The 56,199-nt window shown below is 71.8% G+C and carries 54 protein-coding genes, 2 pseudogenes and 1 riboswitch; of the genes and pseudogenes, 41 read left to right on the top strand and 15 right to left on the bottom strand.

Going from position 1 to position 56,199, the window contains the following annotated elements:
- The first annotated feature begins 66 nt into the window (after window positions 1–66).
- A complete protein-coding gene (locus FF096_RS20240) occupies window positions 67–765 on the top strand; it encodes a lysophospholipid acyltransferase family protein (protein WP_309223644.1) in 699 nt (232 codons plus the stop codon).
- A gap of 29 nt (window positions 766–794) precedes the next feature.
- On the opposite strand, the gene FF096_RS26790 is transcribed toward FF096_RS20240, so the two are convergent.
- Window positions 795–2,117 (bottom strand): hypothetical protein, encoded by a 1,323-nt coding sequence (locus FF096_RS26790; protein WP_230462790.1) that lies wholly within the window; start codon window positions 2,115–2,117, stop codon window positions 795–797.
- Window positions 2,118–2,335: 218 nt separating this feature from the next.
- Between FF096_RS26790 and FF096_RS20230 the strand changes: the two genes are divergently transcribed.
- The 7 genes from FF096_RS20230 to obgE all read left to right on the top strand — a co-directional run bounded on the left by FF096_RS20230 (window position 2,336) and on the right by obgE (window position 11,269).
- Window positions 2,336–4,321 (top strand): TIGR03960 family B12-binding radical SAM protein, encoded by a 1,986-nt coding sequence (locus FF096_RS20230; protein ID WP_155220813.1) that lies wholly within the window; start codon window positions 2,336–2,338, stop codon window positions 4,319–4,321.
- 99 nt (window positions 4,322–4,420) lie between these two features.
- Complete coding sequence (locus FF096_RS20225) at window positions 4,421–5,140, top strand: TIGR03936 family radical SAM-associated protein (RefSeq protein WP_309223652.1); 720 nt, start codon at window positions 4,421–4,423, stop codon at window positions 5,138–5,140.
- A 129-nt stretch (window positions 5,141–5,269) separates the two neighbouring features.
- Window positions 5,270–8,308, top strand: a complete 3,039-nt coding sequence (locus FF096_RS20220; RefSeq protein WP_155220810.1) for an Rne/Rng family ribonuclease — start codon at window positions 5,270–5,272, stop codon at window positions 8,306–8,308.
- Window positions 8,309–8,477: 169 nt separating this feature from the next.
- On the top strand, window positions 8,478–8,984 hold the full coding sequence (locus tag FF096_RS20215; protein ID WP_155220808.1) for a hypothetical protein: 507 nt from the start codon (window positions 8,478–8,480) through the stop codon (window positions 8,982–8,984).
- Window positions 8,985–9,146: 162 nt separating this feature from the next.
- Entirely contained in the window at window positions 9,147–9,461 is a 315-nt protein-coding gene (rplU, locus tag FF096_RS20210) for a 50S ribosomal protein L21 (protein ID WP_131304423.1), read from the top strand.
- Between the two features lie 11 nt (window positions 9,462–9,472).
- On the top strand, window positions 9,473–9,727 hold the full coding sequence (gene rpmA, locus FF096_RS20205; protein WP_155220806.1) for a 50S ribosomal protein L27: 255 nt from the start codon (window positions 9,473–9,475) through the stop codon (window positions 9,725–9,727).
- 90 nt (window positions 9,728–9,817) lie between these two features.
- The gene (gene obgE / locus FF096_RS20200) at window positions 9,818–11,269 is read left to right on the top strand and encodes a GTPase ObgE (protein ID WP_309223643.1); all 1,452 of its coding nucleotides are present in this window, start codon (window positions 9,818–9,820) and stop codon (window positions 11,267–11,269) included.
- Window positions 11,270–11,302: 33 nt separating this feature from the next.
- Here the strand turns inward: obgE and FF096_RS20195 are convergent, their stop codons facing one another.
- The gene (locus FF096_RS20195; protein WP_155220803.1) at window positions 11,303–11,782 is read right to left on the bottom strand and encodes a DUF4383 domain-containing protein; all 480 of its coding nucleotides are present in this window, start codon (window positions 11,780–11,782) and stop codon (window positions 11,303–11,305) included.
- Between the two features lie 143 nt (window positions 11,783–11,925).
- Window positions 11,926–13,173, bottom strand: a complete 1,248-nt coding sequence (locus tag FF096_RS20190; protein ID WP_155220802.1) for a cytochrome P450 — start codon at window positions 13,171–13,173, stop codon at window positions 11,926–11,928.
- 282 nt (window positions 13,174–13,455) lie between these two features.
- Between FF096_RS20190 and FF096_RS20185 the strand changes: the two genes are divergently transcribed.
- Window positions 13,456–13,839, top strand: coding sequence for a hypothetical protein (locus FF096_RS20185; RefSeq protein WP_155220799.1), 384 nt, complete (start codon window positions 13,456–13,458; stop codon window positions 13,837–13,839).
- A 54-nt stretch (window positions 13,840–13,893) separates the two neighbouring features.
- Here the strand turns inward: FF096_RS20185 and FF096_RS20180 are convergent, their stop codons facing one another.
- A complete protein-coding gene (locus tag FF096_RS20180; RefSeq protein WP_093407559.1) occupies window positions 13,894–14,112 on the bottom strand; it encodes a DUF397 domain-containing protein in 219 nt (72 codons plus the stop codon).
- 69 nt (window positions 14,113–14,181) lie between these two features.
- On the opposite strand from FF096_RS20180, the gene pepN reads away from it, so the two are divergent.
- The 10 genes from pepN to FF096_RS26785 all read left to right on the top strand — a co-directional run bounded on the left by pepN (window position 14,182) and on the right by FF096_RS26785 (window position 25,495).
- Window positions 14,182–16,695 carry an aminopeptidase N gene (gene pepN / locus FF096_RS20175; protein ID WP_155220797.1) on the top strand — a complete coding sequence of 838 codons (2,514 nt, stop codon included), beginning with the start codon at window positions 14,182–14,184 and terminating at the stop codon, window positions 16,693–16,695.
- Window positions 16,696–16,782: 87 nt separating this feature from the next.
- Window positions 16,783–17,379, top strand: a complete 597-nt coding sequence (gene nadD / locus FF096_RS20170; RefSeq protein WP_309223642.1) for a nicotinate-nucleotide adenylyltransferase — start codon at window positions 16,783–16,785, stop codon at window positions 17,377–17,379.
- A gap of 99 nt (window positions 17,380–17,478) precedes the next feature.
- Window positions 17,479–17,883, top strand: a complete 405-nt coding sequence (gene rsfS, locus FF096_RS20165) for a ribosome silencing factor (RefSeq protein ID WP_309223641.1) — start codon at window positions 17,479–17,481, stop codon at window positions 17,881–17,883.
- Window positions 17,880–18,530 (top strand): histidine phosphatase family protein, encoded by a 651-nt coding sequence (locus tag FF096_RS20160; protein ID WP_309223640.1) that lies wholly within the window; start codon window positions 17,880–17,882, stop codon window positions 18,528–18,530. Before rsfS ends, FF096_RS20160 begins: the two co-directional genes overlap by 4 nt.
- A 47-nt stretch (window positions 18,531–18,577) precedes the next feature.
- A complete protein-coding gene (locus FF096_RS20155; protein ID WP_155220794.1) occupies window positions 18,578–19,441 on the top strand; it encodes a DegV family protein in 864 nt (287 codons plus the stop codon).
- A gap of 52 nt (window positions 19,442–19,493) precedes the next feature.
- Window positions 19,494–20,267 carry an SDR family NAD(P)-dependent oxidoreductase gene (locus FF096_RS20150; protein ID WP_155220792.1) on the top strand — a complete coding sequence of 258 codons (774 nt, stop codon included), beginning with the start codon at window positions 19,494–19,496 and terminating at the stop codon, window positions 20,265–20,267.
- Window positions 20,268–20,426: 159 nt separating this feature from the next.
- Window positions 20,427–21,440, top strand: a complete 1,014-nt coding sequence (locus FF096_RS20145; protein ID WP_309223639.1) for a helix-hairpin-helix domain-containing protein — start codon at window positions 20,427–20,429, stop codon at window positions 21,438–21,440.
- Window positions 21,437–23,866, top strand: a complete 2,430-nt coding sequence (locus FF096_RS20140; RefSeq protein ID WP_309223638.1) for a ComEC/Rec2 family competence protein — start codon at window positions 21,437–21,439, stop codon at window positions 23,864–23,866. Before FF096_RS20145 ends, FF096_RS20140 begins: the two co-directional genes overlap by 4 nt.
- Before the next feature lie 121 nt (window positions 23,867–23,987).
- Entirely contained in the window at window positions 23,988–24,968 is a 981-nt protein-coding gene (gene holA / locus FF096_RS20135) for a DNA polymerase III subunit delta (protein WP_155220786.1), read from the top strand.
- The gene (locus tag FF096_RS26785) at window positions 24,965–25,495 is read left to right on the top strand and encodes a hypothetical protein (protein WP_309223637.1); all 531 of its coding nucleotides are present in this window, start codon (window positions 24,965–24,967) and stop codon (window positions 25,493–25,495) included. The genes holA and FF096_RS26785 overlap by 4 nt, the downstream gene beginning before the upstream one ends.
- 166 nt (window positions 25,496–25,661) lie before the next feature.
- On the opposite strand, the gene rpsT is transcribed toward FF096_RS26785, so the two are convergent.
- Both rpsT and FF096_RS20120 read right to left on the bottom strand, forming a co-directional pair.
- Window positions 25,662–25,928, bottom strand: a complete 267-nt coding sequence (gene rpsT / locus FF096_RS20125) for a 30S ribosomal protein S20 (RefSeq protein WP_309223636.1) — start codon at window positions 25,926–25,928, stop codon at window positions 25,662–25,664.
- Between the two features lie 128 nt (window positions 25,929–26,056).
- Window positions 26,057–27,040 carry an aminoglycoside phosphotransferase family protein gene (locus tag FF096_RS20120; RefSeq protein WP_309223635.1) on the bottom strand — a complete coding sequence of 328 codons (984 nt, stop codon included), beginning with the start codon at window positions 27,038–27,040 and terminating at the stop codon, window positions 26,057–26,059.
- Between the two features lie 75 nt (window positions 27,041–27,115).
- On the opposite strand from FF096_RS20120, the gene FF096_RS20115 reads away from it, so the two are divergent.
- From FF096_RS20115 to FF096_RS20095, 5 genes are all read left to right on the top strand, one after another.
- Window positions 27,116–27,649: a DUF4240 domain-containing protein gene (locus tag FF096_RS20115; protein WP_155220783.1), complete on the top strand. Its 534-nt coding sequence runs from the start codon at window positions 27,116–27,118 to the stop codon at window positions 27,647–27,649.
- A gap of 94 nt (window positions 27,650–27,743) precedes the next feature.
- Complete coding sequence (gene lepA, locus FF096_RS20110; RefSeq protein ID WP_309223634.1) at window positions 27,744–29,618, top strand: translation elongation factor 4; 1,875 nt, start codon at window positions 27,744–27,746, stop codon at window positions 29,616–29,618.
- A gap of 116 nt (window positions 29,619–29,734) precedes the next feature.
- Window positions 29,735–30,025 (top strand): GlsB/YeaQ/YmgE family stress response membrane protein, encoded by a 291-nt coding sequence (locus FF096_RS20105; protein WP_155220781.1) that lies wholly within the window; start codon window positions 29,735–29,737, stop codon window positions 30,023–30,025.
- 183 nt (window positions 30,026–30,208) lie between these two features.
- Window positions 30,209–30,496, top strand: a complete 288-nt coding sequence (locus FF096_RS20100; RefSeq protein WP_155220778.1) for a GlsB/YeaQ/YmgE family stress response membrane protein — start codon at window positions 30,209–30,211, stop codon at window positions 30,494–30,496.
- Window positions 30,497–30,619: 123 nt separating this feature from the next.
- A complete protein-coding gene (locus FF096_RS20095; RefSeq protein ID WP_155220776.1) occupies window positions 30,620–31,264 on the top strand; it encodes an MOSC domain-containing protein in 645 nt (214 codons plus the stop codon).
- A 118-nt stretch (window positions 31,265–31,382) separates the two neighbouring features.
- On the opposite strand, the gene FF096_RS20090 is transcribed toward FF096_RS20095, so the two are convergent.
- From FF096_RS20090 to FF096_RS20080, 3 genes are all read right to left on the bottom strand, one after another.
- The gene (locus tag FF096_RS20090) at window positions 31,383–32,288 is read right to left on the bottom strand and encodes a phytanoyl-CoA dioxygenase family protein (RefSeq protein ID WP_309223633.1); all 906 of its coding nucleotides are present in this window, start codon (window positions 32,286–32,288) and stop codon (window positions 31,383–31,385) included.
- 219 nt (window positions 32,289–32,507) lie between these two features.
- A complete protein-coding gene (locus tag FF096_RS20085; RefSeq protein WP_309223651.1) occupies window positions 32,508–33,467 on the bottom strand; it encodes a hypothetical protein in 960 nt (319 codons plus the stop codon).
- Window positions 33,468–33,572: 105 nt separating this feature from the next.
- The gene (locus FF096_RS20080) at window positions 33,573–34,361 is read right to left on the bottom strand and encodes an enoyl-CoA hydratase-related protein (RefSeq protein ID WP_155220772.1); all 789 of its coding nucleotides are present in this window, start codon (window positions 34,359–34,361) and stop codon (window positions 33,573–33,575) included.
- A gap of 20 nt (window positions 34,362–34,381) precedes the next feature.
- On the opposite strand from FF096_RS20080, the gene hemW reads away from it, so the two are divergent.
- Entirely contained in the window at window positions 34,382–35,605 is a 1,224-nt protein-coding gene (hemW, locus tag FF096_RS20075) for a radical SAM family heme chaperone HemW (protein WP_155220770.1), read from the top strand.
- Between the two features lie 22 nt (window positions 35,606–35,627).
- Here hemW and FF096_RS20070 read toward each other — a convergent pair whose 3' ends face one another.
- Window positions 35,628–36,206, bottom strand: a complete 579-nt coding sequence (locus tag FF096_RS20070) for a DUF4870 domain-containing protein (RefSeq protein WP_155220768.1) — start codon at window positions 36,204–36,206, stop codon at window positions 35,628–35,630.
- A gap of 208 nt (window positions 36,207–36,414) precedes the next feature.
- Here FF096_RS20070 and hrcA point away from each other — a divergent pair, with 208 nt between their 5' ends.
- The 12 genes and pseudogenes from hrcA to FF096_RS20015 all read left to right on the top strand — a co-directional run bounded on the left by hrcA (window position 36,415) and on the right by FF096_RS20015 (window position 47,944).
- The gene (gene hrcA / locus FF096_RS20065) at window positions 36,415–37,437 is read left to right on the top strand and encodes a heat-inducible transcriptional repressor HrcA (RefSeq protein WP_309223632.1); all 1,023 of its coding nucleotides are present in this window, start codon (window positions 36,415–36,417) and stop codon (window positions 37,435–37,437) included.
- A 73-nt stretch (window positions 37,438–37,510) separates the two neighbouring features.
- Window positions 37,511–38,650 carry a molecular chaperone DnaJ gene (gene dnaJ, locus FF096_RS20060; RefSeq protein ID WP_309223631.1) on the top strand — a complete coding sequence of 380 codons (1,140 nt, stop codon included), beginning with the start codon at window positions 37,511–37,513 and terminating at the stop codon, window positions 38,648–38,650.
- A 1-nt stretch (window position 38,651) separates the two neighbouring features.
- Entirely contained in the window at window positions 38,652–39,386 is a 735-nt protein-coding gene (locus tag FF096_RS20055) for a 16S rRNA (uracil(1498)-N(3))-methyltransferase (RefSeq protein WP_309223630.1), read from the top strand.
- Between the two features lie 46 nt (window positions 39,387–39,432).
- Window positions 39,433–39,792 (top strand): histidine triad nucleotide-binding protein, encoded by a 360-nt coding sequence (locus FF096_RS20050; protein ID WP_155220764.1) that lies wholly within the window; start codon window positions 39,433–39,435, stop codon window positions 39,790–39,792.
- Entirely contained in the window at window positions 39,789–41,177 is a 1,389-nt protein-coding gene (locus tag FF096_RS20045; RefSeq protein ID WP_155220762.1) for a serine hydrolase, read from the top strand. The genes FF096_RS20050 and FF096_RS20045 overlap by 4 nt, the downstream gene beginning before the upstream one ends.
- Window positions 41,178–41,358: 181 nt before the next feature.
- Window positions 41,359–42,105, top strand: a pseudogene (locus FF096_RS26780) (PhoH family protein); the annotation flags it as partial.
- 933 nt (window positions 42,106–43,038) lie between these two features.
- A pseudogene (locus FF096_RS26775) lies at window positions 43,039–43,395 on the top strand (PhoH family protein); the annotation flags it as partial.
- A gap of 13 nt (window positions 43,396–43,408) precedes the next feature.
- A complete protein-coding gene (gene ybeY, locus FF096_RS20035) occupies window positions 43,409–43,879 on the top strand; it encodes an rRNA maturation RNase YbeY (protein WP_155220758.1) in 471 nt (156 codons plus the stop codon).
- Window positions 43,879–45,261 (top strand): hemolysin family protein, encoded by a 1,383-nt coding sequence (locus FF096_RS20030; protein ID WP_155220756.1) that lies wholly within the window; start codon window positions 43,879–43,881, stop codon window positions 45,259–45,261. The genes ybeY and FF096_RS20030 overlap by 1 nt, the downstream gene beginning before the upstream one ends.
- Complete coding sequence (locus FF096_RS20025; protein ID WP_155220754.1) at window positions 45,254–45,631, top strand: cytidine deaminase; 378 nt, start codon at window positions 45,254–45,256, stop codon at window positions 45,629–45,631. The genes FF096_RS20030 and FF096_RS20025 overlap by 8 nt, the downstream gene beginning before the upstream one ends.
- Window positions 45,632–45,683: 52 nt before the next feature.
- Window positions 45,684–46,571: a GTPase Era gene (gene era, locus FF096_RS20020; RefSeq protein WP_155220752.1), complete on the top strand. Its 888-nt coding sequence runs from the start codon at window positions 45,684–45,686 to the stop codon at window positions 46,569–46,571.
- A 170-nt stretch (window positions 46,572–46,741) separates the two neighbouring features.
- Entirely contained in the window at window positions 46,742–47,944 is a 1,203-nt protein-coding gene (locus FF096_RS20015; protein ID WP_155220750.1) for an acyltransferase, read from the top strand.
- Here FF096_RS20015 and FF096_RS20010 read toward each other — a convergent pair.
- Window positions 47,931–48,779, bottom strand: coding sequence for a DUF4097 family beta strand repeat-containing protein (locus FF096_RS20010; RefSeq protein ID WP_155220748.1), 849 nt, complete (start codon window positions 48,777–48,779; stop codon window positions 47,931–47,933). The two genes, FF096_RS20015 and FF096_RS20010, sit on opposite strands and share 14 nt — an antisense overlap.
- A 126-nt stretch (window positions 48,780–48,905) precedes the next feature.
- On the opposite strand from FF096_RS20010, the gene recO reads away from it, so the two are divergent.
- From recO to FF096_RS19995, 3 genes are all read left to right on the top strand, one after another.
- Entirely contained in the window at window positions 48,906–49,790 is an 885-nt protein-coding gene (recO, locus tag FF096_RS20005; protein ID WP_155220746.1) for a DNA repair protein RecO, read from the top strand.
- Between the two features lie 32 nt (window positions 49,791–49,822).
- Complete coding sequence (locus FF096_RS20000; RefSeq protein WP_309223650.1) at window positions 49,823–50,599, top strand: isoprenyl transferase; 777 nt, start codon at window positions 49,823–49,825, stop codon at window positions 50,597–50,599.
- A 65-nt stretch (window positions 50,600–50,664) separates the two neighbouring features.
- On the top strand, window positions 50,665–50,850 hold the full coding sequence (locus tag FF096_RS19995; protein ID WP_155220744.1) for a hypothetical protein: 186 nt from the start codon (window positions 50,665–50,667) through the stop codon (window positions 50,848–50,850).
- Window positions 50,851–50,923: 73 nt separating this feature from the next.
- On the opposite strand, the gene gndA is transcribed toward FF096_RS19995, so the two are convergent.
- The gene (gene gndA / locus FF096_RS19990) at window positions 50,924–52,369 is read right to left on the bottom strand and encodes an NADP-dependent phosphogluconate dehydrogenase (RefSeq protein ID WP_155220742.1); all 1,446 of its coding nucleotides are present in this window, start codon (window positions 52,367–52,369) and stop codon (window positions 50,924–50,926) included.
- A gap of 399 nt (window positions 52,370–52,768) precedes the next feature.
- On the opposite strand from gndA, the gene FF096_RS19985 reads away from it, so the two are divergent.
- Complete coding sequence (locus tag FF096_RS19985; protein WP_155220740.1) at window positions 52,769–52,996, top strand: hypothetical protein; 228 nt, start codon at window positions 52,769–52,771, stop codon at window positions 52,994–52,996.
- Window positions 52,997–53,085: 89 nt separating this feature from the next.
- Here FF096_RS19985 and FF096_RS19980 read toward each other — a convergent pair whose 3' ends face one another.
- From FF096_RS19980 to FF096_RS19970, 3 genes are all read right to left on the bottom strand, one after another.
- On the bottom strand, window positions 53,086–53,886 hold the full coding sequence (locus FF096_RS19980) for an energy-coupling factor transporter transmembrane protein EcfT (RefSeq protein ID WP_155220738.1): 801 nt from the start codon (window positions 53,884–53,886) through the stop codon (window positions 53,086–53,088).
- A complete protein-coding gene (locus tag FF096_RS19975; protein ID WP_155220736.1) occupies window positions 53,883–55,316 on the bottom strand; it encodes an ABC transporter ATP-binding protein in 1,434 nt (477 codons plus the stop codon). Before FF096_RS19975 ends, FF096_RS19980 begins: the two co-directional genes overlap by 4 nt.
- A gap of 79 nt (window positions 55,317–55,395) precedes the next feature.
- The gene (locus tag FF096_RS19970) at window positions 55,396–55,986 is read right to left on the bottom strand and encodes an ECF transporter S component (RefSeq protein ID WP_155220734.1); all 591 of its coding nucleotides are present in this window, start codon (window positions 55,984–55,986) and stop codon (window positions 55,396–55,398) included.
- A gap of 72 nt (window positions 55,987–56,058) precedes the next feature.
- Window positions 56,059–56,164, bottom strand: a riboswitch (TPP riboswitch).
- Between the last annotated feature and the right edge of the window lie 35 nt (window positions 56,165–56,199).

Here is a 56,199-nt window from a genome sequence, read left to right as displayed (position 1 = left end):
GCTGTCGTGGGGCGGTCCGCTACGGTGACACCGCCTCGTACCTCACTCGATCCGCCCGGAGGACCAGTGCCGCTGCTCTACACCATCGGCAAGCTCACCGTCGGGCCCGCGATGCGGCTGGCGTTCCGTCCGACGGTGGAAGGGCTGGAGCACATCCCGGAACGGGGTGGCGCGATCTTCGCCGGCAACCACCTGTCGGTGGCCGACGAGCTGTTCCTCGGCACGGTGGTGCCCCGGCATCTGGCTTTCTGGGCCAAGTCCGAGTACTTCAAGGGCACCGGCGTCAAGGGCCGCTTCTCCAAGTTCATCCTCACCGGTCTCGGCGCGATCCCGGTGGAGCGGGCCGGTGGCCGAGCGGCGCTGGCCGCGTTCGACGCCGCCATCCCGGCGCTCAAGGGCGGTGACCTGGTCGTCGTCTATCCGGAGGGCACCCGCTCGCCGGACGGGCGGCTGTACCGAGGGCGTACCGGGGCGGTCCGGCTCGCCATCGCAGCCGGTGTGCCGATCATCCCGGTGGGTATGATCGGCACCGAGAAGGTGCAGCCGATCGGTGCCCGGGTGCCCCGCCCCTTCACCGGAAAGATCACCGTCCGGTTCGGTAAGCCGCTCGACTTCACCGGTCGGCCGGACGACCGGCAGTCGCTGCGGCAGATGACCGACGAGATGATGGGTGAGATCCAGAAGCTCACCGGCCAGGAGTACGTGCCCCGCTACGCCCCGCCCCGAGGCCACCCGCCGGTCACCGGTGAGGCCGACGCCGGCTGAGTCGGCTCACCGCGCGGCGCCATCGTCGATCAGCCGTCGGTGGTGACGATCCGCTCCCGCAGGGTGCCCAGGAGCCGGGAACTGTCGGCCACGGATAGCCCGGTGAAGACACCGGTGGTGATGCTGCCGTGGTCGACCGAGGTGCACACCACCGCGCCGACACCGTCGGTGCGGCCCACGGCGCAGCGCTCGTGGCGACCCCGGACACCGGTCTTCATGACCTGCGTGTCGCGCAGCGCGTACTGCTCGGTGAGACGCTTGATCTCCGCGTCGGCGTCCGCCGACGGAGTGAGCCGGAAGCCGGTGCCACCGAAGACGGTCACCCGCTTGCCGTTGCTCGTGTGGTAGATCCCGGCGAAGGTCCCGTCGGCCAGCAGGTGCGCCTCCCGCATCTGGTTCTCCAGCTGCTTTGCGTCGCGGGTGCTCCGGGGGTCCTCACGCAGGCGCAGGTCGGCCACCTGCTGCGGCAACGAGGCGCTCGCCGGGTACTGATTGGCCATCGGCAGGCCGTAGTAGGTCGGGCAGCCGCAGCAGCAGGCCAGGGTCAGCAGCAGGAACCAGGGCCAGCGGCGACGTTTGCGGCGCGGCGGAGCGTAACCCGGGGGTGGCTGCCAACCGGCCGGCGGCGCGACGGGTGCGGCCGGCTGCGGGCCCGGCCGACCGATCGGGGCGGCGGGCACCGGAAGGCCGGCCGGCACCGGCGGGTAGGGCCCGGGCGACTGCGGGTGCGGCGTGACCGGCAGCGGCGGAACCGGCGAGACCGGTGCCGGGGATACCGGCGGCTCCGGGGGAGCCGAGTGCGGCCGGGTCGGCGGTGGGCCCGGGTAGGACAGCGTCGGCGGCAGAGTGGGGTAGTCGCTGGAGGGGAGGTTCCAGCCGCTGGTGTCGGCACCTGCCCACGGGTCGACCGGAGTCTGGTGCTCCGGCTGCGGAGCCGCCGGCGTCGGCGGCGGCGGCGTGGGTTCGGCGGACTCGCCCCAGCTGCGGCGACGTGGTGCCGCCGGGGGCACCGGTGCCGAGCCGCTCCACCGAGGGGTGGTCTCCTCCGGGGCGGACTCGGGCAGCAGGCGGGTGCCCTGCGGACCGACCTGCGGCGGGGACTGCCCGTCGTCGGGGCCGGTGTCGAGGGGTGGTCCGACCTTGGTGGGTACCGGGTCGGCGGCCGGGGCGACGAGGGTGGGTGCCACATCGGTGGGCCCCGCCTCGACCTGCTCGGTGTCGTCCGGGCCGGCCGACTCGGCTGGTGCGGGGTCGGTGGGCAGTTCGTGGGTGACCGCCGGCTCCTCGTCCCGGTGTTGATCCGGACGGCTCCCGTCGACCGGCCGGTCTGCTTCCGGCTGCGGCTCCGGCATCGCGGCAATCTCCTCTCGCGCCGGTCCGAGGTTAGTACCGGGGTGCCACCTGTATCGAATCGGCTGCCCGCCCGAACGGTCGACGGGGCAGCTCGTGGTCGCTGGCGGTGCCGGGTCCACCGCACGGCGTCGCGTGCGGCGCCCCGGTACGACGGCGGGTGCGCGCGACGGCGGGTGTGAGCGGGGCGGTGACGGGCGGGCGCGTACCCTTGGGCATCATGAGCGTCCCGTCCACCACTTCGCGTCCCGCCGCGGCGAACTCCGTCTGGCCCCGCCTGGAGCCGCTGCTGCCCCAGGTGACCAAGCCGATCCAGTACGTCGGTGGTGAGCTGGGCGCGGTGGTCAAGGAGTGGGACGCGGCGACCGTACGGTGGGCGCTGATGTACCCGGACGCGTACGAGGTGGGGCTGCCCAACCAGGGTGTGCAGATCCTCTACGAGGTGCTCAACGAGCTGCCGGACGTCCTCGCCGAGCGGACGTACGCGGTCTGGCCGGACCTGGAGAAGCTGATGCGCGCCCACGGCGTGCCGCAGTTCACCGTCGACGCGCACCGCCCGGTCCGGGACTTCGACCTGTTCGGCGTGTCGTTCGCCACCGAGCTGGGTTACACCAACCTGCTCACCGCGATCGACCTGGCCGGCATCCCGCTGCTCGCCGCCGACCGGACCGACGCCGATCCGGTGCTGGTGGCCGGTGGGCACGCCGCGTTCAACCCCGAGCCCATCGCCGACTTCATCGACGCCGCCGTGCTCGGTGACGGCGAGGAGGCGGTCCTGGAGATCACCGGGATCGTCCGGCAGTGGAAGGCCGAGGGCTGCCCGGGTGGACGCGACGAGCTGCTGCTGCGGCTGGCGCGTACCGAGAGCGTCTACGTGCCGCGCTTCTACGACGTGGACTACCTGCCGGACGGCCGGATCCAGCGGGTCGTGCCGAACCGGGCGGACGTGCCGTTCCGGGTGCACAAGCGCACGACGATGGACCTGGACGCCTGGCCGTACCCGAAGAAGCCGCTCGTGCCGCTGGCCGAGACGGTGCACGAGCGGTACGCGGTGGAGATCTTCCGGGGCTGTACGCGGGGCTGCCGGTTCTGCCAGGCCGGCATGATCACCCGACCGGTGCGGGAACGTTCCATCACCACGGTCGGACAGATGGTGCAGCAGGGGCTGGAGTTCTCCGGCTTCCACGAGGTGGGCCTGTTGTCGTTGTCGTCGGCCGACCATTCCGAGATCGGTGACATGTGCTCCGGCCTGGCCGAGCAGTACCAGGGCACCAACGTCTCACTCTCGCTGCCGTCGACCCGGGTCGACGCGTTCAACATCGAACTCGCGCAGGAGCTGTCCCGCAACGGTCGCCGGACCGGTCTGACCTTCGCCCCGGAGGGCGGGTCGGAACGAATCCGCAAGGTGATCAACAAAATGGTCTCCAAGGACGACCTGATCCGCACCGTGGTCACCGCGTACACCAACGGATGGCGGCAGGTGAAGCTCTACTTCATGTGCGGCCTGCCGACCGAGACGGACGACGACGTCCTGGAGATCGCCGACATGGCGCACGAGGTCATCCGGGCCGGGCGTGCCGCCACCGGGTCGAAGGACATCCGGTGCACCGTCTCGATCGGCGGATTCGTGCCGAAGCCGCACACTCCGTTCCAGTGGGCGGCGATGCAGCGGCCGGAGGTCATCGACCACCGGCTCCGGCTGCTCAAGCAGGCCATCAACGCCGACCGCTCGCTGGGTCGCGCGATCGGTTACCGCTACCACGACGGCGAGCCGTCGCTGATCGAGGGCCTGCTGTCCCGTGGCGACCGCCGGGTCGGCGCGGTGATCCGCCGGGTCTGGGAGAAGGGCGGGCGGTTCGACGGCTGGAGCGAGCACTTCTCGTACCAGCGCTGGGTGGACGCCGCCGCCGAGGTGCTGCCCGACTTCGGGGTCGACCTCGACTGGTACACCACCCGGGAGCGCGACGAGCTGGAGGTCCTGCCCTGGGACCACCTGGACTCGGGCCTGGACAAGGACTGGCTCTGGCAGGACTGGCAGGACGCGCTCAGCGAGTACGAGCAGGACGACTGCCGGTGGACGCCCTGCTTCGACTGCGGCGTCTGCCCGGCGATGGACACCGAGATCCAGATCGGCCCGACCGGCCGGAAGCTGCTCCCGTTGACCCCGGTCAACGGTTTGAAGCTGCCCACCGGCGCGCAACAGTGACCCCGGCGGCCCGGGTGGGTTCCGACACCGAGGAGTAGGACGATCAGTAGGAAACCACAGCCCGAGGGCGGCCAGGCACCGGTCGTCCAGCGCATCCGGATCCGGTATGCCAAGCGCGGCCCGCTGCGGTTCACCTCGCACCGGGACTTCGCCCGGGCCTTCGAACGGGCACTGCGCCGTGCCGGCGTACCGGTGGCCTTCTCCCAGGGCTTCACCCCGCACCCGAAGATCTCGTACGCCAGCGCGGCGCCGACCGGGGTCGCCAGCGAGGCGGAGTACCTGGAGATCGGCCTGCGGGAGGCGGTCGATCCGGAGCAGTTGCGGGTGGCGCTGGACGCGGCGCTCTCGTCCGGTCTCGACGTGCTCGACGCCGTGGTCGCCAGCGGAACCAGCCTGCCGGACCGGATCGAGGCGTCCCACTGGCGGATCGAGCTGCCACAGGTGGAACCGGAGGTCCTGGCCAAGGCGGTGGACGCCTTCACCGCCGCCGACGAGGTGTTGGTCGAACGGATGACGAAGCAGGGGCGGCGGACCTTCGATGCGCGTGCCGCAGTCGTCAGTCTCGATGTGTCGGCCTCGTCGGCGACGCCTTCCGGGGCCCCAGCCGTACCGTGTGCGATACTCGAACTGGTCGTGCGGCAGGTCACCCCGTCCGTACGGCCCGATGACGTCCTTTCCGGCTTCCGCGTGGTGGCCGGCCTGGAGCCGCCGGTGGCCCCGAAGGTGATCCGGCTGGCTCAGGGCACGCTGACCGCGCAGGGTGCGATCGTGGATCCGCTGGACGCGGAGCGCGACGGGGCAACCATCGGCGGGCGCTGACCGACGGTCGGCGCCTAGGCAGGCAGACTTCGCCGGCGCGCACCACGTGCGCCCGGGGAAACACCTTTGCGGCAACCCTGCGTGGCAGCGCTCACCCGCGCCCGGGGAAGCCAGAACTGGAGAACGTCCATGCTCGAGAACGAGCCCGAGGGCAGCGAACGAACCGGTACCGACCCGGCCGACGAGAACAGCACCGGTGAGGTGACCGACTCCCACCCGGCACCGGAGGTGACCGAGCCCGAGCCGGTCGCCGATCCGCCGCAGGAGATCAGCGGCGCGGTGAGCGGCACCGCCGACCTGGAACCGGGCGACACCTCCACCGCTGAGCCGGCCCCCCGGCGTCGGACGACCCGCCGTCGGGCGGCCAGTCGACCCGAGCAGACCGGCGCACCCGTGGAGGCGTCCGGTGCCGCGCCGCTGGGCAGCGGGGAGTCGCCCCAGGTCGAGGTCTTCGCCCCGGTTTCGGGCGATTCCGACACCGCGGCGAAGACGCCGCGTCGCCGTCGCAAGACCACCAAGGCTGTCGAGGAGCCGGTGGCCGAGGCGGCGGCTGCCGAGAGTGACGTCGCGCCGCCGGTGAAGGCGACCCGTACCCGCCGTCGGAAGGCGGCGTCCCCGGTCGAACCGCCCGCCGACGCCGCGACCGAGCCGTCGCAGCCGGCCGCCGCCGAGGCGGATGCTGGTGTCGCACCGGCTGCCGGGACCGACTTCGGTTCCGCGGCGCTGCCCGCCGAGGGCGCCGCCGACCCGGAGCAGCCGGTCGAGCCGACCGAGGTCGTCGAGCCGGTGGCACCCGTCGTGCCGGAGGGCGCGGGTGAGGCGACGGGCGCGGCCGAGCTGCCGGCCGAGCCGGAAAGTCGGTCCCGTCGACGCAAGGCCGCCCTCATCGCGCCGACGGTGCTGTTCATGGCTCCGGAAGAGACCGCTGCCGCCCGCGCCGCCGCCGCCACGCAGCCGAGCGAGGAGGAACCGGTCGAGGAACCGGCCGAGCCGTCGCGGCGTCGCCGCCGGAGCCGGCGGGAGACCGAGCCGGTGGTGGCGGCCGATACCGAGGAGGAACCGATCTCGGAGGCCGAGGAGGCCACCGAGGACGAGGACGACGACGAGGAGACCGCCGGTGGTCGGCGTCGCCGCCGTCGTGGTCGCCGGGGTCGGGGCCGGGGCAAGGGCGGTGCCGACGACGGCGACGAGGCCGAGGGCGGCGAGGTCGAGCGGCCCGTCCAGGCCGAGACGGCCGAGGCTGAGGCCGAGTCCGAGGAGAGCGACGAGACCGAGGGTGACGGGATGACCCGGCGGCGTCGGCGGCGTCGACGCCGAGGTGCCGGTGACACCGACAGCGCCGCCGACGACGGTGTGCCCACCGTCGTCAAGATCAGGGAGCCGCGCCGGTCCGTCGACGAGGTGCAGGGCGTCTCCGGATCGACCCGGCTGGAGGCCAAGCGGCAGCGCCGTCGGGACGGTCGCGAGCAGCGCCGGACCCGCCCGCCGATCCTCAGCGAGTCGGAGTTCCTGGCCCGCCGCGAGGCGGTCGATCGGGTGATGGCGGTGCGCCAACGCGGCGACCGGACCCAGATCGCGGTCCTGGAGGACGGCGTCCTGGTCGAGCACTACGTCACCCGCAATTCCTCCGGGACCATGGCCGGCAACGTCTACCTCGGCAAGGTGCAGAACGTGCTGCCGAGCATGGAGGCGGCGTTCGTCGACATCGGTCGAGGCCGTAACGCCGTCCTGTACGCCGGAGAGGTCAACTGGGACACCACCGGCCTGGAGGGCAGGGCCCGCTCGATCGAGCAGGCCCTCAAGTCCGGTGACTCGGTGCTGGTGCAGGTCACCAAGGACCCGATCGGTCACAAGGGCGCCCGGTTGACCAGCCACATCGCGCTCTCCGGCCGGCACCTGGTCTACGTACCCGGTGGCAACGCCTCCGGGATCAGCCGCAAACTGCCGGACACCGAGCGCAAGCGCCTGCGTGACGTGTTGAAGAAGCTCGTGCCCGACGGCGCGGGAGTGATCGTCCGGACCGCGGCCGAGGGGGCCAGCGAGGACGAACTGGCCCGGGACGTCAAGCGGCTCCAGGCGCAGTGGGAGGACATCCAGGCCAAGGCCGCCGAGGGTGGTGCGCCGGTGCTCCTCTACCAGGAGCCGGATCTGGTGATCCGGGTCGTCCGCGACCTGTTCAACGAGGACTTCCGCGAGCTGGTCATGCAGGGCGACGAGGCGTACGACATGGTCGAGTCGTACCTGTCGCACGTGTCACCGGACCTGGTCGCGCGGCTGCGCAAGCACGTCGGCACCACCGACGTCTTCGCCGAGTACCGCATCGACGAACAGATCCTCAAGGGGCTGGACCGCAAGGTCTTCCTGCCCTCCGGCGGGCACCTGGTGATCGACCGGACCGAGGCGATGACGGTCGTCGACGTGAACACCGGCAAGTACACCGGTGCCGGGGGCAACCTGGAGGAGACGGTCACCCGCAACAACCTGGAGGCGGCCGAGGAGATCGTCCGGCAGTTGCGGTTGCGGGACATCGGCGGAATCGTCGTGATCGACTTCATCGACATGGTGTTGGAGTCGAACCGCGAACTGGTGCTGCGTCGGCTGACCGAGTGCCTCGGCCGGGACCGTACCAAGCACCAGGTCACCGAGATCACGTCGCTGGGTCTGGTGCAGATGACCCGGAAGCGGATCGGCGCCGGGCTGCTGGAGGCGTTCAGCGAGACCTGCGAGTGCTGCAAGGGCCGGGGTCTGATCATCCACACCGAGCCGGTGCCGGAGAAGCCGCGCTCCGGCGGCGGGGACAAGGTCAAGGCGGTCGCCTCGGCGACTGCCCCGGCGGCCGAGCAGACCACCGGGTCGGCCCGCCGCCGCGCCCGCAAGAGCGCCGCAGCGGCGGAACGGACCGTGGTGGAGGTCGTGGAGACCGAACCGCCCGCGAGTACCTCCGCCGCCGACTACGGCGACACCATGGGTTACGACCTGTCGCGTTACGAGACGGACCTGCCGGCCGAGCCGGACATCGCCGACAGTCAGCAGGGCGAGTCGGCGCGACTCGCCGCTCCGGACGACCCGGACGCGCTCGGCGAGCCCGACGAGGAGGAGGGCGGCGAGAGCGGCACCGGTCGGCGTCGTTCCCGCCGTGGGGGCGCGCGTCGGCGTACCCGACCCTGACGCGGCTCGGCCACGAGCCGGCTTCATCCGGGCCCGCCCGGTGGTGATGTCCACCGGGCGGGCCGTCCCGTATGGTCGATGGACGGTCGCCGTGGCCCGGGCCGGGCACGGCCCGCCCCCGTGCGGTCAGGCACGCGGCGGGTGTACGCGGCCGTCGGAGGAGGAGACGATGCGCCGACCGTTCGCCGTCACCGTGGCCGTCGCCGTGCTGCTCGTCGGCGCTGCCTGCTCGGCCGAGCGCCGCGACGCCGACGAGCCGGTCGCGCCGACTCCGACGAGCGTGGACGCCACCACCGACCCGGTGACCCCCGCCCCGCCGACGACGTCCGCTCCCGGGGCGGCGGGTGGCAACGCCCCCGAGGTCTGTGCCGCCGCGCAACAGGCCAGCGGAGAGGCGGGCAAGAAGTACGTCGAGCAGTTGGCCGCGATGGTCACCGCGACCGGCGCGGGTGACACCGCCGGTGCGGAGGCGGCCGGCAAGCGGGCCGAGGCGGCCCTGTCCGACTGGGGGAAGGCGCTCAGCGCACAGGCGGCGCGCGCCGACGACCAGCAGTTGAAGAAGCTGCTGACGCAGTTGTCGACGGAGGTCGGCCGGCTGGGCACCGACGTCAAGGCGCTGGAGGATGCCTCGTTCGACCGGTTGCAGCAGCGCCTCGACCGGCTCTGTGCCCGCTGACCCGGCCCGGTTTGGGTCCCGGCCCGACCATGGCGTACGCTAGCCTGCGGCGCACTTTGGTGTGCCGAGTTCCCGCGTGCCCGCGCCGCCGTGCTTCTGCTGCCCGGCGAGCCGCCGTGGGGACGACCGCCAGCAGCCTCAACGACAGGGAGTCCGCCTCCGATGTACGCGATCGTCAAGACCGGCGGCAAGCAGTACAAGGTCGCCGAGGGCGACGTGATCGAGGTCGAGAAGCTCGCCGGTGCCCCCGGTGACGCGGTGAAGCTCGCCGCGGTGCTCCTCGTCGACGGTGACGACCTGGTGACCGACGCGGCAAAGCTCGCTCAGGTCGAGGTGTCCGGCGAGATCGCCGCACACACCAAGGGCCCGAAGATCCGGATCCACAAGTTCAAGAACAAGACCGGCTACCACAAGCGCCAGGGTCACCGCCAGCCGTTGACCCAGGTCAAGGTGACCGGCATCTCCAGCGGGAAGTAGGTCGTCCTCCAATGGCTCACAAAAAGGGTGCGTCCAGCTCGCGTAACGGTCGTGACTCCGCGGCCCAGCGGCTCGGCGTGAAGCGCTTCGGTGGTCAGGTCGTCAGCGCGGGCGAGATCATCGTCCGTCAGCGTGGCACCAAGTTCCACCCCGGTGACCTGGTCGGCCGCGGTGGAGACGACACGCTCTTCGCGCTGGCCGCCGGTTCGGTCCAGTTCGGCACCAGGCGCGGTCGCAAGACCGTCAGCATCGTGCCGCAGCAGTAGCTATCCGGCGTAAGCGGGCCGTGGACCTGATGTCCCGGCCCGCTTCGTCTTTTCTCGCGCAGGGCCGCGCCCTGCTGGAAGGATTACGGCGTGACGACGTTCGTTGACCGGGTCGTCCTGCACCTGCAGGCCGGCGACGGCGGGCACGGCTGTGTCTCGATCCACCGGGAGAAGTTCAAGCCGTTCGGCGGCCCGGACGGGGGCAACGGCGGGCACGGTGGCAGCGTCTCCCTGGTGGTCGACCCGCAGGTGCACACGCTGCTCGACTTCCACTTCCGGCCGCACGTGAAGGCGGAGAACGGGAAGGGCGGCGCGGGCTCGAACCGGGACGGCGGCAACGGTGCCAACCTGGTGCTCAAGGTGCCCGACGGGACGGTCGTGCAGACCACCGACGGTACGGTGCTGGCCGACATGGTCGGGGCCGGCACCACCTTCGAGGTCGCCCGGGGTGGCCGGGGTGGCCGGGGCAACGCCTCGCTGGCCAACGCCCGCCGCAAGGCGCCCGGGTTCGCCGAGCTGGGTGAGCCGGGCGAGCAGCTGGACGTGGTGCTGGAGTTGAAGAGCGTCGCCGACGTCGGCCTGGTGGGTTTCCCGTCGGCCGGGAAGTCGTCGCTCATCTCGGTGATCTCCGCCGCGAAACCGAAGATCGCCGACTACCCGTTCACCACGCTGGTGCCGAACCTCGGCGTCGTCCGGCTCGACAACCACACCTTCACCGTCGCCGACGTGCCCGGGCTGATCCCGGGCGCGGCCACCGGCAAGGGACTGGGGCTGGAGTTCCTCCGGCACATCGAGCGCTGCGCCGTGCTGGTGCACGTCATCGACACCGCCACCCTGGAGCCGGGGCGGGACCCGGTGGCCGACATCGACGCCATCGAGGCGGAGCTGGCCGAGTACGGCGGGTTGGCCGACCGGCCCCGGCTGGTCGCGCTGAACAAGGTCGACGTGCCGGACGGCCGCGACCTCGCCGAGATCGTCCGACCTGACCTGCACGCGCGTGGGCTACGGGTCTTCGAGGTCTCCGCGGCCACCCGGGAAGGGCTCAAGGAACTCACGTACGCGATGGCGGAGCTGGTGGAACAGTCGCGTGCCGCGACGCCGACGGCCGAACCGACGCGGACCGTGATCCGGCCGAAGGCGGTCGACGACGCCGGCTTCACCATCGAGGCCGAGGCGGACGGCTCGTTCACCGTGCGCGGTGTCCGACCGGAGCGCTGGGTACGACAGACGAACTTCGACAACGACGAGGCGGTCGGTTACCTCGCCGACCGGCTGGCCCGGCTCGGCGTCGAGGAACAGCTGGCCAAGTCGGGTGCCCAACCCGGCGACCTGGTCCGCATCGGCGAGCGGGAGTTCGACTGGCAACCGACCCTCTACGCCGGTGTCGAGTTCGTCCCCGGCGCCCGGGGCCGGGACGTCCGGTTGGAGGAGCAGTCGAACCGCCCCAGCGCGGCCGAGCGTCTGGCGGCCCGCAAGGCACGGCGGCAGCGACCGGCCGACGAGGTCGTGCCGACGCCCGACGACGGGGACGACGCCGAGTAACTGCGCACCTCAGAGCGGGCACGGCGGTGACGGTCAGGGGCGGTCGAACGGCTGGTCGAGGGGACCGCCGCCGCCACCGGCCCGCTCCGACAGCAGTAGCCCGAGCAGGACCATCCCGAGGCCGAGTCCCAGGTGCAGCCAGTTGTCCGCGTCGTTGAGCGGGATGACGTTCGCGGCGCTCTCCTCCCCGACGGCCAGGCCGTAGATCCACAACCCGAGGTAGAGCACCCCACCTCCCACCAGGTAGACGCGGGCACCGGCCACGGTGCGGGCCAGTACCAAGCCGACCACGCCGAAGCCGAGATGCAGCAGGTTGTGCAGGACGGAGACCTGGAAGAGGCCGAGGAGCCGGGCGTCGGAGTGATGCCCGGCGAAGGCCATGTCGCCATAGTCGGTGGTGATGCCGGGCACGAAGCCGAGCACCCCGAGGAGCAGGAACAATCCCGCCACGACCAGAGCGGCGAGTTGGACCCGGGCGCGCGAGGCCCGACCGTCGGCTGACCGACGCGCCATCGATGTCACCTCCGTGGAGCCGCGGGACCACCCCGCGACGGGCTGACCGGCGGGCGGCCACGCCGTGAGGTGAGGGCGTGCCGCCGATCCTTCATCCTGTCGCCCGTCGCGGCTGTCCCGCAGGGAAACCCACGATCGTGGGCTCAGCCGGTACGCCGTACGGTGGTGACCACGAAGCCGCTGGCCGGTAACGCCGGCATCCGGCGCAGGTCCACCGCGAGGTCCTGTGGCGGTACGTCATAGCGGATGACCTCGGTCAGCACGCTGACCGCCCGCTTCATCAGTTCGATGGTGATCCACTCTCCGGCGCAGCGGTGCCCGGTGAGATGGCCGCCGCCGCCCTGCGGCACCAGCGCGAACGGGTCGCCCCGCCAACCGGCGAAACGTTCCGGTCGGAACCGCTCCGGTTCCGGCCACAGCGCGGGGTCGTGATCGGTGCCGTAGAGATCCAGCAGCACCCGGCGGCCCTGCGGGAAGTGGTAGCCCCGCCAGTCGAAGTCCCGTCGTACCCGGGCCGCGCTCACCGGGAAGAACGGATAGTAGCGGCGTACCTCCTGCACGAACTGCTCGGTGGCGTCGTCGTCGCCGCGTACCCGCTGCTGCCAGGCGGGATGGTCGTGCAGGGCCAGCGCGGCGAAGACCACGAACCGGGCCACGGCGACGGTCGGGCGGATCACGTTGAGCAACTCCACCGCGGCGATCGGGCGAGGCAGCGGACGGCCCGTGCCGTCGCGGTGTTCGGCGATCACCCGCAGGGCGGTGTCCTCGGGCGCGGCCAGCGATCCGTCGCGTACCCGCTCGACGAGGTCACCGGCCCAGCTCTCGCTGCGCTTGCGGCCCAACCGGCCACGCCAGTGGCGCGGCCCGACCGCCCCGGCGCTGTCGATCATGGCTTGGAGATCGGCGGTACGCCGGTCGGCCTCGCCGTCGGAGAGCGGTACCCCTGCCCAGGCACAGACCGCGCGGGTCAGCATCGACGCGATCTCGGGGTGCAGGGTCACCGTCCCGGCCAGCTCCCAGGCGGGCAACCGGGCCTGCCACTCGTCGGTGAAGAGCTGTCCGAGCCGCTGGACGGCGGCCGGAGTCATCAACGACATGAACATGGCCTTGCGGTCGTGGTGGGCGTCGCCGTCGAGCCCCTGGACCCCGCCCCGGCCGGTCAGGGTGCGTTGGCCACGGGTCGGCATGGCGTTCTCTCGCACGAACCGCTCGGTGTCGTAGAAGAGTTCGGCGGCGGCCCGCCCGCGCAGGCAGATCGTCGGCTCCAGCAGGAGACGGGTCTGGAAGATGTCCGAGCCGTACCGCTCGCAGCGCTGTCCGATGAACGGGTATCCGGTCCGCAGGAAGGTCAACGTGCTGTCCGGGCTGCGGTCCGTCGGGATGGTCGCCATCGGGCCCCCTGCTGCCGGGCGCGGCCGTCGCCCGGCCGGGCCGTTCGTCCTCGCAGCCTGCTTCTACCCAGGTCAGGGCCGCTGAACCCAGGTTGCCGGAGGCGGGCTGTCGCAGATCGGGCCGGATTGTCGCCGGCTGGCCCCTCCCAGCGACGGTCGACCCTGGTTGGCTTGGCCTCGGCGGCGTCACCGCTCGCTGTCCGAGGCGGTCGTCCGGCCCCGGTGTGGGCTGTCGTGGGTGCGCCGCCGGTGAGGAGTTCGACGTGCCACGGGGGAGGACCGATGCGGGACAACCGAGCGACGTACTGGCGGCGATGGATGACCGGGACACCCGGCGCGCCACGACCACCGCTGGTGGCCCCGCCCCGCCGACCGTCCCGGCCCGACCGTCATTTCACCGTGCATCTCGGTTTCGTCGCCGCCGACCTCGTCGCCGCCCGTGAGGTGGCGGTCGGGTACGCCGAGGCGCTGAGCGTGCTCCGGCCCGAGCTGATGATCGGTGCCTCCGCGCTGTCCCCGGCCGACGCCTGGCAGCGTGCCGAGCGGCTGTTCTGCGGGGCGGTCGGGCCGGACAGCGAGCGTTGCGTCGACGTCGCCGGCCACCCGGGCTTCCACCACGGGCCCGGCCCCGGTGCCCTCGGCTGGGGTGACGGTGACCGTGGCTAGTGCGGTGGCCAGGGCCGGCGGCCCGGAGGGCCTTCCTGGACACCGCACACCCGCTCAGTCCAGGTCGAACTCACCGTCCTGGGCGCCCGCGACGAAGGCGTCCCACTCGGCCTGGGTGAACACCAGCACCGGGCCGTCCGGCTCGGCGGAGTTGCGCATGCCGATGAGATCGTCGACGAAGGCGACCTCAACCGCGGCCTCCGAGGTGTCGCCCTCGGCCCGCTGCCAGACCGCCCGGGAGAGGTCGAAGTCACCCTTGGGGTGCGCTGTCATGGTCCGTCCTCCAGTACCAGGGGGAAATTGGGGAAGCCGGTTCGTTCCCTCATCGGGCAGGATAAGCGGATGCCGAGCCTGAGCCGTGCAGAGGCGACCGCGCGTGGCGCGTCGATTACCGTCGAGTCCTACCAGGTGGACCTCGACCTCACCGGGGGCGGTGAGTGGTTCCGTTCCCGTGTCACGATCCGGTTCCGGGCTACCGACACCGACACCTTCGCCGAGGTCAAGCCGGCGCGCCTGCTGGCGGTACGCCTCAACGACACCGATCTCGACCCCGCCGCGCTGGCCGACAACCGGCTGCCGCTGACCGGGCTGGCGGCGGACAACACGCTCACCGTCGAGGCCGAGATGGCGTACACGAACACCGGCGAAGGGGTGCACCGCTTCGTCGACCCCGCTGACGGCGAGACCTATCTCTACGCGATGTCGTTCCTGGACGACGTACAGCGGATCTTCGCCGCCTTCGACCAGCCGGATCTGAAGGCACCGGTCACGTTGTCGGTGACCGCGCCGGAGCACTGGACGGTGGCGGCCAACGCGCCTCTGGCCGCCAACCCGGCGCCGGGCCGGTGGGAGTTCGCCCCCACCCTGCCGATCGCGACGTACTTCTTCACCCTGATCGCCGGTCCCTGGCACGTCCGGCGGGACGTCCACGACGGGATCCCACTGGGTGTGTACTGCCGACGTTCACTCGCCGAGCACCTCGACGCCGACGCGGAGGAGATCTTCACCGTCACGAAGCAGTGCCTCGACCGCTTTCATCAGTTGTTCGACGAGCGCTACCCGTTCGGCAAGTACGACCAGGCGTTCGTGCCCGAGTTCAACGCGGGGGCGATGGAGAATCCGGGGCTGGTCACCTTCCGCGACGACTACGTGTTCCGTTCGGCGGTCACCGACAGCCAGCGCGAGCTTCGCGCCACCACCATCGCCCACGAGATGGCGCACATGTGGTTCGGTGACCTGGTCACCATGCGTTGGTGGGACGACCTGTGGTTGAACGAGTCGTTCGCGGAGTACCTGGGCACCCGGGTCACCGCCGAGGCTACCCGGTTCGACCGGGCGTGGACGACGTTCGCGTTGCGCCGTAAGGCGTGGGGGTACGCCGCCGACCAGCGCCCCTCGACCCACCCGGTGGCACCCGAGCGGGTCGCCGACGCCGCCGAGGGGCTGCTGAACTTCGACGGCATCTCGTACGCCAAAGGAGCCAGCGTGCTGCGGCAGCTGGTGGCGTGGCTCGGCGACGAGGCGTTCCTGGCCGGTCTCAACGATCACTTCGCCCGGCACCGCTTCGGCAACGCCACCCTCGCCGACCTACTGGAGAGCCTGTCCGCCAGCAGCGGACGGGAGCTGACCGACTGGGCGAAGTGCTGGCTGCGTACCGCGCAGGTCAACACGCTGCGCGCCGAGGTGGCGGTGGATGCCGACGGTCGGTACGACGAGGTCGTGATCGCCCAGACCGCGCCGTCGACGCACCCGGTGCTGCGCCCGCACCGCATCGGTGTGGGCCGGTACGCCGTGGACGGCACCGCCGAGCGGATCGAGGTCGACCTCGATCCGAAGACCGACGACGGCCGTACCCGGCTCGTCGCGTTGACCGGGGAACCGGCGGCGGCGGTGCTGCTGCCCAACGACGGCGATCTGACCTTCGCCAAGATCCGCCTCGACGCCGCCTCGGCGGACGCGGTGCCGCTGCTGCTGCCCCGCCTCGCCGACCCGCTGGCCCGCGCCCTGCTCTGGGGCGAGGCGCTGGACGCGGCCACCGACGGGGAACGACCCGTCACCGGTCTGGTCGACCTCATCGTCGCGGCGCTGCCCGCCGAGACGGAAGTGATCATCGTCGAGGACGTGTTGGCGATGAGCCGTTCGCTGGTCGACCGCTACCTCGACCCGCTGGCCCGCCGGTCCGCCCTGGCCCGGATCGCCACGGCCTGCCGACGGTTGCTCGACGGCGCCGCACCGGGGGAGTCGCTGCAACTGGCCGCCGCGCGAGGACTGATCGCGACGAGCACCGACGTCGAGTTGCTCACCGGCTGGCTCGCCGGCCGCGACGTACCCGACGGGTTGGCCGTGGACGCCGAACTGCGGTGGGCGCTGCTCGGTCGGCTGGTGGTGCTCGGTGCCGCCGGTGTGCCCGAGATCGCCGCCGAGGTGGCGGCCGACCCGAGTGCCACCGGCGCCGAGCGGGCCGCCCGGTGCCGGGCCGCCGTTGCCGATCCCGCTGCCAAGCAGGCCGCGTGGGAGATCATCGTGTCGAACACGGAGTTGTCGAATCGGCTGGTCGAGGCGACGGCCGAAGGCTTCTGGCAGCCTGAGCAGTCGGAGCTGACGGCCGGCTACGTCGAACGCTACTTCACCGACATGCCGGCCGCCGCGCGGCTGCGTACGCCCTGGGTGGCCGACGAGGTCGCGAAGCTGGCCTTCCCCCGGCACGCGGTGTCGCAGTCGACCCGGGAGGCGGCCGCGGCGCTGCTGGCCCGCGACGACCTCACGCCGGGGCTGCGTCGGGTGGTCACCGATGCCGACGACGACCTGCGCCGGGCGCTGGTGGCGCGCACGGCGGTGGCGGCCACGAGCGCCTGACGGACGGCGACGGCGGGCCGACTCGATCGCGTCGCAGCGAGGTCGGGTGTGCCCTCCTGGTTGGCGAGGAGGATCTACGATCATCCGGTGGAGGAAGACATCCGGCGGATCGGGATCATGGGCGGGACGTTCGATCCGATCCATCATGGGCACCTCGTGGCCGCCAGCGAGGTTGCCGACCGGTTCGGCCTCGACGAGGTGATCTTCGTGCCGACCGGGCAGCCGTGGCAGAAGGCCGACACGCCGGTCAGCTCGGCCGAGGACCGTTACCTGATGACCGTGATCGCCACGGCCTCCAATCCCCGCTTCCAGGTCAGCCGGGTCGACATCGATCGCGGCGGGCCCACCTACACCGTCGACACCCTGCGCGATCTTCGCTCCCGGTACGGCCCGAAGGCGCAGCTGTTCTTCATCACCGGCGCGGACGCTCTGGAAAGGATCCTGAGCTGGAAGGATCTCGACGAGATCTTCGAGCTTGCGCACTTCATCGGGGTCACCCGGCCGGGCTTCGAGCTGACCGACGCGCACCTGCCCGCCGACACGGTGAGCCTGGTGCAGGTGCCGGCGATGGCGATCTCGTCGACCGACTGCCGGGCGCGGGTCGCCCGGGGCGAGCCGGTCTGGTATCTGGTGCCCGACGGTGTGGTGCAGTACATCGCGAAGAGGCGTCTCTACCGAGCGTGACTCGACCGTTTCATCCCTCTTTCCGGGCGAAACTGACGAGTCGCGAATTCAGGCTTTGTGAGAGGCTTGACGCATCGCACGGTTGATCGAAGGAGAACGGTGACAGTTTCCGAACGCGCTCACGAGCTGGCGATGGTCGCCGCTCAGGCCGCGGCCGACAAGAAGGCTCAGGACATCGTCATCATCGACGTGGGTGACCAGCTCGCCATCACCGACGCGTTCCTGCTCGCCTCGGCCCCGAACGAGCGCCAGGTGTTGGCCATCGTCGACGCCGTCGAGGAAGCCCTGCTCGACCTGCCGGAGAAGGCGAAACCGGTGCGGCGCGAGGGCGAGCGCGGTGGCCGCTGGGTGCTGCTGGACTACGTCGACCTCGTGGTGCATGTGCAGCACACCGAGGAACGCGAGTTCTACGCTCTCGACCGGCTCTGGAAGGACTGCCCGACGATTCCGTTCGTCGACCGGGACCTCGCCGGTGCCGAGGCGGCTGCCGGGTCGGGCGAGTGACCAGACTGATCATCTGGCGGCACGGCAACACCGACTGGAACGCGGCCAGCCGGGTTCAGGGGCAGTCCGACGTACCGCTTAACGATCTCGGTCGGGAGCAGGCGCGTACCGCCGCGCCACTGCTGGCCGCGTTGCGTCCGGACGCCCTGCTCGCCAGCGACCTGAGCCGCGCCACGGAGACCGCCGCCGCGTTGGCCGCGCTGACCGGCCTGCCGGTCCGCTGCGACGCCCGGCTCCGGGAGCGCCACTTCGGCAGATGGCAGGGGCTGCTGATCACCGAGGTGGCCGAACAGTTCCCCGAGGAGTACGCCCGCTGGCGGGCCGGGGACGCCGACCCGGGCGCGGAGGTCGAACCGCTGGACGAGCTGGGCAAGCGCGTCGGCACCGCGTTGCAGGAGATCGTCGAGGGGACACCCGGCGGCACTGTCGTGGTGGCCACCCACGGTGGCGCGGCCCGGCAGGGCTGCGGTCACCTGCTCGGCTGGGAGCCCGAGGTGCTGCGTAGCGTCGGCGCGTTGGGCAACTGCCACTGGACGGAGCTGCGCCACGACGTGGACCGCGGCTGGCACCTGCGCGCGCACAACGTCGGCGCGATGGATGTCCCCGCCGTCCCGACCGTCCCCCCGGTCTCCGCCGAGTCGGTCTGAGGGGCGCGATCGGGCGGACACCGCACGGGATCCGCTACGGTGCCCGCATGCCAGTCGCGGTCGTCACCGACTCCACCGCCTACCTTCCACCCGAGCTGCTGCGGGAGTATCCGCTCACCGTGGTGCCGCTGACCGTGGTGCTGGCCGGCGTCGAAGGGTTGGAGGGCGTCGAGACCTTCCCGGCGGACGCCACCCGGGCGCTGCGGGCGCGACGCGTGTCGGTGAGCACGTCCCGCCCGTCGCCGGAACAGTTCGGCCGCACCTATCGGGAACTGCTCGCGGCCGGGGCGGAGGGCATCGTCTCGGTGCACTTGTCGGCCGGTCTCTCCGGCACCGTGGAGGCCGCCGAGCTGGCCGCCGCCGAGCTGGGAGATCAGGTCAGCGTGGTGGACAGCCGCTCCTGCGGGATGGGCCTCGGGTTCCCGGCGATCGCGGCGGTCCGGGCCGCCGCGCGGGGGGCCGACCTGGCCGGGGTACGCGCTGCGGCCCTGGCCGCCGTGCGCCGCACCAGCATCCACTTCTACGTCGACACGCTGGAGTTCCTCCGTAGAGGTGGGCGGATCAACGCGGCGGAGGCGTTGCTCGGTACCGCCCTGTCGGTCAAGCCGATCCTGCACATGCCCGAGGGGCGCATCGTGCTGCGGGACAAGGTCCGGACCGCCAGTCGGGGCATGGCGCGCCTGGTCGACCTCGCCGTCGAGACGGCCGGCGACGCGTCGGTGGACCTGGCCGTGCACCATCTCGACGCGCCACAGCGGGCCGAGGAACTGCTCACCACGTTGGCCGGCCGACTCGGCGATCGGCTGTGCGACGCGTACGTCTCGGAGGCCGGTGCCGCCGTCGCCGTGCACGTCGGGCCGGGTCTCGTCAGCGTGGTGCTGCACCGTCGGACGGACCGCCCTGGCTCGTGAACCCGCTCGCCGTGGCGGCGATGCGCGAGGATCGGTCGCAGGGGGTGGGGCGATGTCCTGTGTGGTGACCGGTGGTGGTCGTGGGGTCGGTCGGGGGATCGTGGAGCGGCTGCTCGCCGACGGCCTGGCCGTCGTGGTGGTCGAACGCGACCCGAGCGCGGTGTCCTGGGTGGAGACCCACGCCCGGGGCGACCAGCTCGCGGTGGTGGTCGGTGACGCGGGTGACGAGCGGGTGACCAATCGGGCCGCCGACCTGGCCGAGCGTGCCCAGCCGCTCACCGGGTGGGTGAACAACGCCGCCGTGTTCCGCGACGCCTCGGTACATGACGCGCCAGTCGGCGAGGTCGTCGACCTGATCAGCCGTAACCTGCGCCCCGCGGTGGTCGGTGCCGCCACTGCGGTACGCCGGTTCCTCGCCGCCGGTACCGCCGGTGCCGTCGTGAACGTCTCGTCCCACCAGGCGGCCCGACCGGTGCCGGGCTGCCTGCCGTACGCCACGGCCAAGGCGGCGGTGGAGGGACTGACCCGTGCGCTGGCCGTCGAGTACGGCCGACACGGCATCCGGGCCAACGCGGTCGCCCTCGGCTCGGTGGCCACCGAACGCCACGAGGCCCTGCTCGCCGAGGCCCAGCCGGAGCAGGCGCGGCGGATCGAGGCGGAGTTGGCCCGGCTGCACCCGGTGGGACGGATCGGTCAGCCGCAGGAGGTGGCGGAGGCGGTCGCGTACCTGCTGTCGTCGGCGGCGGGCTTCGTCAACGGGGTGACCCTGCCGGTCGACGGCGGGCGGCACGCTCTCGGACTCGACCCGCAGTCGCGCCCGGACTGACGTCGGTGACCAGCCGCTCCGCCGCCGCGACCGCGACGGTGCCCCCGCTGCCATAGCAGACCGGACGCATGATCAGGGCGTTGTCCACAGTGGGTTCTCTGTCCACAGGCCGGTCGGCTCGTCGCCCCTGCCGAGGGCTCACCGCCCTAGCCTCGCCCCGTGTCGAAGGACGAGGACGAGCAGGCGGTCCGGCGGCGTCTGCGGCGACTGATGCCCGGCGCGGCGGACCTCCCAGCGGACGCCGCCGCAACACCGGTCGAGGACCGGAGGTCGGCTCCCGCCGGGTTGCCGCCGTCTGGGGCGTCACCGCCGGACGGAGCGTCCGGTACGGCGTCGCCGCCGGTGACCGACTGGCCGACGGTGCTGCTGCCACTCCCGGCTGGCGCCGAGGTCGGTGACGCCGGGCAGGGACGGGCCGCCCGGTCGGCCAGCACCGGTGGTCCGGTCCGTGCCGGCGACGAGGAGCCACTCGACGCCGAGCGGGAGCGGACGGCCGACGAGGCGTCGCCGAGGCTCCCGCTGCCGGGTCCGGGGGCCTTCGACCCGGGGCGGCGGGGAGTCCGCGCGCTCGCCGCCGTCGCCGTCTCGGTGGTGCTGGCCGCCGGCATCTGGGCCTGGCGGTCCCGCCCCCAGGTGGAGCCGGTCGTGGCCGAGACCGGCACCGCCGTGTCACCGGCTCCCTCGGTTGTGGCCGGTGACGAGCCGTCGGTGCCGGAGACGGAGGTGACCGGTGAGTTGGTGGTCGCCGTCGCCGGCAAGGTCCGGCGACCCGGGCTGGTGCGGCTGGCAGCCGGTGCGCGGGTGGCCGATGCCCTCGACGCCGCCGGAGGCGCGTTGCCGGGGGTGGACGTGGCGATGCTCAACCCGGCCCGCCGGATCAGCGACGGGGAGCTGATCGTGGTCGGCGTCGCGGCACCGACGCTGAGCGCGGGCACCGCGTCCGGCCCCGGCACGGCTCCGGGTGGTGCGCCGGTCCCGGGCGGACGGGTCAACCTGAACACCGCCACCTCGGCGCAGCTCGAAACACTGCCCGGGGTGGGGCCGGTGCTCGCCCAGCGGATCATCGAGCATCGCGACCAGCACGGCGGCTTCCGGTCCGTCGGCGACCTGCGTCGGGTGAGCGGGATCGGCGACGCGCGGTACGAACAGCTCAAGGACCTGGTGACGGTGTGAGGGCCGAGACGTCGGCCGCCCGGACCGACTCGTCCACCGGCGACGTCGGTGGCACGGCACACGCGGCTCCCCTCGACCTTCGCCTGGCGGGACTGGCCGTGGCGGCCTGGCTCACCGCGTTGGCGGGGCTGCACCTCGATGCCCGGCGGACGCTGCTGGTGGCAGCCGTCGCGGCGAGCCTGGCCGGGACGGTGACCCTGCACCTGCTCGGGCTCGTCGGCCGACCCGGCCCGGCCGCGCGCCGACTCGGCTGGATCGCGGTGGCGATCCTGATCGGCGTGGTCTGCGGCGGGGCGGCGACCTCGGCGCGGTTGACCGTACGGGATGCGGCACCCCTGCGCGTCCTGGTCGACGAACGGGCCCGGGTCAGCATCGAACTGCTCGTCCGGGACGATCCCAGGCCGGTGCGTGGTGGCATCGTGGGCCGCCCACCGACCCTGCTGGTGCCGACCAGGCTGGTCACCCTGACCGGACCGCAGGGGCAGCGGATCACCGCACCGGCACGGGTGCTGGTGCTCGCCGACGACCCGGCGTGGCGAGGGCTGCTGCCCGGGCAACGTCTCAGCGCCGAGGGGCGCCTGGCGGCCCCACGCGGTGGTGATCTCACCGGTGCGGTTCTGATGGCACGTGGCGCGCCGGTCCGACTCGGGGCTCCCTCGGCGCTGCAACGCGCGGCCGGTCGGCTCCGGGCCGGCCTCCAGCGGGCGTGCGCGCCCCTGCCCGACGACCCGGGTGGTCTGCTGCCCGGCCTGGTGGTCGGGGACACCAGCCGGCTACCCGACACCGTGGAGGAGGACTTCCGAGCCACCGGAATGACACATTTGAATGCTGTTTCGGGCTCAAATGTCGCAATTATCACGGGTGCGGTGTTGCTGCTGGCCCGTTGGGCCCGAGCCGGGCCCGCGTTGGCCGTGGGCCTCAGCGGGCTGGCCCTGGTGGGGTTCGTCATCCTGGTCCGGCCGTCGCCGAGCGTGGTACGCGCGGCCACCATGGGCGCGATCGGGCTCGCCGCGCTGGCCGCCGGGCGGCCCCGGGCGGCGGTGCCCGCGCTGTCCGCCGCCGTGGCGGTGCTGGTGCTGGTCGACCCGGCGCTTGCCGGCGACGCCGGTTTCGCGCTGTCCGTGCTGGCCACCGGTGGGCTGCTGGCGCTCGCGCCGGGTTGGCGGGACGGTCTGCGTCGACGGGGCGTACCACCGGGAGCGGCGGAGGCGCTGGCGGTGCCGGCTGCCGCACAGCTCGCGTGTGCACCGGTGATCGCCGGCCTGACGGGCACGATCAGCTTGGTCGCGGTGCCGGCGAACCTGCTCGCGGTACCGGCGATCGCGCCGGCGACGGTGCTCGGTGTGGCGGCGGCGATCATCTCGCCGATCTGGCCTGCGGGGGCCGAGAGCGTCGCCTGGCTGGCGCACTGGCCGGCGTGGTGGCTGGTGCTCGTCGCCCGGTACGGTGCCCGGCTGCCGGTGGGCAACCTGCCGTGGCCCGGTGGGGTCTCCGGTGCGCTGCTGCTGGCCGGGCTGACCGTGGCGCTGCTGGTCGCCGCCCGCCGACCGTTGGTACGCCGTCTGGTGGCGGTGTGCGCCGTCGCGGCAATGCTGGGCAGCCTGCCGGTGCGGCTGATCGCGTCGGGATGGCCGCCCAAGGGTTGGGTCGTCACGGCGTGTGCGGTGGGGCAGGGGGACACGCTGCTGCTGCCCGTGGCGTCCGGCCGGGCCGTCGTGGTCGACGCCGGTCCGGATCCGGCGGCGGCGGACGCCTGCCTGCGCCGGCTCGGCGTACGTCGGGTGCCGCTGCTGGTGATCAGTCACTTTCACGTGGACCACGCCGGCGGGGTGGCCGGGATCTTCCGGGGCAGGCGGGTGGACACGGTGCTGATTCCGCAGTGGTCGGAACCGGCGGTCGGGCGGGACCTGGTGCGGGACGCCGCTGCGGCGCACGACGTGTCGGTGGTGCCCGCCCCGGCGGGTTGGCGTTATCGGGCCGGTGCGGTCGAGCTGACCGTGCTCGGCCCGCCGCATCCGATGCGCGGAACCCGATCGGACCCCAACAACAACTCCCTGGTGCTGCGCGCCACCGTCGACCGGGTGCGGATCCTGCTGACCGGCGACGCGGAGATCGAGGAACAGCGGGAGTTGCGGGAGCGGCTGTCACCGGACCTGTTGCGGGCCGACGTGCTCAAGGTCGCCCACCACGGCAGCGCGTACCAGGATCCGGCATTCCTGGACGCGGTGCGCCCTGCGGTGGCGCTGGTGCCGGTCGGCGCGGGGAACACCTACGGGCATCCCGACGAGGCGGTGCTGGCCCGGCTGGCTCGGGGCGGGGCGCGGGTGTTGCGTACCGACATCGGTGGTGACGTGGCGGTCGTGCGGTCACCACGGGGGCTCGGGGTGGTGAGCACCGGGGTCGACCGGGCCGGTCCATCGCGATGAATCGACAGTGATTTACCGCGAAAAGCGGAAAATGGGCACTATGTCTGGATTTGCGTTGAGTGCGGGGTCTGCCAGCAGAGTAGCCACGAGCAGGCTGGACCAATCGGCTCAGCGTGCGAATATGGGCGGCGTGACCGTCGCCAGTGCCGCTCCTATTGTGCTCGTCCTCGGCGACGAGGAGCTGCTCGCCACGCGCGCGGTGACCGAAACCGTTGCCGCTGCCCGAGCCACCGACCCCGGCGTTGACGTGCGCGAATACCAGGCCGGCCAGCTGACCGTCGGCGAGGTCGACGAGATGCTCAGCCCGTCGCTGTTCGGTGGGCGGCGGGTGCTGGTGCTCCGGTCCGGTCAGGACGCGCGCAAGGACCTGGTCGCCGCCCTGCTGGCGTACGCGAAGCACCCCGACCCGGAGGTGCAGCTCGTGGTGACGCATCTCGGAGCGGCGAAGGGCAAGGCGTTCGCCGACGGACTGAAGGCGGCCGGTGCCCAGGTCGTGTCGGCCGCCAAGCTCAAGGTGCATCGTGAGCGGGTGTCGTTCGTCCGGGACGAGTTCCGCCGGGCCGGTGGGCGGTGCACGGACGACGCCGCCGAGGCGCTGATCGCCGCGGTCGGCAATGACCTACGCGAACTCGCCGCCGCCTGCTCCCAGCTGATCGCCGACACCGACGGGCGGATCGACGCCGACACGGTGGCCCGTTACTACCGGGGTCGGGTGGAGGTGAGCGGGTTCACGGTCGCCGACGCCACGATGGTCGGTGACGTGCCGGGTGCGTTGGAGGCCCTGCGCTGGGCGCTGCACGTGGGTGTGGACCCGGTGCCGATCGCCGACGCCATCGCCGACGGCATCCGTACCGTCGCCCGGGTCGCCTCGGCCGGGCGGGGTAGTCCGTACCAACTCGCCAGCAAGCTGGGCATGCCGCCGTGGAAGATCGAGCGGGCCCAACGGCAGGCCAGGGGGTGGAGCCCCGACGCTCTGGTGTTGGCCATGCGGGCGGCGGCAGAGTGCAACGCGGCGGTCAAGGGTGGCTCCGACGACCGGGCGTACGCGCTGGAGAAGGCGGTGTTCTCGGTGGCGGCAGCACGGCAGGGTGGCGCTAGGTGAGCGGAGCCCTCCGTGGCTCGTGGGCCACGATCCCCGCCGACGAGGAGCAGTACCGTCCGTTCTACGCACGGGCGCTCGGTCTGCGGTTCATCAACCCGGGCGGGGTGCTCTGCTTCGTCTTCTTCGAGGGGACGATCGCGCTGGCGGCCCTGCTCGCCCTCGCCGAGCTGGTGAAGTGGTGGGCGGTGCTGGTGCTACCCGCAGTGGTGGCCGTGATGGTCAAGCTCAACGATCTGGTGGTCGCCGCAGTGGTGCGCTCCGCCGCAGCCGTGCCGGAGCAGGAACGGGACCGCTTCCGCCGGCAGATGGAGCCGGTGGTCGGGCGGGCCCGGGTCGACTGGCTACGGCACAGTGTGCCGGGCGTCGTGGTGCGCGAGTCGACCGACCAGTGGCACGGGACACCACCGGACGGGCGGCACGGGACGCCGACGGACGGGCGGCACGGGTCGGCCTCGCGTGGTGTCGCGGGCGCGACCGATCGCAGGCGGCCCGATCCTCGACCCGGCACCACCGAGCCCGGGTGCTGATCGTGGTCCACGCGCGCCGGGGGTGACCGGAAGCCCGGGTGGGCCGCTCCCAGCCGATCGTCCGGCCCAGCACCGCCGTATGGCCGCAGCCAGCGGGGGCGGGTGACCCGACGTGCGGAAGCCCCGAGGCGATGCCCCGGGGCTTCCGTCAGGTCTGGGCGCTAGCTCAGGAGGCGAGCGACGCGACGCGCTTGGCGATCGCGGACTTGCGGTTCGCGGCCTGGTTGCTGTGGATGACGCCCTTGCTGGCCGCCTTGTCCAGCTTGCGCGAGGCGTCCTGCATGAGGGCGGTGGCCTTCTCGACGTCACCGGCCTCAGCGGCCTCGTGGAACTTGCGGATGGCGGTCTTCAGCGACGACTTGACCGACTTGTTACGCAGCCGGCGCTTCTCGTTCTGCCGGTTGCGCTTGATCTGGGACTTGATGTTCGCCACGCGACAGCCTCGTCTTGATAGCTCGGGTTGGTCAGCTTATGCGCGCGACGAGCATGCGTCATCGCTGCGCGAAGAGCCAGGTTACCAGGTCCGGTTCGGGCGGGCCAAAGCGGCACCGGAGGTGGCGGTCAGACCCAGCCCCGACGCTGACAGAGCCAGGCGAGCGCCTGCCCGCCGGTCCACCGCTGGTGTGCCGGCAGATGGACCGACGCGGTCGGCGGTGCCGACGTCGCGGCGGTGAGGTGATAGCCGGCCAGGGCTGCCAGCGCGACGTCCAGCGCGTCGTCGGGTGCGCCGGAGGCGGCCGGATGGGCGGCGAAGAGCGAGTCGGCGTCCAGCCCGGTGGCGTACCCGGTGATGAGCAGGGTGACCAGGTCGAACCAGGCGGGCCCGTGGCACAGCCAGGACCAGTCGCAGAACCACACCGAGCCGGCGGTGTCGACCAGGACGTTGTCGACGCGCAGGTCGCCGTGGGTCAGGCCGGTGGCGGTGCCGGCGTAGTCGGGCAGGCGCGACTCCAGCGCGACCAGGTCGGCCAGGTGCCCCTGGGCGGGGGCGGGCAGCGGCGGTACCGGTTCCCGACCGGCGGCGACCTCACCCCACCAGAGGATGTCGTCGCGGGCCAGATCGGCGAGGTGGGGCAGGCCGAGAGCGGTCAGCTCGGTCGGTGGGTCGGCGAGCGCCTCGGCGACCCCGGTGAAGGCGGCCAGGGTGGCGGTCAGTTCGGCCTGGTCCCAGGGGAGTCGGGGGGTGTGACCGTCGACGGGGTCGAGGCAGAGGACGTACCAACCCGCCTCCCAAAGGGTCCAGCGCGGGCGGGGCACCGGCAGCCCGCCCGGCAGCCGGGCGAGGATCGCGGCCTCCCGGGCGTACCAGTCGACCAGGTGTGGTTGCTCGGCGCGCGGCGCGGCCTTGACGAACGCGCGATCTCCGTCGGCGGTGCGCAGCAGCGCCGCGAAGCCCCGGGTGAAGCCGGCGCCAGCGGTCCGGGCCTCGACCACCGGGGCGCCCAACCGCGTCGTCACCTCGGCCCGCAGCCGCGTCGGCAGCGACGACCATCCGGGCCGTTGCGCGGTGGCGTGGTATGGCACGGCGGGCTGGGGGACGCTCACCCCACCATGCTGCCGGGCCGCGACATCCGGCGCGGATCCGGGCACCCGGTGCGGCGTCTGCCAGACTCCCAGGCCATGAGGACCGACGACTTCTGGCAGCTGATCGACCGCGCCCGTACCGGCGGGGGAGCGCCGGACGCCATCGCCGCCCGGACCGTCGCGCTGCTCGCCGCCGCCGACCCGGAGGAGATCGTCGGGTACGCCCACCATCAGCAGCGGGTTCTGGCCGCGTCCTACCGGGTCGATCTGTGGGGCGCGGCGTACCTGATCAACGGTGGTGCCTCCGACGACGGATTCGAGTCCTTCCGGGGCTGGCTGATGACCCAGGGGCGGCAGGTCTTCGCCCGGGCGGTGGCTGATCCGGACTCGCTGGCCGACCTGCCGCAGATCCGGTCCGCCTCGCTCAGCGGCGAGGAGTTCGAGTGCGCGGACATGCTCGCGGTGCCGTGGGACGCGTACCGGAAGGCCACCGCGACCGACCTGCCGGGGGAGCGCGCGGCGACGCCGCAGCCGGACCTCAACGAGTTCTGGGACTTCGACGACGAGGAGGAGGCCCGCCGCCGACTGCCACGGCTCGCCGCCCTCTTCGTCGAGCCGCCGCAGGAGTGACGGAGGCCCGACCGATGCCCGTGAGGGACATGGGAGCATAGAGGGGGCCGGCGGGTGCCGGCCCGCTCACGTCAGCCGACCAGAACGGACCGCTGTGCCACCGACGCTCGATCCCGGCGCGAACGCTCCTGGTGCCACCGACCCGGGGCGGATCAGGAACTTCTGCATCATCGCTCACATCGACCACGGAAAGTCGACCCTGGCTGACCGGATGTTGCAGCTCACCGGTGTGGTCGATCCACGGCAGATGCGCGCGCAGTACCTCGACCGGATGGACATCGAGCGCGAGCGCGGCATCACCATCAAGAGCCAGGCGGTCCGGATGCCGTGGACGATCCGGGAGGGCGAGCGGGCCGGTGAGCAGGCCGTGCTCAACATGATCGACACGCCTGGCCACGTCGACTTCACCTACGAGGTGTCCCGGTCGCTGGCTGCCTGCGAGGGTGCGATCCTGCTGGTCGACGCGGCCCAGGGCATCGAGGCGCAGACGCTGGCGAACCTCTATCTCGCGCTCGAGAACGACCTGCGCATCATCCCGGTGCTCAACAAGATCGACCTGCCGGCCGCCCAGCCGGAGAAGTACGCCGAGGAACTGGCTCACCTGATCGGTGGTGACCCGGCGGACTGCATCAGGGTCTCCGGCAAGACCGGCGAGGGCGTGCCGTACCTGCTCGACGAGATCGTCCGCCAGTTCGTCCCGCCGGTCGGCGAGGCCGAGGCTCCGGCCCGCGCGATGATCTTCGACTCGGTGTACGACGTCTACCGGGGTGTGGTGACCTACGTCCGGGTGGTCGACGGGCGGATCAGCGCCCGCGACCGGATCAAGATGATGTCCACCGGCGCGGTGCACGAACTGCTGGAGATCGGTGTCATCTCGCCGGAGATGGTCAAGGCCGACGCGCTCGGCGTCGGCGAGGTCGGCTATCTGATCACCGGGGTGAAGGACGTCCGGCAGTCCCGGGTCGGTGACACGGTCACCATCAACGGCCGCCCGGCGGCCGAGCCGCTCGGTGGCTACAAGGACCCGAAGCCGATGGTCTACTCGGGTCTCTACCCGATCGACGGGTCGGACTACCCGGCGCTGCGCGACGCGCTGGACAAGCTCAAGCTCAACGACGCCGCGCTCACCTACGAGCCGGAGACCTCCGGTGCGCTGGGCTTCGGCTTCCGCTGTGGCTTCCTCGGCCTCCTGCACCTGGAGATCATCAGGGAACGGTTGGAGCGGGAGTTCAACCTGGACCTGATCTCCACCGCGCCGAACGTGGTCTACCGGGCGATCCAGGAGGACGGCCAGGAGGTCGTGGTCACCAACCCGAGCGAGTACCCCACCGGCAAGATCGCTGAGGTGTTCGAGCCGACGGTACGCGCCACGGTGCTGACCCCCAACGACTACGTCGGCGCGGTGATGGAGTTGTGCCAGGGCCGCCGGGGCAGCCTGCTCGGCATGGACTACCTATCCGCCGACCGGGTGGAACTGCGCTACACGCTGCCCCTGGCGGAGATCATCTTCGACTTCTTCGACCAGCTCAAGAGCCGCACCAAGGGCTACGCCTCACTGGACTACGAGCCCTCCGGCGAGCAGGCGTCCGACCTGGTGAAGGTCGACATCCTGCTGCACGGTGAGCCGGTGGACGCGTTCAGCGCCATCGTCCACAAGGACAAGGCGTACACCTACGGCACCACGATCGCCGCGAAGCTGCGCAACCTCATCCCGCGCCAGCAGTTCGAGGTGCCCATCCAGGCGGCCATCGGTAGTCGGGTGATCGCCCGGGAGACGATCCGCGCCATCCGCAAGGACGTGCTCGCCAAGTGCTACGGCGGTGACATCAGCCGTAAGCGCAAGCTGCTGGAGAAGCAGAAGGAAGGCAAGAAGCGGATGAAGATGGTGGGCCGGGTGGAGGTCCCGCAGGAGGCGTTCATCGCCGCGCTCTCCTCCGACTCCGACGGGAAGTCGTCCGGAAAGAAGTGACATCGACCGGTGGCGTTCGGTGACGACGCTCCGGCGGTTTGGGGATTCGACGCCGAGGGAATTCGATCGGCACGACAGAAATCCCCGATGACATCTTCTGGGTAAGGAGAGCCGCCATGGAGCTCACCGTCTGGGGCATCATCACCGCGCTGTTCGTGGGTCTGATCATCGGCGCGTTGGGCCGCCTCGTAGTGCCGGGCCGGCAGGACATGCCGATCTGGCTGCACATGATCATCGGTGTCGGCGCGGCGCTGCTCGGCACCGTGCTCGCCCGCGCGATGGGTATCGCCACGGTGACCGCCGGCATCGACTGGGCCGAGCTGGCCATCCAGGTCGCACTGGCCGCGATCGCGGTCGCCCTGGTGGCCGGCGTGGGCAGTCGCCGTCGCGGTGTCACCCATCGGTAATCCGCGATTCGTCTTGACGGGCGCCCGGCCAGCTGGCCGGGCGCCCGTTCGCGTGCGCGACGTTTCGGCGTCGCTGCGACGATCGCTCTGAAAGGCGGTTTGAGATCTTCACGCGCCGGGCATTAGGCGGTCCACGACAGGAACGCCACTAATGTGGAACGTCTTTTGTGAAGGAGAGCGACCATGGAGCTCACCGTTTGGGGCATCATCACCGCGCTGTTCGTGGGTCTGATCGTGGGCGCGTTGGGTCGCCTGGTGGTACCGGGCCGGCAGAACATGCCGATCTGGCTGCACATGCTCATCGGTGTCGGTGCCGCGCTGCTCGGCACCGTGATCGCCCGTGCGTCCGGCTTCGCCGAGACCGCCGGTATCGACTGGCGGGAGCTGATGCTCCAGGTGCTGCTGGCCGCCATCGCGGTCGCCCTGGTCGCCGGTGTGGGCCGCAACCGCCGGGGTGTCACCCACCGGTAAACAGCTGAACGTCGAACGGCGCCCGACCACCGAGGTCGGGCGCCGTTCGCGTACGCGGAGCCCCGCTCACGGTGCCGCCCGGGGGAGGAGGTGCGAAAGGGCAGCTCCCGTAGGATGCGGATCATGACGGGCAAGGTGACATCGGTCAACGTCGGCATCGTGACCGAGGCGGCGTGGGCGGGTGACGCGAGCGGGCGCAGCGGCATCGACAAGCGACCGGCCGACGGCCCGGTGCTGTTCCACACCGGCGGGGTGGCCGGTGACTTCATCGGTGAGCCTGCCCACCACGGCGGGCCGGACAAGGCCGTGTACGCGTACGCGGTGGAGGACGCGGCCTGGTGGGAGACGGACCTCGGGCGCGGCATCCGCCCCGGTGGCTTCGGCGAGAACCTCACCACGTACGCGGTGGACGTGACCGGAGCCGTGATCGGCGAGCACTGGGCCGTCGGTGAGGCGCTGCTTCAGGTGACCATGCCGCGTACCCCGTGCACCACCTTCGCGGGCTTCTGGGGCGTACCGGATCTGGTCAAGCGGTTCACCGCGCGCGCGACGCCCGGGGCGTACCTGCGGGTGGTCCGTGCGGGGGCGGTGGCCGCCGGTGATCCGATCGAGATCGTGCGCCGACCGGGGCACGGGGTGACCGTCGGTGAGGTGTTCCGGGCCACCAGCCTGGAGCCGGAGTTGCTGCCCCGGTTGCTGGAGGCCGACGACCTGCCCGAGAAGATCCGGGAGAAGGTGCGTCGCCGCCTCGGCGAGGTGACCGACTGACGGGCGGACGCTCCAGCGCGGGGTGCACCGGTCGCGGCAACGGGAAAGGTCCCGTGACGGGAAAGGTCCCGTGCGCCACGACCTGTCGCGGCGCACGGGACCTTGTCGTCGGGTCCGGTCAGCGGAGCCAGGGGATGTTGCGGTTGAGCAGACCGCGCTGCTTGAGCTCCTTGCGCAGCGGGATCTCGTCGTCGATGTAGCCGTCCCAGTTGATGCCCCAGTAGTTGGCGGTGTGGGTGCCCTCACCCAGCAACTGGCGCTGCACCGGCGTGCGGTTGCGGTACCACTCGCCGTCCTTGTCGATGTGCAGCTCGTCCAGCGGCCGGATCCACCGGTAGGTGTAACCGACGAACAGCATCTTGCGGGTGATGTTCGACAGGTTCGTCGACCGGGAGTGCCACTGGCGGCGGTCGAAGATGAAGGCGTCACCCGGGTTGGCGGTGATCTCGACGGTGCCCTCCGGGTCCGGGTTGTGCACGCTCAGGTCCGCCGGGCGGGGCAGCGAGTTCCACAGGTGGCTGCCCGGGATCACCTTCGTCGCACCCCGACCCTTCTCCGACAGGTCGGAGAGCACGTAGGCGACCTTCAGCGAGAACATCGGCCGAGGCACGTTCGGGTCCATCGTCTCCGGGTCGGAGTTCTGCCGGTACCCGTCCTGGTGCCAACCCCAGTACGGCTTCTCGGGCTCCAACGCCGGCGGCGTGACGTCGAGGTGGTTGTGGTGGGTGTAGATGTTCCAGCCGGCCAGGCCCCACATGTACGGGAACGCGATCGGGTGGGTGAGCAACTCGCCGAAGAGCTCGTCACGCTCAAGGAAGCCCAGCAGGTGCAGGGTGCCGTCCTTGGTGGTGTTGCCCTTGGCCTTCTCCTCCTCGTAGACGCGGTCGACCGCGGCCTCCAGAGCGGCCCGGTGATCCTCGGTCAGGACGTTGCGCAGCAGGAGAAAGCCCTGCTCGTGAAACTCCTTGCGGTCGACGTCGCTGATCGGTTCGTAGCCGGTCCGGTCGCCGTAGTCGAATGCCACGTCGTACCCCTCCCCAAGAGGTGAAACCATTTCTGGCACAGGCCGCCGATCGTAACGCGCGTGGGGACCGGCCGGGGGGCGGCTCCGGACCATTCCACGGGAGCCGCCACTGTTGGGGGTTGAGTGACTACCCTTCGTCACGCAAAGTCGCAACGGTCGGGGGATATGCGACGAAAAGCCTGATTTTGCGGTGACTGCGGGTAAGGAGATCAGGGTCGCTCAGACATCTTCGTGGACCTCGGCGAGGACCTCGGTGTCGCCCTGGTCGCGGTCGGGCAAGCGCTTCCAGCCGCCGCGCTTGGCGGTCCACTCCCGGCCGTCGAAGGCCACCCGCTTCACCCCGTGCTGCTTGGCGTGGGAGACCAGCCAGTGCGCGTACCGCCAGCCGGCCCGCAGGCCCTCGTCGGACGTCGCCCGGCTGCCGGCGGAGCGGCGCTGGACATCGTCGATCCCCACCTTCAGCAGGGTCGGGTTGCCGTAGCTGTCGACGGCGGAGCTGACGTAGCCCCGGCCCGCCGGTCGATCATCGCCGGAGGTGAACTCCACCAGGCCCCAGTCGAGCGTCAGTCCCTCGGTCAGCGCGGCGATCGCCGCCGCGCCGCGCAGCACCGGATCACCACCCACCGTGCAGGTGACTGCGGTGGTGGCGTGGCCGAGCAGGGCGCGGGTGAGCACCTCCGACTCGTCGGCCCACTTCTCGTACGCCTCCGGGAAGGCCGAGCGCTGCACCTTCTGGGCGGCGTCGGTGACCCGCATGTCCTCCCAGCCGCGCACCTTCTTCAACGCCGCGTAGAACTTCCCCGCCGCGTACCGGGGGTCGCGGATCTGCTTCGGCGTGCCCCAACCCTGGCTCGGGCGCTGTTGGAACAGCCCCACCGAATCGCGGTCACCACCGGCCAGGTTGCGCAGGCCGGACTCCTGGTACGCGGTGGCCAGCGCCACCACCACCGCCCGCTCGGGCATCTCGCGCTGCACGCCGATCGCCGCGATCGTCGCCGCGTTCGCCATCTGCTGCGAGTCGAGCGTCACCTCACCGTCGGCCTGGACGGTGCAGGCCCGGCCGGCCAGTGGCAGCCGTAGCCCCTCACCGGCCTGCCTCAGCACCACGATGATCCCGATCGCGGCGACCAGGACGAGGACCACGAAGCCCGTCGCGACAGCCCGAGTTCGCACCCGCACCTCCTGTTTCACGATCCGCCAAGGGTACGTCCCGCGACGACCGGAACGGGCCGTCCGACCGGTTTCACCCCCGCGTCCCGGAAGGTTCCCCGTCCCGGCCGCCGCTCACCTGTCGAGTTCCGCCACCCACCGTGGCGGTCGCTTCTCCCGGAACGCGGTGACGCCCTCGATCCCGTCGGCCGACAGGAAGTACCCGGTCGACAGCTCCGCCAACTCGGCCAACTCGGCGCGCAGGTCGACGGCCGCAGGACGGCGCAGCAGGCGCTTCGCCCCGGCCAGCGCCGCCGGAGCGCCACGCACCAGCGAGTCGCAGTACCGCCGCACCGCGGCGTCCAACTCCTCGGTCGGCACCGCGGTGGTGACCAGGCCGATCTCGGCCGCCCGCCGGCCGTCGAAGGTGTCACCGGTCAGGTAGAGCTCGGCCGCGGTCCGGGAGGAGAGCCGGGGCAGCACCGTCGCGGAGATCACCGCGGGGATCACGCCGATCCGCACCTCGGTGAAGGCGAACGTGGCCTCGGCCGCGCAGACCGCCAGGTCGGCCGCCGCGATCAGGCCCAGGCCACCGGCCCGCGCCGGTCCGGCCACCTTCGCCAGCACCGGCTTCGGGCACTCCCAGACCGCCGCGAGCACGTCACCCAGCATCCCGGCGGGCACCGTGCCGCTGGCGTACGCCGCAGCGGTCTCCTTGAGGTCGGCGCCAGAGCAGAAGACCGGCCCGGTGTGGTCGAGCACGATCACCCGGACGGCGTCGTCGGCGACCGCGGCGGCCAGCCCGGCCAGCAGCTCGGTCATCAGCGGGGTGGAGAGCGCGTTGCGGTTGTGCGGGCTGTCCAGGGTGAGCGTGGTCACGCCGTGGACCGTGGAGACCCGTACCAGCGCGTCGGTAGACGTCATGGGACGGCACACTAGTGGCCATGCCCGGCGTCCTTCCAGCAGGCGAGCCCGTACCCGTCGACGGGTCACTGCCCGCGTCCGCCCGTGCGTCCGTGGGCGCCCGGGGGTTCGGCGTGTACGTGCACGTGCCCTTCTGCGCGAGCCGCTGCGGCTACTGCGACTTCAACACCTACACCGCCGACGAGTTGGGCGGTGGCGCGAGCCGGGAGGGGTACGCCGACGCGGTGCTGGCGGAGCTGACGCTCGCCGCCCGGGTGCTGGGCGAGGCCCCGCCGGGCCGGGTGGACACGGTCTTCGTCGGCGGCGGTACCCCCACCCTGTTGCCCGCCCACGACCTGGCCCGGATCCTCGAGGCCGTCGACCGCACCTGGGGACTGGCCGCCGACGCGGAGGTGACCACCGAGGCCAACCCGGAGTCGGTGACGCCCGCCTCGTTGAAGGAGTTGCGCGCGGCCGGCTACACCCGGATCTCGCTGGGCATGCAGTCGGCCGCGGCCGGGGTGCTTGCCGTGCTCGACCGCCGGCACCACCCGGGCCGGGCCACCGCCGCCGCGCTGGAGGCCCGTGACGCCGGCTTCGACCACGTCAACCTCGACCTGATCTACGGGACGCCGGGGGAGCGGGCCGAGGACTTCGCCGCCTCGCTGGACCAGGTGGTGGCCGCGGGCGTGGACCACGTCAGCGCGTACGCCCTGATCATCGAGGACGGCACCCGGCTGGCCGCCCGGATGCGTCGTGGCGAGCTGCCGTACCCGGACGAGGACGTGGCCGCGGACCGCTACCTGGCCGCCGAGTCGGCCCTCGACGCGGCCGGTTTCTCCTGGTACGAGGTCTCCAACTGGGCCCGCACACCGCAGGCGCGTTGCCGGCACAACCTGCTCTACTGGACCGGCGGGGACTGGTGGGGCCTCGGGCCGGGGGCGCACAGCCACGTCGGCGGCGTGCGCTGGTGGAACGTCAAGCATCCCGGGGCGTACGCGAAGCGCCTGGCCGCCGGGGAGTCACCGGGCCAGGCGCGCGAGGTGCTCACCGGCGACGAGGCGCACATGGAGGAGGTCATGCTCGGGCTGCGGCTGGCCTCCGGCCTGCCCCTGGACGTGCTGACCGACGTCGGGCGAGCCGGCGCGGCGCGGGCCGTGGCCGAGGGGTTGCTCGCCGAGGCCGCGTACGCAGCCGGCCGCGCCGTGCTCACCCTGCGCGGCCGGCTGCTCGCCGACGCCGTGGTCCGCGACCTGCTGCCCTGATCCCCGTCACCAGGCGCTTCGGTCAGCGCTTCACGAACGCGTAGCTCATCGGGTACTGGTAGAGGACTCCGTCGTTGGCCTTCACCCCGCCGATGATGCCGAAGATCAGCGGAATGATCCCCGCGATGATCGGAAGGAAGAACAGGAGGCCGCAGGTGATCGTGGCGAGCACCCAGCTCAGCACGCCGGCGATGGCCCAGGTGAGCTGGAAGTTCAGTGCGGCCACGGAGTGCGCCCGGACGACCGGGGACTGCTGACCACGGGCCATCATCGCGATCAGCGGGGCCACCCAGCCGAGGAGTCCGCCGCCGACGACCACGCCGAGCGGGCCACCGAAGTGGGCGATCAGGGCCCAGGTCTTGTCCTCGTTGTTGGCGTAGCCACCGCCCGGCGCGCCGTAACCGCCGGTCGGGTAGCCGACACCGGGCGTTCCCGGTGGCGGTGGGTAACCGCCGGGTGGGGGATAGCCGGCCGGCGGCGGCTGGTCGCCGGTGGGGGGCGGATAGCCGCCGGGTGGGGGATAGCCGCCCTGGCCAGGCGAGCCGGACAGTGGTGTCGTGGATTCGTCGCCGGAGTCCGGGGGACGAGGTGGTTCAGTCATGGGGGTCACGGTAGGTGTCACCGGCAACGTCGCACCATAGCGACACCGGCGAGGGTCAACCCGCCGATCGGCTCGACGACGGGCGGAACGACTTGATCATCGCGTCGACGGGAGCACCGACGTAGACTGGCACTCGCTACAGTCGAGTGCCAGGGTGATGCTCTGATGGCCGTGACTCAGGACTGACCTGCGACAGGAGGTGGGGAGGGTGGGTCTGGACGACCGCAAGCTCGCCGTGCTCCGGGCGATCGTCGAGGACTACGTCGCCACCCAGGAGCCGGTCGGTAGCAAGTCACTGGTCGAGCGGCACCAACTGTCCGTCTCACCGGCGACGGTCCGCAACGACATGGCCGTGCTGGAGGAGGAGGGTTACATCCGCCAACCGCACACCAGCGCGGGGCGGGTGCCCACCGACCGTGGCTATCGACTCTTCGTCGACCGGTTGAGCCGGGTCAAGCCGCTCAGCCCGGCCGAGCGCCGGGCGATCGAGCGCTTCCTGGCCGGCGCCGTCGACCTCGACGACGTGGTGCAGCGTACGGTGCGGCTGCTGGCGCAGCTGACCCGGCAGGTCGCGGTCGTGCAGTACCCGAGCCTGGCCCGATCCCGGGTGCGTCACCTGGAACTGGTGCCGATCTCCACCACCCGGCTGATGCTGGTGATGATCGCCGACACCGGCCGGGTCGAGCAGCGGCTGGTCGAGATGCCCGCGCCGATCCCCGCCGACGACGTCCTGGACCTGCGCCGGCTGGTCAACGAGAAGCTGGTCGGTGTGTTCCTGTCGGAGACCCCGCCGCTGGTGCAGGCTCTCATCGACGACTCCCCGCCGCACCTGCGGCCGGCCATGACGACGCTGTCCACGGTGCTGTTGGAGACCCTGGTCGAGCGGCACGAGGAGCGACTCGCCCTGGCCGGCACCGCGAACCTCGCCCGGGGCGGCCTGCTCGACTTCCAGGGTTCGCTGCGCCCCATCCTCGAGGCGCTCGAGGAGCAGGTCGTGCTGCTCAAGCTGATCGGCGAGGTGGAGCCGAGCACCCTGCGGGTACGCATCGGCGACGAGAACGAGATCGACAACCTGCGGGCGGCCTCCGTGGTCAGCACCGGGTACGGCCCGGGCGCGACCATCGTCGGGGGGATGGGCGTGCTGGGACCGACCCGGATGGACTACCCCGGAACCATCGCCACGGTGAGGGCCGTGGCACGCTACGTGGGCGAGCTGCTGGCCCAGAACTGACCAGTCAGGGCCGACGGCAGGCTGCCGCCGCCGAACGGCGTAACGCGAGACGAACACGAGGACACGGAACGCAGTGGCCAAGGACTACTACGGCATTCTCGGCGTGAGCAAGGGTGCCTCCGATGACGAGATCAAGCGCGCCTACCGCAAGCTGGCGCGCCAGTTCCATCCGGACGTGAATCCGGACCCGGAGGCACAGGAGAAGTTCAAAGACATCAACGCCGCGTACGAGGTCCTCTCGGACGATCGGAAACGGCAGATCGTCGACCTGGGCGGAGATCCGCTGGCACCGGGCGGTGGCGGCGGTCCGGGCGGCCCCGGCGGGGCCGGTCCCTTCGTCGGCTTCCAGGACATCATGGACGCGTTCTTCGGTGGCGCCACCGGCGCCGGACGGGGACCGCGACCACGCACCCGTCCCGGCGCCGACGCGATCCTGCGGCTGGAACTGGACCTCCAGGAGACCGCTTTCGGCGTGGAGGCGCCGATCACCGTCGACACGGCGGTGCTCTGCACCACCTGCTCCGGCGCGGGCACCGCCGCCGGTACCCACCTGGCCACCTGCGAGGCGTGCGGTGGTCGGGGCGAGGTGCAGTCGGTGCAGCGCACCTTCCTCGGCCAGGTGGTCTCGGCCCGACCGTGCACCGTCTGCCAGGGCTACGGCACCACCATCCCGCACCCCTGCCCGACCTGCGCCGGTGACGGCCGGGTCCGCACCCGCCGGTCGCTGACCGTCAAGATCCCCGCCGGGGTGGAGGACGGCATGCGTATCCGCCTCGCCCAGCAGGGCGAGGTCGGCCCGGGTGGCGGCACCGCCGGTGACCTCTACGTGGAGATCCACGAACGGCCACACGACGTCTTCTCCCGCAAAGGCGACGACCTGCACTGTCGGGTGACGGTGCCGATGACCGCCGCGGCGCTCGGCACCCGGCTGACCATCAAGACGCTCGACAGCGAGGAACCGGTCGACGTCAAGCCGGGCACGCAGCCGGGCAGCACCCTGCGGCTGCGGGCCCGAGGCGTACCGCACCTGCGGGGGGCCGGGCGCGGAGACCTCTACGTCCACCTGGACGTGCGTACCCCCACCAAGCTCGACGCCGAGCAGGAGCGGATGCTGCGCGAGTTCGCCAAGACCCGTGGCGAGGAGGTCGCCGAGCTGACCAAGCAGGGTGGCTTCTTCTCCCGGATGCGGGACGCCTTCAACGGCCACGCCTGACGTGTCCGCCCCGCTGTTCCTGGTCGAGTCGCTGCCGACCGCCGACACGATGGTGCTGGACGGCCCCGAGGGCCACCACGCCGCCACCGTGCAACGGCTGCGCGTCGGCGAACAGCTGCTGCTCGCCGACGGCCGGGGCGGCACCGCCACCGCCGTGGTCACCGCCGTCGGCCGGGGCACTCTCGACCTCGACGTGACCGAGCGGGGGTACGTCGACGCGGCCAACCCGCGTCTGGTGGTGGTCCAGGGCATCGCCAAGGGCGACCGGGGCGAGTTGGCCGTGCAGGCGATGACCGAGACCGGGGTGGACGAGATCGTCCCCTGGGCCGCCGGCCGCTCGGTGGTGCAGTGGCGCGGCGAGCGGGGCGTACGGGCCCGGGGGCGGTGGGTCGCCACCGCCCGCGAGGCGACGAAGCAGGCGCGCCGGGCGTGGCTGCCGGTGCTGGCGGGCTCGCCGGACGAGAGCACCGCCTCGGTGGCCCGCCGGATCGCCGGGGCGGCGGCCGGGTACGTGCTGCACGAGGAGGCGACCGACCGGTTGACCACCGTCGAGTTGCCCGAGCACGGTGAGATCGTGCTGGTGGTGGGGCCGGAGGGCGGTATCACCCCGGACGAACTGGCCACCTTCCAGGAAGCCGGTGCCCGGCCGGTCCGGCTCGGCACCTCGGTGCTGCGCACCTCCACCGCGGGCGTGGCCGCACTGGCGGTCCTCGCCACCCGTCTGTTGCGTTGGTGAGCGTCGCGGCGGACGCCGCCGGGGACGCCTTCCTTAGACTGCCCGCATGGGAACCGACTGTCTGTTCTGCCGCATCGTCGCCGGAGAGATTCCGGCCACCGTGGTCCGTGAGACGCCCACCACGCTCGCCTTCCGCGACATCGACCCGAAGGCGCCGGTACACGTGCTGGTCGTGCCGAAGGAGCACTACGCGGACGTGGCCACGCTCGGCCAGGGCGATCCGGCGCTGGCCGGCGAGGTGCTGGCCACGGCCGCCGCGGTGGCCGAGGACGAGGGGCTGCTCGGCGACGGGTTCCGGCTGATGTTCAACACCGGCGCGTACGGCGGCCAGGAGGTCTTCCACGTGCACGCCCACGTGCTGGGCGGCGCGCCGCTGGGCCCGATGCTGGCTCGGAACCCCGGATGACCCTCGCCGTCGGCCGTACCGTGGCCGCCGGTCGTCTGGAACGGATGGTGCGGCAGGTCCAGGCGCAGGCCCGGGTGCCGGCGATCTCGGCCGCGCTGTACCGAGCCGACCGACCGATGTGGAGCTGCACCGTCGGCGGCACCGGCAACGACACGGCGCTGGACGAGCAGACCCGGTTCCGGATCGGTTCGGTGACCAAGACCTTCACCGCCGTGCTGGTCATGCAGTGCCGCGACGACGGGTTGCTCGACCTCGACGACCCGCTGAGCCGACACCTGGACCTGCCGGCGCACGGCGAGCTGACCGTACGTCGGCTGCTCTCGCACACCGCCGGGCTGCAACGCGAGCCGTACGGCGACGTCTGGGACACGCTGCGCGCGCCGGATGTCGACCGGTTGATCGCCGAGTTGGGCCGGGCCGAGCGGGTGCTGCCGGTGGGACGCCGCTACCACTACTCGAACCTGGGCATGGCGCTGCTCGGTCACCTGGTCGCCGAGGTGCGGGGTGGCACCTGGGCGGAGGTGCTCACCGAGCGGGTGCTGACCCCGCTGGGGTTGACCGCCACCTCCGTCGACCCGGGTCCGCGCGCCGCGACCGGGTTCCTGGTCGACGCGTACTCCGACGAGGCGCATCCGGAGCCGCCCACCGATTTCGGCGCGGTGGGGCCCGCCGCGCAACTGTGGAGCACGGCGACGGACATGGCCCGCTGGGCCGCCTTCCTGGCCGACCCGGCGGCGATGGACGCGGCGGGGCGGGTGCTCACCCCCGCCACCCTGGACGAGATGCGCTGGCCGGTGACGGTCACCGACGAGACGGTGTGGGCCGGCGGCTTCGGCCTGGGCCTGATCCTGGTGCCGCAGGGGGAGCGGGTGGTGCACGTCGGGCACGACGGGGCGATGCCCGGTTTCCTCGCCGGGGTGTACGGCCGACGGGGCGGCGAGGGCACCCCGGCCGCCCTCGGTGTCGCCGTGTTGGGCTCCTCCGGCACCGCCGCCGAGGTGCTGGAGTTGCCGCACCGGCTGCTCGCCACGGCGGTCGAACACGACCCGGCCGACATCGATCCCTGGCGGCCCGGTGAACCGGCGCCACCGGAGGTGCGGGGGCTGCTCGGGCGCTGGTGGGGCGAGGGCTTCGAGTACGTCTTCTCGTGGCACGACGGGACGCTGCGCGCCCGTGGCGCCGGTGACCCGCCAGGGAAGCCGCCGGCGGTGTTCGCCCCGGTGCCGCAGCGTCCGGACGTGTTCCGGACCGTCTCCGGCCGGGAGGCCGGTGAGCTGCTCCGGCTGACCCGGGACTCCGCGGGCGTGGTGGTCCGGATGCACTGGGCGACGTACCGCTTCACCCGTGGTCAGGAGACCTTCGAGGGTTTCGACTTCCGGTCCTGAGCCGGGCTCACCTAGGGTGGATTGACCGTTTTGTCCCGTGGTGCAGGGGGTCCACGGCGGCGGAAATGGGCAGCGTGTCCGCGCCGTGGACCCGATACGATGGGGGCAACGTCCGCACGCCGTGCCACGGGCCCGGCGCCGAAATCGAGAGCAGGTGGCGCAGGGCCCTTCGGCCCGACCTATGACCGGCACCCCACCTCCCGGCCCGCCCCGGGTGCAGACCAGGATCACGGTCCCCGACTCGAAGATCATGGTCAGCCTGCTCGGCGCGGGTGACGAGATCCTGCGACTGGTCGAGCGCTCGGTGAACAGTGACGTGCACGTGCGTGGCAACGAGATCACCATCACCGGCGCTCCCGCCGACAACGCCCTCGCCGAGCGGCTCTTCAGCGAGTTGCTCGAACTCATCGAGAAAGGCGAAACCCTGACCACAGATGCCGTCCGGCGTACCGTCGGCATGCTCGAACAGGGTGGTACGGAGCGACCCGCCGAGGTGCTCACCCTCAACATCCTCTCCCGGCGCGGGCGCACCATCCGGCCCAAGACGCTCGGGCAGAAGCGCTACGTCGACGCGATCGACGGGCACACCATCGTCTTCGGCATCGGCCCGGCGGGTACCGGCAAGACCTACCTCGCCATGGCCAAGGCGGTGCAGGCGTTGCAGGCCAAGCAGATCAACCGGATCATCCTGACCCGGCCGGCGGTCGAGGCGGGCGAGCGGCTGGGCTTCCTGCCCGGCACGCTCAACGAGAAGATCGACCCCTACCTGCGTCCGCTCTACGACGCGCTGCACGACATGCTCGACCCGGAGACCATCCCGAAGCTGATGGCGGCCGGGACGATCGAGGTCGCCCCGCTGGCCTACATGCGGGGGCGGGCACAGCCGTACGACGCGCGCGTACTGACGCCGGAAGGCTTCAAGCCCTTCGGGTCGCTGCGGGTGGGTGATCTCGTCATCGGCTCGGACGGGATGCCCACTCCGGTGATCGGGATCTACCCCCAGGGCCCGAAACAGGTCTATCGGGTGACCACGCAGGACGGGGCCTCCACCCGGTGCTGCGGTGAGCACCTGTGGACCGTGGCCACCCCTGAGGACCGGCGTCACGGAGGCCGTCGCACGCTCGAAACCCGCGAGATGATCGGCCAGGAGCGGCAGGGCCGGATCCACCGGTACGAACTCCCGGTGGTGGCTCCGGTCCAGCTGGAGCCGCAGGACGTACCGCTCGACCCGTACGCTCTCGGCCGGTTGCTCGGTTCCGGTCCGATCGCGGGCCGGGCGACGGCCGAACTCGCCCGCGCGATCGAGCTGCACCGTGGGGGTGACCACGACGAGGGCCACCGTGGCGCGGTGATGGTCGCGGACCGGGTGACGGTCGCGCTCCACGAGCTGGGTCTGGCCGAGACGGAGTTCGTGCCTTCCGTATACCTCCGCAACAGCGTCGAGGTCCGACTGGCCGTCCTGCAAGGGCTGCTGGACGTCGCCGGTGATCCGATCGGCCCGGCGGTGCGGTACTCGACGGCCGCTGCCCGCCTCCGCGACGACGTCGTCCACCTGGTCCAGTCACTCGGCGGCGTGGCGACCTGGCGTGTTCGAGAGGCCGAGGGCCGCATGCCGGGCCCGGCGGACGACCGAGCGGTCGGGCATGGGTCGGACGCCTACGTCGTGGAGATCCGTCTGCCGGAGGGCGTAGCGCCGTTCCGGCTGTCGGGTAAGCGCCGGCGGTACGAGGAGTGCGGCGGCGACCGGCCGACGCGCTTCATCGACTCGATCGTCCCCGCCGGTGTCCAGGAGACGATGTGTATCCAGGTGGCGGCGCAGGACTCGCTGTATGTCACCGACGACTTCCTGGTCACGCACAACACGCTCAACGACGCGTTCATCATCCTCGACGAGGCGCAGAACACCACGCCCGAGCAGATGAAGATGTTCCTCACCCGGCTCGGCTTCGGCTCCAAGATCGTGGTCACCGGTGACGTCACCCAGGTCGACCTGCCCGGCGGGACGACTAGCGGGTTGCGGGTCGTACGGGACATCCTGGGTAGCGTCGAGGACGTGCACTTCGCGCAGTTGTCCAGCGCCGACGTGGTCCGCCACAAGTTGGTCGGGGAGATCGTCGACGCGTACGCGCGGTGGGACGCCGAGAACCAGCAGGCGCAGGGCGTACACGCGGTGGCCGGGCGCAGTGCCCAGGGCAACCGCGGTGGCCGGCGTCGCTAACGAGGGAAGACAGTTGTCCATCGAGATCGCCAACGAGTCCGGTGCCGAGGTCGACACCGACGCAGTCCTCGCCGTCGCCCGGCACGCGCTCGACGAGATGGGGGTCAACCCGCTCGCCGAACTGTCCGTGTTGCTGGTCGACGTCGACTACATGACCGAGCTGAACCACCGGTGGATGGGTGGCGACGGCCCGACCGACGTGCTGGCCTTCCCCATGGACGAGGGCAGCGTCGACCACGGGCCGGGTGAGACCGCCGCCGGTGGCGAGCCGGCGTTGCTCGGCGACATCGTGCTCTGCCCGGAGGTGGCGGCGAAGCAGGCCGCGACCGCCGGGCACAGCACCGCCGACGAGTTGCACCTGCTCACCGTGCACGGTGTGCTGCACCTGCTCGGCTATGACCACGCGGAGCCGGAGGAGGAACGGGAGATGTTCGGGCTCCAGGCCCGGTTGCTGGCGAGCTGGCGGTCGGCCCGCTCCCGGTGATGGACACTCCGATGGCCGCGGCTGCCACCGGCCTCCCCGACCTGCAACTGCTCGTGTTCGCCGCCGGGCTGGTGGTGTTGGCCGGGCTGATCGCGATGACCGAGGCCGCGTTGACCGCGGTCTCCCCGGCCCGGGCCGCCGAGCTGGCCCGGGCGGGCATCCGGGGTGCCCGGACCCTCCAGGCGGTCGCCGGTGACGTGGTCCGGCACCTCAACCTGCTGCTGTTGCTCCGGCTACTCGCCGAGTTGACCGCCACCACGTTGGTGGCGCTGGTGGCGGTGGACACCTTCGGCGCGGGCTGGCGTGCGGCGCTGGTCACCGCCGGGGCGATGACCGTGGTCAGCTTCGTCGTGGTCGGGGTCGGCCCGCGTACCCTCGGTCGGCAGCACGCGTACGTGGTGGGCCGCTCGGCCGCGCCGCTGGTGCGCTGGCTGGGCCGGGTGCTCAACCCGTTGGCCTCCCTGCTGATCCTGATCGGTAACGCGGTCACCCCCGGGCGTGGTTTCCGGGAGGGGCCGTTCGCCACCCAGGTCGAGCTGCGGGAACTGGTCGACCTCGCCGAGCAGCGGGGAGTGGTGGAACACGGCGAGCGACAGATGATCCATTCGGTCTTCGCCCTCGGTGACACCATCGCCCGCGAGGTGATGGTGCCGCGTACCGAGATGGTGTGGATCGAGTCGGGCAAGAACCTCTCGCAGGCGTTGGCGCTGTTCCTGCGGTCCGGCTTCTCCCGGATCCCGGTGATCGGCGAGAGCGTCGACGACGTGCTCGGCGTCCTCTACCTCAAGGATCTGATCCGGCGTACCCAGGGCGGGGCCGCCGAGGACCGCCAGATCCCGGTGGCCGAGCTGATGCGGCCGGCGACGTTCGTGCCCGAGTCCAAGCCCGTCGACGACCTGCTGTCGGAGATGCAGGCCGCCCGCAACCACCTGGTCATCGTGGTGGACGAGTACGGCGGCACCGGCGGCCTGGTTACCATCGAGGACATCCTCGAGGAGATCGTCGGGGAGATCACCGACGAGTACGACGTCGAGCGTCCACCGGTCGAGCAGCTGCCCGACGGTGCGGTGCGGGTGACCGCCCGACTGCCGGTCGAGGATCTCGGTGAACTGTTCGACACCGAGCTGCCGCACGACGAGGTGGAGACGGTGGGCGGTCTGCTCGCGCAGTGCCTGGGGCGGGTGCCGATTCCGGGCGCGCAGGTCGAGCTGGCCGGGCTGCGACTGATCGCCGAGGGCACCACCGGCCGCCGCAACCGGATCGACACGGTGCTGGTGCGCCGGATCGAGCCGACAGACACGCAGGACGACCCGGGAGGCCCGCCGACCGCCTCCCGTTCCGACAACGACCGATCCGAGGAGAGGCAGCCCGCTGATGCCTGAGTCACCCGCCGTACCGGCCGCCCGGTCCACCGGCTCCGATCTGAGCGCCGAGGACAGCAAGCTGGTCATCCTCGCCCGGGGTGCCCGGGGACGGGTGGGCGCCGTGGAAGGTGCCGCGGTCCGGGACCAGGACGGCCGGACCTACGCGGCGGCGAGCGTGTCGTTGCCGTCGCTGACCATCACCGCGTTGCAACTGGCGGTCGCCTCGGCGGCTGCGGCGGGAGCCACCCGGCTGGAGGCCGCGGTGGTGGTGACCGAGGCGTCCACCCTGGACGGTGCCGGGTACGCGGCGGTCCGCGATCTGGCCGCCGACGCGCCGGTGCACGTGGCCGGGCCGGACGGCACCGTGCTCGGCACGGTGACCGAATGAGCGGGCTCGGTGTGCGGTGGCCCCGTGCCGGTGAGCGCGGTGGGATGCCGGCATGAGTGAGCACAGCTACCGGGCGGGTTTCGCGTGTTTCGTCGGGCGTCCGAACGCCGGCAAGTCCACGCTGACCAACGCCATCGTCGGGCAGAAGATCGCGATCACGTCGAACAAGCCGCAGACCACCCGGCATGTGATCCGGGCGGTGCTGCACCGGCCGGAGTCGCAGCTCGTGCTGGTCGACACCCCGGGGCTGCACCGTCCCCGCACCCTGCTGGGTGAGCGGCTCAACGACCTGGTGCGGCAGACCTGGAGCGAGGTCGACGTGATCGGCCTCTGTATCCCGGCCGACGAGCAGATCGGTCGTGGTGACCGGTTCATCACCGGTGAGCTGGCCGAGCTGAAGGCAACCGTGTTGGCGGTGGTCACCAAGACCGACCTGGTCGATCGCAAGCGACTGGCCGAGCAGTTGCTCGCCGTCAGCGAGCTGGGGGATTTCGCCGAGGTCGTCCCGGTCAGCGCGGTCTCCGGGCACCAGGTGGACACCCTGGTCGAGGTGATGACGCGGTATCTCCCCGAGTCGCCGCAGTTGTACCCGGACGACATGCTGACCGACGACCCGGAACAGGTGCTGGTGGCGGAGCTGATCCGCGAGGCCGCGCTGGAGGGCGTCCGGGACGAGTTGCCGCACTCCATCGCCGTGGTGGTGGAGGAGATGATCCCGGAGGGTCGGCTGACCAAGATCTACGCCGACGTGTACGTGGAGCGGCCCAGCCAGAAGGCGATCGTCATCGGGCACCGGGGTTCTCGGCTCAAGGCGGTGGGCACCGCCGCACGGCAGCAGATCGAGGAGTTGCTGGGCACGAAGGTCTACCTGGACCTGCACGTACGGGTGGCCAAGGACTGGCAGCGCGACCCGAAGCAGTTGCGCAAACTCGGGTTCTGAGGGGACCGGCGGTTCGGTCGAATCGGACTACCGCCCTCGGATCGAATGATCGGCACCGGTCAGGCATATGGGAAGTTTCACTGTCGCGGTGGGTGCCTGAGTGTTTCCTCGGCGGGCGTCGGAGGGTAGGAAGGTTAGAGCCTCCGCGCCCCCGACATAGATTCAGGCCGATGCGAAACAGATACCTGGACCTGCTGCGCGCCCTGGCCATCGTGCGGGTCGTCGTCTACCACGTCACCGGTTGGGCTTCGCTGACGCTGCTGTTCCCGGCGATGTCGGTGATGTTCGCGCTCGCCGGATCGCTGATGGCCACGTCCCTGCTGCGGTCCGGGCCGACGGCGGTCGGCCGTCGACTACGGCGGTTGCTGCCGTCGCTGTGGGTGGTCGCGGCGATCTTCGTGCCGGCGATGCTGCTCACCGGGCTGCCGTTCACCCCGGCGGTGCTGCTCTGGCTCTTCCCGGTGGCCGACCCTCCGGCCAACTACTGGGGAGCGCTGGCGCTGAGCCCCATCTGGTACCTGCGGGACTACCTCTGGTTCGTGCTCGCCTCCCCGGTCGCCCTGTGGCTGTTCCGCCGGTTCCCGCTGCCGACCCTGCTGGCTCCGTACTGCCTGCTGCTGGTCATCGAGGTGGGCATCTACGAGGATCCGCCGCTCGTGCTGCGCGAGTTCGCGCTCTACTTCGGTGCGTGGCTGTTGGGGTTCGCCCACCAGAGTGGAATGCTGCGCCGCCTCAATGGCTGGGTGCTGGGATCGACCGCGTTCGCGCTCGCGGCGGTGGGCGGTGCCTGGATCCTGACCCACCAGGGCCCACGTGGCTACGACATCAACGACATCCCGCTCGGCAACGCGCTCTGGTCGGCCGCGTTCATCCTGGTGGTGCTGGGTCGGGCCCCGGCGACCACCGCCTGGGTGGACCGTAGCGCGCTGGTCGAACGGGTGGTCACCGTGCTGAACCGGCGGGCGTTGACGGTCTACCTGTGGCACATGGCGTTCGTGGTGGCGCTCACCCCGCTGGTCGACGTGGTCGGCTGGTCACACCAGGATCTGCTGGGCCTGGCGATCCGGGTGGTCCTGGTCTTCCTGCTGGTGGGCCTGGTCACGGCGATGGTGGGTTGGGTCGAGGACGTGGCGGCGCGGCGTCCACCCGAGCTGGTCCCGGGCGGCCGGTCGAGGTCACGGGCCACCCGCCGGCCGGTGAAGTCCCAGGTCGGCGACGACCACGACCCGCCTGGTGATCCGGTCCCCGGAGCATCGGGCGACGAGGCGGGTCAGCGTACGGCGGAGGACGGCGAGCTGCCGTCCTCCCCGGCGACGCGGGCGGAACCGGTTCCGGAGCAGCGGAGCCGGGGCAGGGGCGTCATCGCGAGGTGACGGTGATGTCGCCGCTGCCGGTGTTCAGGTCCAGCACCGAGGCGGCGGACGGGTCGTGCTTCACGCCCAGGTTGATCTGGCCGGAGCCGGCCTTCGAACGGACCTGGTATGCCCCCTCGGGCACGCTCACCATGACGTCGCCACTGGACGCGTGCGCCCGTGCGGAGGTGGGCTTGCTCAGGTCGAGGGTGATGCTGCCGGACTTCGTCTCCGCGTCCACCTCGCCGCCGAGACGGCTGCCGGTCACGTCACCGGAGGAGGCCCGGATCACGACGGGCCCGGTGAGGTCGTACACCCTGATGTCGCCCGAGCCGGTCTCCACCCGCACCCGGTCGGTCGCCCCGGCGACCCGGACGTCACCGGAACCGACCTTGAGGTCCACCGTGCCGACGCGGCTGAGGTCGACGTCCCCGGAGCCGGTCTCGCCCCGTACGCCCACCCCCTCACCGGCCGTCACCTCGTAGGAGACGCTGCACCGGGAGCCGCAGGAGGTGTCCAGCACCAGCTCCGCGCCCTTGATCTGGTACGTCGTGTCCGGCTGGTCGCCCTGGTAGCGGACGACACGCTTGACGCGTACCCCGTCGACCCCGCCGTCGGCCCGGACCACCACGTCGCCGGAGCCGGGCAGCACCTGGATCGCGGTGATCCGGGCGGACTCGGTGGTGTCGAAGTCCAACTGCCGGTACGACAGGTTGTCACAGGCGGCCAGGACGATGAGGGTGGCGGTCGCGGCGATCGCCACGCCGGTCCGGCGTAGGACTGTCGCTCGCGGCGCGGCGGTGGGCCGATCTGTGACGGTGGTCCGGGTACCGGCGTTGGTCGGGTTCGAAGCCATGCCGAGCACGCTACGACCGGCGTCACCGGATGCGCATCCGGGTTCGTCGGCACGGCGACCCCGAGCGGACCCTGAATTCCGACCCGGGGTCGGACCTGATGTCCGGGCGGAGGGGAGAATGGCGCGATGGCCGGGTACCGCCGACAGCTCTACCGCGACGACGCGGTGGTGCTGCGTGTGCAGAAACTCGGCGAGTCTGATCGCATCATCACCCTGCTCACCCGACGTCACGGCCGACTCCGTGCGGTCGCCCGGGGAGTACGCCGGACCACCTCGAAGTTCGGGGCCAGACTGGAACCGTTCGGCCACGTCGACCTGCAACTGGCCGGCGACCCCAAGGGGGAGTTGGGCAGCTCGCTGCACACCGTGAGCCAGGTCGAGGGGATCGACCTCTACGGCAAACGGTTCCTCGGCGACTACCCCCGCTACACCGCCGCCAGTGCGATCGCCGAGACCGCCGAGCGCCTCACCCCGGTCGAGCGGGAGCCGTCGCTGCGGCTGTTCCAACTGACCCTGGGTGCGCTGCGTGCCCTCGCCGACGGCGAGCACGCCACCACGCTGGTGCTCGACGCGTACCTGCTGCGCGGGATGGCGCTGGCGGGCTGGGCACCGGCGTTGACGGCCTGCGCGGTCTGCGGCACCCCAGGGCGGCACCGGGCCTTCTCGGTCCCGGCCGGCGGCGCGGTCTGCCCGGACTGCCGACCACCGGGGGCCGCACACCCGGCCCCGGCCACCATCGACCTGATGTCGGCGCTGACCGTCGGTGACTGGCGGATCGCCGACGCCACCGAGCACGGGGTACGCCGGGAGTGCAGCGGCCTGGTCGCGGCGCACCTGCAATGGCACCTGGAACGCGCGCTACGCTCGCTGCCGCTGGTCGACCGGGGTGGTGTGTCGTCGGCCTCCGGCGCGGGGCGACCGGCCGGCGACACCGGCACCGTGGCCCCGGCCGGTGCAGCGCTGCCGCCCGACCGGGCGTCACAGGACGTGAGCAGGGAGAGTAACGAGTGATCCGATCGTCGCGGGCTGACCGGCGCGAGCCGGTGCCGCCGACACCACACCCGTCGGGAGCCCGACCACCGGAGCTGCCGCCGGAGGCGGTACCCCGTCACGTAGCCGTGGTGATGGACGGCAACGGTCGGTGGGCCAAGGAACGCGGGCTGCCCCGCACCAAGGGGCACGAGGCGGGGGAGTTCTCCCTCTTCGACACCGTCGAGGGCGCCATCGAGATGGGCATCCCGTACCTGTCGGCGTACGCCTTCTCGACGGAGAACTGGCGGCGCTCGCCGGACGAGGTGCGGTTCCTGATGGGCTTCAACCGGGACGTCATCCGCCGCCGCCGGGATCAGCTGGTCGAGCTCGGGGTGCGGGTGGTCTGGTCGGGTCGGGCCGGGCGGCTGTGGAAGAGCGTCATCAGCGAGTTGCAGACCGCCGAGGAGATGTCCCGTGGCAACTCGACGTTGACCCTGCAGTTCTGCGTGAACTACGGCGGACAGGCGGAGATCGCCGACGCGGCCGCCGCCATCGCCCGGGACGTGGCCGCCGGCCGGCTCGACCCGGCCAAGGTCACCGAGAAGACGGTCGGTCGGTACCTCTACCACCCCGAGGTGCCCGAGGTGGACCTGTTCCTGCGGCCCTCCGGCGAGCAGCGGACGTCGAACTTCCTCCTCTGGCAGAGCGCCTACGCCGAGCTGGTCTTCCTGGACACGCTCTGGCCCGACTTCGACCGTCGCCACCTGTGGTACGCCTGCGAGTTGTACGCCCAGCGTGACCGTCGCTTCGGTGGCGCGCTGCCCAATCCGGTGGCTCCGACCACCTGAGCGCTTAGCCGGCGGCAGCACGGGGTATCACCGCTGACAGCAGCCACTGACGGAGGTGAACCCATATGCTTCGCAAGCGCATCGGGCAGTGGGCGGTGATGGCGATCGCGGTGCCGGTCGCCGCCGCCGGGGCCCGGAAACTGAGCCACACGCTGGAGTCCCGCCGTGGCCCCAACCGGGCCACCCGCCTGCTCAACAAGGGCGCCGACCTGATCCGCCCCCGGCAGGCCAAGCGCCGCCGCTTCTTCTGACCCGACTGACGTCACAGGGCATCTCGCGGTATCCGATCCACCGGATACCGCGAGATGCCCGGTCGGCGTGAACTCAGGCCTCAACCTCGGCGCGGTCCGGCGTGGCCCACAGGGTGTGGAAGGAACCGTCCCGGTCGACCCGACGGTAGGTGTGCGCGCCGAAGTTGTCCCGCAGACCCTGGATCAGCGCGGCCGGCAGCCGCTCCGCGCGCAGCGCGTCGAAGTACGCCAGTGACGAGGCGAACGCCGGGGCCGGCACACCCGCCCGGGCCGCGTCGGCCACCACCCGTCGCCAGCTCGGCACGCCGTCGCGCACAGTGTCGGCGAACCACGGTGCCACCAGCAGGGAGGGCAGCTCCGGCTGCTCGTCGTACGCCTGCTTGATGCGGTCGAGGAAGCGGGCCCGGATGATGCAGCCGCCGCGCCAGATGGTCGCGGTGCCACCCAGGTCGATGCCCCAGTCGTACTCGGCGCTGCCGGCACGGATCTGGTCGAAGCCCTGGGCGTACGCGACGATCTTCGAGGCGAGCAGCGCCCGGCGTACGTCCTCGATGAAGGACTCGCGGTCACTGACCTGCCACTTCTCGCCGGCCTCCGGGAAGGCCCGCTGGGCGGCCTCGCGCTGACCGACGTGCCCCGACAGCGACCGGGCGAAGGTGGCCTCGGCGATACCGGTGATCGGGATGCCCAGGTCCAGTGCGATCTGGACGGTCCACCGGCCGGTGCCCTTCTGCTCGGCCCGGTCCTGCACCACGTCCACGAAGGGCCGCCCGCTGGCGGCATCGGTGTGCCCCAGCACGTCCGCGGTGATCTCGATCAGGAAGGACTCCAGCTCGCCGGAGTTCCACTCCCGGAAGATCTGCGCGATCTCCGCCGGCTCCGCGCCGAGCCCGGCCCGCAGCAGGTCGTACGCCTCGGCGATGAGCTGCATGTCGGCGTACTCGATGCCGTTGTGGACCATCTTGACGAAGTGCCCGGCACCGTCCGGCCCGACGTGCTGGCAGCAGGGTACGCCGTCGACCTGCGCGGCGATCTTCTCGAAGATCGGCCCGAGCTTGCGGTACGACTCGGGTGAGCCGCCCGGCATGATGCTCGGCCCCCACAACGCGCCCTCCTCGCCACCGGAGACGCCGGTGCCGACGAAGTGCAGGCCGTGGGCGCGCAGCGTCTCCTCCCGACGACGGGTGTCGGCGAAGTGCGCGTTGCCGCAGTCGATGATGATGTCGCCCGCCTCCAGTAGCGGCACCAACTCGTCGATCACCGCGTCGGTGGGACCGCCCGCCTTGACCATGATGATCACCGCGCGGGGGCGCTCCAGCGCGGCGACGAAGTCCGCCAGGGACTCCGTCGGGACGAAGGTGCCCTCGTCGCCGTGCTCCGCCACCAGCGACCGGGTCCGCTCCGGCGAGCGGTTGTGCAACGCCACGGTGAACCCGTTGCGGGCCAGGTTGCGGGCCAGGTTGCGGCCCATCACCGCCAGCCCCGTCACACCGATCTGCGCCGTAGCCCGATCCGCCATCCTCGTCGCCACCTTCCGCCGTCTGCCTGTAGTGCTGCGACGGTATCGCGGCCCCCTCCCGTCGTGCGTCGTCCCCCCACCGCTGGTCATCAGGTGGTCGCGTAGCGATGAGAACCCGGACGAGAACCGCTGCCGTTAATTCGCATGCGCCCGCTGCGAGCGGGCTGGTAGCGTGCGGGCATGCGCTACTGACGCCCCTTTATCCGAGCCGGGTCCGCCGCCGTCGAGCCGCGACCTGTGCGCTCCCGGGCGTCCGCGTGTGTCCACCCGCCATCGGCGGTGGTGGTGTCTTCCGTGGCCGGTCCCGGGCAGCAGTCCGAATCCGTTCGACCACCCAGGGGGTGGTCCGCACGAAACGGTCGACCGGCCACCGGTCGCCGACCGAGCGAGGAGGCACAGATGCCAGCCAAGCGCAGCCTGCGAAAGTCCCGTCCCGACCGCCACTCGGCCGAGCTCGCCGCCGTCACGCCGGCGAACCTGGACGATGTCGCGATCACGCCGAAGCCCACCCTGCCGGTTGTCCGGCCGAACAGGCCGAAGGCCGGGCCGCCGGTCACCGGCGCGGCCGGCGTCGGACGCGGGCAACGGCACGGGCACGTGCGCCAGTACGCCTTCCGGCGTAGCTGACGGTCCATCCGGGGCCGGGTGTGGAATGGGTACGCCCACCGCACCCGGCCTCGTGGCGTTCCTGGGCGTGGCCCGCCCGCGACCGGCGGTCAGCCGATCAGGGGACGGAAGGTGCCGAGCGCCACGCTGACGGCCAGCGCGGCCCCGGCGATCGCCGTCGCGCCGACGATCAGCAGCCAGTCGGCCACACCGAAGTGCTGCCGACGGGCGAAGGTGCGCGGCAGCCCGCTGTCGAAGCCCCGGGCGTCCATCGCCACGGCGAGCCGGGTACCTCGCCGGATCGCGCCGACCAGCAGCGTGAACGCCGTCGAGACGAACAGCCGCATCCGGGCCACCGGACTGCGCCCGGCCTCGACCCCACGGGCCCGGCGCGCCATCGTGATCATCTGCCACTCCTGGCCGAGCAGGGGCACCAACCGGAACGCCGCCAGCGCGCCGATGGCGAACCGGGCAGGGGCCTTGGCGTTCTGCACCAGTGCGTCGGCCAGGTCGGTCGGGTCGGTGGTGGCGAAGACGATCACCCCGGGCAGGGCCACCGCGAACAACCGCAACACCAGGCCGAGCGCGGTGATCAGCACGCCCGAGGTCACCACGACCGGGCCCGCGTCGAACAGCACCCGGCCCGACCGGTCGGCCGCGAAGAGCACCAGCGTGACCAGGATGCCGACGGCGGCGGCCAGCAGCGGCCAGGCCCGGCGGACCAGCAGAGCGGGACGTACTCCGAACAGCGGCAGCACCGCCAACTCCACGGCGATCGCGATAGCCGGTGCGACCGGGTCCAGGGTGGCCATCAGCGGAAACGCGAACAGCATCGCGGCGGCCAGCTTGGCCACCGGGTTACGCCGGGCCAACGGCGCGTCCGACCTGGCGAACGGCTCCACACTGATCATCGCTGCGCCACCGCGGGCGGGGCGAGGGCCAGCGTGCGGTCGGCCAACGCGGCCACGAACTCGGCGTCGTGGGTGACCGCGACCAGGCCGTTGCCGGCGTCGCGGAGGTCGGCGAGCAGGTCGACCAGTTCCCGCCAGGTGCGCCGGTCCTGACCGAAGGTGGGCTCGTCGCAGATCAGCAGGCGGGGCGCGGTGGCCAGGGCGGTCGCCACGCTCAGCCGCCGTGCCTCGCCACCGGAGAGGGTGTACGGGTTGGCGGCGGCGAGCCGGTCCAGTCGCAGCCGGCTCAACAGGTCCGTCACCCGGTCGCGGACCGCCGCCTCGGACGCCCCGGTCCGCCTCGGCCCCAGCGCCAGTTCGTCGAAGACCGTGCCGGTGACGAACTGGTGTTCGGGATTCTGGAACACCGACCCGATCCGGCGGGTCAGCGCCGGTGCCCGCCAGCGGTGCGGCGCGGTGCGGGAGTCGACCCCGGCCAACTCCGGGGAGGCCGTCAACCGTCCGGTGCCCGGCCGGAGCAGCCCGCCGAGCGCCAGCGCCAGGGTGGACTTCCCGGCACCGTTCGGGCCGAGCACGGCGAGCGCCTCACCGGCGCGTACGGTCAGGTCGATGGGGGCCAGCCGGGACGGTTGGCCGAGCTTTTCGGCGGTGAGCAGCACCTCGCCGGCCGGGCCGGTGGCCCGGCGTGGCGGGATCTCCCGACCGGGCACCCAGACCCCCTCGGCGGCGAGGGTGTCGCCGTGTGCGGCGAAGACCGCCTCCGGTGGGCCGTCGGCGCGGACGCCGCCGCCGGGTTCGAGGACCACCACCCGGTCGACCAGGGGCAGCGCCTCGGCGACCCGGTGCTCGACCAGGATCAGCGTGGTGTCGGCGTCCACCGCTCGGGTGAGCGCCGCGCGGATCAGGGCGGCGCCCGCCGGGTCGAGGTTGGCGGTGGGTTCGTCCAGCAGCAGCAGGTCGGGGCGCAGCACCAGCACACCGGCCAGGGCGAGACGCTGCTGCTCACCGCCGGAGAGCGCCGCGGTGGGCCGGTCCCGGTGGTACGGGAAGCCGACGCGGTGCAGCGCCTCGTCCACCCGGGGCCAGATCTGGTCGGCCGCCACACCCCGGTTCTCCAGGCCGAACGCCACGTCGTCGCCGCTGCGGGCCATGACGAGTTGGGACTGCGGGTCCTGGAAGACGATGCCGACCCGCTCCCGCGCCTCGGCGGCGCTACGACCGTCGATCTCGATGGTGCCCTCGTGTTCGCCGGAGTCCTCGGGCAGCAGCCCGGCCAGGGCGGCCAGCAGGGTGCTCTTGCCGGCCCCGGACGGCCCGAGCAGCAGCACCCGCTCGCCGCGCTCCACCCGCAGGTCCACTCCGCGTAGCGCCCAGGCACGTCGTCCGGCGTGCCGCCAGCCGAAACCGCGCAACGTCACCCCGCCGCCCATCCCGCCCTCCCTCCACGCTCGCTGGTACCCCGACCCCGGGATCGGCGTTTGGTGCCCGCCGACCCTCGGGCGGGCATGCTCAGATGAGAGTGCGTTCGCGGCCGGCGGGGAAGCGGTCGAGGACGCCGGTGCGGGCCAGGGCACGGGTGAGCCGGTACCCGCCCGCACCGGCGATCACCGTGGCGCTGACGATGGTGAGCAGGGCGTAGGGGAGCCGGTAGGTGGCGATGTCGCGTCCGGCGTTCCAGTAGACGAAGTCGAAGATCGCCGCGCTCAGACCGGTCAGCGCACCGGCCAGCAGGGCCGTCGGCAACCGGTAGGAGCGGTAGCGGAAGGCGGCGAAGGCCAACTCGGCACCGACACCCTGCATCAGGCCCTGGAGCAGCACGATGCCGCCCCACTGGCTGCCGAGCAGGGCCGAGATGATCGACGCCAACAGTTCGCAGTACAGCGAGGCACCCGGCTTACGGATGATCAGGCCGCCGAGGACGGCCGGCACCAGCCAGACCCCGTAGATGAGGGTCTGTGCCGGCGGGAAGAAGCTGAAGGCGCTGTCGGTGGCGCTCCACACCAGGCCCCAGGCCCAGAAGATGACGCCGAAGGCGACGGCGATGACCGAGGCCACCACGATGTCGATGGTGCGCCAGCGGTTGCTGTCGGTGGTCTGCATGATGATCGCTCCCAGTCCAGATACGAACCAGGCAAGACGCACGCCCCGGACGGCGGCGCCGAACGGTGGCGGGCTGGAGGTGGACCGAACTCCCTGCGCTGGCATTACCCAGATCAGGTACGGAGGGTCTGCGGGCGGACCCGCACTCTCAGCGCTGTGCGCTCCCCTGTCGGAGGTGTTGTCTGTCCCGCCGACGCTAACACCACCGAAGAT

It is taken from the genome of Micromonospora sp. CP22 (assembly GCF_009712475.1).
Classification (GTDB): Bacteria; Actinomycetota; Actinomycetes; order Mycobacteriales; family Micromonosporaceae; genus Micromonospora.
Note: the sequence above shows the minus strand (reverse complement) of the source record. Positions and strands in the feature narration are given on the sequence as shown.

Excerpts from the sequence above, each read along its gene's own strand:
- FF096_RS20105 (WP_155220781.1), top strand. The coding sequence starts at position 29,735 with ATGGAGCTCACCGTCTGGGGCATCATCACCGCGCTGTTCGTGGGTCTG.
- FF096_RS20115 (WP_155220783.1), top strand. The coding sequence starts at position 27,116 with ATGAGGACCGACGACTTCTGGCAGCTGATCGACCGCGCCCGTACCGGC.
- rpmA (WP_155220806.1), top strand. The coding sequence starts at position 9,473 with ATGGCTCACAAAAAGGGTGCGTCCAGCTCGCGTAACGGTCGTGACTCC.
- FF096_RS20070 (WP_155220768.1), bottom strand. The coding sequence starts at position 36,206 with ATGACTGAACCACCTCGTCCCCCGGACTCCGGCGACGAATCCACGACA.
- FF096_RS20180 (WP_093407559.1), bottom strand. The coding sequence starts at position 14,112 with ATGACAGCGCACCCCAAGGGTGACTTCGACCTCTCCCGGGCGGTCTGG.
- FF096_RS19995 (WP_155220744.1), top strand. The coding sequence starts at position 50,665 with ATGCTTCGCAAGCGCATCGGGCAGTGGGCGGTGATGGCGATCGCGGTG.
- era (WP_155220752.1), top strand. The coding sequence starts at position 45,684 with ATGAGTGAGCACAGCTACCGGGCGGGTTTCGCGTGTTTCGTCGGGCGT.
- FF096_RS20150 (WP_155220792.1), top strand. The coding sequence starts at position 19,494 with ATGTCCTGTGTGGTGACCGGTGGTGGTCGTGGGGTCGGTCGGGGGATC.
- FF096_RS20050 (WP_155220764.1), top strand. The coding sequence starts at position 39,433 with ATGGGAACCGACTGTCTGTTCTGCCGCATCGTCGCCGGAGAGATTCCG.
- FF096_RS20215 (WP_155220808.1), top strand. The coding sequence starts at position 8,478 with ATGCGCCGACCGTTCGCCGTCACCGTGGCCGTCGCCGTGCTGCTCGTC.
- FF096_RS20190 (WP_155220802.1), bottom strand. The coding sequence starts at position 13,173 with ATGGCGACCATCCCGACGGACCGCAGCCCGGACAGCACGTTGACCTTC.
- FF096_RS19980 (WP_155220738.1), bottom strand. The coding sequence starts at position 53,886 with ATGATCAGTGTGGAGCCGTTCGCCAGGTCGGACGCGCCGTTGGCCCGG.
- recO (WP_155220746.1), top strand. The coding sequence starts at position 48,906 with ATGGCCGGGTACCGCCGACAGCTCTACCGCGACGACGCGGTGGTGCTG.
- FF096_RS20095 (WP_155220776.1), top strand. The coding sequence starts at position 30,620 with ATGACGGGCAAGGTGACATCGGTCAACGTCGGCATCGTGACCGAGGCG.
- FF096_RS20185 (WP_155220799.1), top strand. The coding sequence starts at position 13,456 with ATGCGGGACAACCGAGCGACGTACTGGCGGCGATGGATGACCGGGACA.
- FF096_RS19970 (WP_155220734.1), bottom strand. The coding sequence starts at position 55,986 with ATGCAGACCACCGACAGCAACCGCTGGCGCACCATCGACATCGTGGTG.
- hemW (WP_155220770.1), top strand. The coding sequence starts at position 34,382 with ATGCCCGGCGTCCTTCCAGCAGGCGAGCCCGTACCCGTCGACGGGTCA.
- FF096_RS20030 (WP_155220756.1), top strand. The coding sequence starts at position 43,879 with ATGGACACTCCGATGGCCGCGGCTGCCACCGGCCTCCCCGACCTGCAA.
- FF096_RS20015 (WP_155220750.1), top strand. The coding sequence starts at position 46,742 with ATGCGAAACAGATACCTGGACCTGCTGCGCGCCCTGGCCATCGTGCGG.
- rplU (WP_131304423.1), top strand. The coding sequence starts at position 9,147 with ATGTACGCGATCGTCAAGACCGGCGGCAAGCAGTACAAGGTCGCCGAG.
- FF096_RS20230 (WP_155220813.1), top strand. The coding sequence starts at position 2,336 with ATGAGCGTCCCGTCCACCACTTCGCGTCCCGCCGCGGCGAACTCCGTC.
- pepN (WP_155220797.1), top strand. The coding sequence starts at position 14,182 with ATGCCGAGCCTGAGCCGTGCAGAGGCGACCGCGCGTGGCGCGTCGATT.
- FF096_RS26790 (WP_230462790.1), bottom strand. The coding sequence starts at position 2,117 with ATGCCGGAGCCGCAGCCGGAAGCAGACCGGCCGGTCGACGGGAGCCGT.
- FF096_RS20155 (WP_155220794.1), top strand. The coding sequence starts at position 18,578 with ATGCCAGTCGCGGTCGTCACCGACTCCACCGCCTACCTTCCACCCGAG.
- FF096_RS20220 (WP_155220810.1), top strand. The coding sequence starts at position 5,270 with ATGCTCGAGAACGAGCCCGAGGGCAGCGAACGAACCGGTACCGACCCG.
- FF096_RS19975 (WP_155220736.1), bottom strand. The coding sequence starts at position 55,316 with ATGGGCGGCGGGGTGACGTTGCGCGGTTTCGGCTGGCGGCACGCCGGA.
- FF096_RS20080 (WP_155220772.1), bottom strand. The coding sequence starts at position 34,361 with ATGACGTCTACCGACGCGCTGGTACGGGTCTCCACGGTCCACGGCGTG.
- FF096_RS20010 (WP_155220748.1), bottom strand. The coding sequence starts at position 48,779 with ATGGCTTCGAACCCGACCAACGCCGGTACCCGGACCACCGTCACAGAT.
- FF096_RS20025 (WP_155220754.1), top strand. The coding sequence starts at position 45,254 with ATGCCTGAGTCACCCGCCGTACCGGCCGCCCGGTCCACCGGCTCCGAT.
- FF096_RS19985 (WP_155220740.1), top strand. The coding sequence starts at position 52,769 with ATGCCAGCCAAGCGCAGCCTGCGAAAGTCCCGTCCCGACCGCCACTCG.
- FF096_RS20195 (WP_155220803.1), bottom strand. The coding sequence starts at position 11,782 with ATGGCGCGTCGGTCAGCCGACGGTCGGGCCTCGCGCGCCCGGGTCCAA.
- holA (WP_155220786.1), top strand. The coding sequence starts at position 23,988 with ATGGGCGGCGTGACCGTCGCCAGTGCCGCTCCTATTGTGCTCGTCCTC.
- FF096_RS20045 (WP_155220762.1), top strand. The coding sequence starts at position 39,789 with ATGACCCTCGCCGTCGGCCGTACCGTGGCCGCCGGTCGTCTGGAACGG.
- FF096_RS20100 (WP_155220778.1), top strand. The coding sequence starts at position 30,209 with ATGGAGCTCACCGTTTGGGGCATCATCACCGCGCTGTTCGTGGGTCTG.
- gndA (WP_155220742.1), bottom strand. The coding sequence starts at position 52,369 with ATGGCGGATCGGGCTACGGCGCAGATCGGTGTGACGGGGCTGGCGGTG.